Genomic DNA, 57,671 nt, shown 5'->3' on the forward strand with positions numbered 1-57,671 from the left:
CCGAACAACCCTTCCCAGAAAGCCCCCCGACCACCGGTCGGGGGGCTTTCTGCATTCACGGGTCATGCACCGGCATAAGGTCTTTCGCCGTGCCCCCCGCCGGCCGGCATGGTGCTATTGGGAGGCGCCCACTGCCTTCACGGCAGCTGCCACCACCTTCTCGACGCCGTCGACATCCGGCACTCCCGCGCCGTGCTCGTCCGCCTGGAGGTCCTCGAGGGTGTCGAACTGCGACTGCAGCAGAGACGGGGGCATGAAGTGCTTCCTGCGCGACATGCGGTCGAGAAGCGTGTCGTAGTCCGCTTGCAGATGGACGAAGAACAGATCGTGACAGCCCCCGCGCAGCCAGTCCCGGTACCGCCGCGTCAGGGCGGAACAGGCCGTCACCGACGTTCCACCCTCGCCTGCCACTCGTTCGATCTCACCTGCTACCGCGGCGAGCCACGGTCGACGGTCGTCGTCGTTCAGCGGGTGGCCTGCAGACATCTTGTCGATGTTCGCCTTGGGATGAAAAGTGTCGCCCTCGATGAAGGTGCTCCCCAGTGTCGTCGCCAGTGCGCTGCCGACGGTGGTCTTCCCGGTCCCCGACACACCCATCACGACGATGTGTCTCGGAATGCCGTCGGCGTGGTCCGTCACGTCAGAACACCACCCAGAGCAGTGAGGCGAGCGCGAAGACCGCGAGTCCCAATGTCGTTTCCATGACCGTCCAAGTCTTCAGAGTCGTCTTCTCGTCCATGCCGAAGAATCGGCTGACGAGCCAGAAACCCGAGTCGTTCACGTGCGAGAGTACGGTGGCTCCCGCAGCGATCGCGAACACGAGCAGTGCGATGTCGAAGTTACCCAACCCGAGCTCGACCACCTGAGCCGAGACCAGGCCGGCAGTGGTCGTCAGCGCGACCGTCGCGCTGCCCTGCGCGACGCGGAGAGCCGCCGCGATGAGGAACGCCTGCACGATCAACGAGAACCCGAGATCCGACAGCGACTCCGTCAGAGACGCACCGATGCCGCTGGCGCGAAGAACTCCGCCGAACATTCCGCCGGCGCCCGTGATGAGGATGATCGCGCACACCGGGCCCAGGGCGTCGTCCATGAGCGACGTGGCCTTGGAGACGGAGAACCGTCCGGGTGCCAGGACCACGAGTGACAGGAGCACCGTCAGCAGCAAAGCGACGGGTGTCTGCCCCAGGAGAATGAGTGCGTCCGCCCATCCGGCGTCCTCCGAGACGATTCCGGCGGTCTGCAGCGTCGAGACACCGGTGTTCAGGCAGATGAGTATCAGCGGGAACAGGAGCAGTCCGAGGACGGCCAGGAAGCGCGGTGGCGCGACGGCAGGAGCGTCGGGGTCGTCGGCGGCATCGGCGAACAGCGCGGCCGGGCTGGTGACGAACCGGCGACCCAGGCGTGTGCCGACCAGGTAGGAACCGAGGAACCACGCGATGATCGCGACCGGGAGCCCGACGACGAGAGTGACGCCGATGTCTCCGCCCATGAGGTCCGCAGCTGCCACGGGTCCCGGGTGCGGCGGCACAATCGCATGCATGGCCGCGAAGGCGCCGGCTGTCGGCAGCGCGTAGAGCAGGACGGATCCGCCGAAGCGCCGCGCCACCGAGAAGATGATCGGCAGGAAGATGACGAGACCGGCGTCGAAGAAGATCGGGAACCCGAAGATCAAGGCCGCGACGCCGAGCGCGAAGGGAGCGCGCTTCTCACCGAAGCGTGCGATGAGGGTGTCCGCGAGAACCTGGGCACCACCGGTCTTCTCGAGGAGCCGGCCGAGCATCACGCCCAGCGCGACGAGCAACGCGACGTTGCCGAGTGTCCCTCCGAAGCCCGAGAGGAGTGTGTCGGGTACGTCCGCGAGCGGGATGCCTGCGGCGACCGCCGTCACCATGCTCACCAGAACGAGCGACAGGAAGGCGTGGAGCTTCACCTTCATGATGAGGAAGAGCAGGACGGCCACGGCGACGGCCGCGACCGACAGCAGGTAGGCCGTTCCGTGTACCGGTTCCATGATGTCCACGCCGAGTCACCCTTTCGCGTGCCGAGATGTGTCCCGACATTAACGGCGCGACTCGCACGCACGGCGTTGCACGCGCCTCACCGTGTCCGAATCGTCACGTCCGCCGGGGTGTCATCGAGCGCGTGCCACGCGGCCCTCGTCCCACACCGGTTCACCCGACTCGTACACCCGACCGTCCGCCCCGAAGACGAGGAACCGGTCGAAACTCCGAGCGAACCATCGGTCGTGCGTCACCGTGACCACGGTTCCGTCGAACGCGACGATCGCGTCCTGCAGGGAGTCGGCCGACTCGAGGTCGAGGTTGTCGGTGGGTTCGTCGAGGAGAAGCATTGTGGCGCCGGACAGCTCCAACAGCAGGATCTGCAACCGTGCCTGCTGACCACCGGAGAGGTCGTCGTACCTCTGCTCCGCCTGGCGGGAGAGCCCGTAGCGGTCCAGTGCGCGGGACGCGGCCTCCCGTCCCATCCCGTCACGGTGCGAGGTCCCGCGGTGCAGGATGTCCAGCAATGTGTTGCCCTCGAGGTCGGGACGGGTGTGGGTCTGAGCGAACAGTCCCGGGCGGACCCGCGCACCGAGAGTGGCTGTGCCCGTGTGCGGTACGGGTGCCAGGTCGAGTTCACCGACAGGGAGGTGCTCGAGGTCGGGATCGGTTCCGCCGGCCGCGAGCAGCCGCAGGAAGTGCGATTTGCCGGACCCGTTGGAGCCCAGTACGGCCACGCGGTCGCCGTACCAGATCTCCGTGTCGAAGGGCTGCATGAGTCCGGTCAACTCGAGTGACGTGCACACGAGTGCACGCTTCGCGGTCCGTCCTCCCGTGAGCCGGACAGCGACGTTCTGGCGGAGCGGCACCGCCTCGGGTGGGCCCGCCTCCTCGAACTTCGCGAGCCTCGTCCGGGCCGCCTGATAGCGCGAGGCCACACCGTCGTTGAACTTCGCCTTCTCGCGCAACCGCAGTACGAGCGCCTGCAGTTTCACCCGCTCCTCGTCCCACCGCGCCTTCAACTCGTCGAGTCGCGCGTTCCGCTTCTCGCGTGCCTCGGTGTAGGTGGAGAAGCTGCCGCCGTGCACCCACGCGGAGGCGCCGTTGATCCCCGGCTCCAGTGTCACGATGCGAGTCGCGGCCGTGGACAACAACTCTCGGTCGTGGCTGATGAACAGCACCGACTTGTCCGACGCGGCGATGGTGCGCTCGAGCCACCGCTTGCCCGGCACGTCGAGGTAGTTGTCGGGCTCGTCGAGCAGCAGCAGCTGATCGTTGCCCGCGAACAGTGCCTCGAGCACGAGCCTCTTCTGCTCGCCGCCACTGAGCGTGGACGCGGCCCGCCATTTCGCGCGTTCGAACGAGGTGCCCATCGCGGCCATGGTGACCTCGTCCCAGAACGGCTCGAGGTCGTACCCACCGATGTCGCCCCAGTCGGACAGCGCCTGTGCGTAGGCCATCTGGGTCGCTTCGTCGTCGTGCTCGATCATCGCGTTCTCGGAGTCGTCCAGTCGCCGAGCGGCCGTACGGACGGGCTCCGCACACACGGACAGCAGGAGGTCACGCACCGTCGACTCGTCGCGCACCTGGCCGACGAACTGCCGCATCACCCCGAGCGTTCCGGAGCGCGTCACGCTCCCCTCGTCCGGCGGCACGTCACCGGCGACGATGCGGGTGATGGTGGTTTTGCCGGTGCCGTTGGGTCCGATCAGTGCGGTCTTGGCGCCGTCACCGACCCGGAAGGACACGCCGTCCAGCAGTTGGCGGCCGTCGGGCAGGAAGTAGTCGACGTCGGACAGTTCGAGATGGGACACAGGACGTCAGACTACGGCCGGTCGATCGCGTCCTCCACGCCATATTCGTGCGTCGCTGGAGACGTCGCGGAACCCCGTCGGGCAAACTTGACCGATGCAGCCCACACAGCGACCCGTCACTCCCGGCGAGACCGGACGGCCGCGGCTCGTCGCATCGGACGTCGACGGAACGCTCATCGACCACCACGAGCGCGTGACGGCTCGAACGAAGGGCGCGGTGCACGCCGTCGTGGCGGCCGGGGACACCTTCGTGCTGTCGACGGGTCGACCGCCGAGGTGGATCGGGCCCATCGTCGAGCAGCTGGGTCACGCGCCCATGGCCGTGTGCGCCAACGGCGCCGTGATCTACGACAGCGAGAACGACGTGGTCGTGTCGGCGCGGACGTTGAGCGTGACCGATCTGGCCGAGCTGGCCGCTCTTGCGGAGTCCCTCATCGCCGGGTGCGGCCTCGCGGTGGAGCGGGTCGGCCGCAGCGCGCACGACGCGGCGACGCCGCAGTTCGTGAGCTCTCCCGGCTACGAGCACGCGTGGCTCAACCCCGACAACACCGAGACGTCCTCGGAGGAGGTGCTGTCCGCCCCCGCCGTGAAATTGTTGATCCGGCAGTCGTCGATGACGAGCGGGGACATGGCGGCCGCGCTGACGTCCCATGTGGAGCACCTCGCCGACGTGACCTTCTCGACCGACAACGGGCTGATCGAACTGAGTCCGCCCGGAGTGTCGAAGGCGTCGGGACTGCTGGAGATCGCGCGCACTCTCGGCATCGACGCGTCCGAGATGATCGCCTTCGGAGACATGCCGAACGACGTGCCGATGCTGACGATGGTCGGCCACGGCGTCGCGATGGGCAATGCGCACCCTGCTGCGATCGCCGCGGCCGACGAGGTCACCACGAGCAACGCGGACGACGGCGTCGCCCGCGTGCTCGAACGGTGGTGGAGCTAGAGAACGATCAGCCGACGGGCGCTACCTCGGGAGCCGGGGCAGCCTCGGGGGCCGGTGCGGGAGCGTCCACCGGCGCGCCGGCGTTCATCTCCGCGGTGTACGTGTCGGTGAAGGTCTTGACGACCGTCGTCACGATGCCCGTGATCTCGTCGAACGAGAGCGACCCGTTCTCGAAGTCGGACTGCCATCCGTTCGGGATGCGGTACTCGTCGGACGTCGGGAGTCCGAGAGATCCGGACTCCGAGCCCATGGCGACGAACTGCTTGAAGATCTGGCCGAGCACCGAGACCACCTGGCCGGTGGGCGTCGTGTAGATCGATCCGTTGGCGAAGTCCGCGCGGGTCTGTCCCTCGGGTGCGGGGAGCAGTCCGGTCAGGGCGGCGCCGAGTCGACCCGACTCACCGCCCTCGGCGACCCACTTCTGCACGATCGGGTTCTGGACGCCCATCGCGAGGAGTTCGGACACGAGCCCGGTCAGCGTGTTGCCGGGTGCCGGTGACGACGCGTCGACACTCGGGGGAGCGGCGACGGGCGGCGCCACCAGGCCCTCGTCGGTCGAGGTCCCGGTACCGGGCTCCGCCGGTGTCGGGGTGCCGGTCCCGTTCAGGTTGGCTGCCGCGATGGACCGGATGTCGTCCATACGTGCGTAGGCGGCGTCGCCCGGGCACTCGGTGTTGCCGACGTCGCGGTGCGCGAAGATCACCGGGAGATCGATCGAGCGGCCCTGCTGAACGAACGTGTACTGCGTGCCCTCCGACGTCATCGTGGTGGTCCCCTTCGGGTCCAGGCCGGCCTTGCCGAGACGCCACCCGAGGAACTTGCCGGCAGCGTCGAGCGACTCCTGCGTCGGCTGCTCCGAGCTGTAGTCGCCCATCAGCGCGATGCCCATGGTGTTCTCGTTGAAGCCGCCTGCGTGCGCGCCCTCGACGTTGCGATCGAGGCCACCTGCGCGGCCCTCGAACACCTGGCCGTACTTGTCCACCAGCACGTTGTAACCGATGTCGCACCAGCCCAGTGTCTGCGCGTGGTACGCGTAGATCGCCCGGACGATGCCGGCGGACTCGTCCTTGCTGTAGTTGTTGCTGCCCGCGGTGTGGTGCACCGTGGCGCCGCCGAGAGAGTCGTCGTACGTGGGCGAACCGCAGCGCTTCGACTCGTCCGCTCCCCACTGGGCGCGGGTGATCACGGCGGGGCCGGAGCCGTCGACGGGGGTCGCGATGTCACTCAGCGTGCTGTCGGCCGCCGAGGTGCCGGGCGTGATGAGCACGGCGGTCGCGTCCGCGAGGGCGTTCGCGATCGGCTGGGCCCGTAGCGGGCGGGACGACGACGCCGGGACGTAGCCGAGCTCGGGTGCCGGCGCGACGGGATCGGCCGCGTCCGGAGCGGGAGCCGCCTCGGGTGCCGGTGCCGCCTCGGGAGCAGGTGCCGGCGGCTCGACCGGGAAGGCCGGGTCGGCGGGGTTCAGCACGGCGCCGGCCGGGACGGTGGGGCTCAGCAGGAACTGGACGCGCTTGGTCAGGCCCACGTAGATGGGCTCCGTGCCGTTGGCGACGGCGGGCACGTCCGAATCGGTGCGACCGGTGTCGATGGACTGCGTCTCGTTCCACGGACCCCAGGAACCGTCGTCGAGCTGGGCACGCACACGGGCCACCGCAGAGCCGAGCTGGTCGGCCGTCAGCGCGACCATGCTGAAGGGGGTGTCCTGGGACACCTCCTTGACCACGGCGCCGTCCTGCGAGCCGTCCACCTCGGACGGCGCGGGGGCTGCCGGATCGGTGGGCGACGCGGCGGGCACCTCGGGAACCGTGAGTCCGGGGATGGACGGGATCTCGAAGGAGTCGGGCAGCGACAGATCGCGCAGCGACCCCAGGTCGATGTCCGGCAGATCCAGCCCGGTGAGTTCCTTCACGGGGATGACGATGTCGGGTGCGTTCGCGAGCGCCAGCTTGGCGATCTGCGTGGGAACGACGGTGGTCGTGTCGTTGGCCGCGCGCACTCCGGTGGTGCTGTCCCCGACGGCGTAGACCACGACAGGACTCGTGACCGCGAGTGCGGCGACGACACCCAGAATCAGTGACGGCTTCGGTCGACGGTGCAAGACGATTTCTCCCCTGGTAGACGTTGCCCCGCGATCACCGTCACATGTGACGGATGTGACTCATGTGATAGATGATGCGCAACAAGCGCCACACTAACCACAGAAACACCAACCATCAACCTCAAGTAGAGGGTTCGGCCAGGTGTTCGAACGATTCGCCCGCCGGGAGGGTCGACGTGCGGGTTGCGGGACGACTACACAGCGTCGGATACCCTGGTCACCCGTGACTGATACTTCGCGAGGACGGTACGACCTGATCGTCGTGGGGTCCGGTTTCTACGGCCTCACGATCGCCGAGCGGAGTGCCGCGGAACTGGGAAAACGAGTGCTCGTGCTCGACCGGCGCTCCCACATCGGAGGCAATGCCTACTCCGAACCCGAGCCCGGTACCGGCATCGAGATCCACAAGTACGGCGCCCACCTCTTCCACACGTCGAACGAGAAGGTGTGGGAGTACGTCACTCGCTTCACCGAGTTCACGGGCTACCAGCATCGCGTGTTCGCCCTGCACAAGGGCCAGGCGTACCAGTTCCCGATGGGCCTGGGCCTGGTCTCCCAGTTCTTCGGCCGCTACTTCACTCCCGCCGAGGCGCGCGCGCTCATCGAGGAGCAGTCCAGCGAGATCTCGGTCGAGGACGCCGCGAATCTCGAGGAGAAGGCCATCGCGCTGATCGGCCGCCCGCTGTACGAGGCGTTCGTCCGCGACTACACCGCCAAGCAGTGGCAGACCGATCCCAAGGATCTTCCCGCGGGCAACATCGCGCGGCTCCCGGTCCGCTACACCTTCGACAACCGCTACTTCAACGACACCCACGAGGGTCTGCCCGTCGACGGCTACACCGCGTGGCTCGAGAACATGGCGAAGAGTGACCTCATCGAGGTCCGTCTGGACACGGACTGGTTCGACGTCCGTGACGAACTCCGGGCCGAGAGCCCGGACGCGCCGATCGTCTACACGGGACCGCTGGACCGATACTTCGACTACTCCGAGGGCGAACTGGGTTGGCGCACACTCGACTTCGAGACCGAGGTGCTCGACACCGGTGACTTCCAGGGCACCCCGGTGATGAACTACAACGATGCGGACGTGCCCTACACGCGCATCCACGAGTTCCGGCACTTCCATCCCGAGCGCGACTACCCCGCGGACAAGACGGTCATCATGCGCGAGTACTCCCGGTTCGCGGAGTCGGGAGACGAGCCGTACTACCCCATCAACACTCCCGACGACCGCGCGAAGCTGGCGGCCTACCGGGCTCGCGCCAAGCAGGAGACGGCCGAGAACTCCGTCCTGTTCGGCGGCCGACTGGGCACCTACCAGTACCTCGACATGCACATGGCCATCGCCAGTGCGCTCACCACGTTCGAGAACACGTTGCGCCCCCACCTCGAATCCGGTGCTCCACTGGGTGATTCGGCGTGAGCGAGGACCAGTTGCTGGGGCGGTCGCTGCTCCAACGCATCCTGCTCCCGCGCGCCGGTGAGCCGCTCGACGTCCGCACCCTGTACACGGACGAGGCCCGCACCAACCCGCGCCGCGCGCATTCGCTCTCTCGCACCTCGGTGTCCATCGGATCCGAGTCGGAGGTCTCCTTCGGCACGTACTTCAACGCGTTCCCGGCGAGCTACTGGCGACGGTGGAGCACGCTGGATTCCGTCGTCCTGCGGGTCGAGCTGATCGGCCACTGCCGCGTCGACGTCTACCGCTCGAAGGCGGACGGGTCCCGGATCCACGTCCAGGGCGGCGACACCGACGACGCGACGACGGTCGACGGCGACGTCACGACTCTCGAGTTCGTCGTCGAGCTCGGTCCCTTCGAGGACGGCGGATGGATCTGGTTCGACGTCACCACGGACACCGACGTCGAGGTGCGGTCCGCCGGGTGGTTCGCACCCGTCGACGCGCCCGGACGCGCGTCCGTGGCCATCGGCATCCCCACGTTCAACCGGCCGACGGACTGCGTGAAGGCGCTGACGGCGATCGCGTCCGATCCACTGGTCATGGCCGTCGTCGACGCCGTCATCGTGCCCGACCAGGGCACCCGCAAGGTGCGCGACGAGCCCGGATTCGACGATGCCGCGGCCGCGTTCGGTGATCTCCTCAGCATCCACGACCAGGCCAACCTCGGTGGATCCGGCGGATACAGCCGGATCATGTACGAGGCACTCGAGAACACCGACGCCGAGCACATCCTCTTCATGGACGACGACATCGAGATCGAGCCCGACTCGATCCTGCGGGCGCTCGCCATGGCCCGCTTCGCGAAGGTGCCGACACTCGTCGGTGGCCAGATGCTCAACCTGCAGGCACGAAGTCACCTGCACGTGATGGGCGAGAAGATCGACACCGGCATCTTCATGTGGGGTGGCGCCCAGAACGTCGAGTACGACCACGACTTCGCCGAGAAGCCGCTCCGCGAGTCGACACTGCTGCACCGCCGGATCGACGTCGACTACAACGGCTGGTGGATGTGCCTCATCCCGCGGGTGGTCGCCGAGACGATCGGTCAGCCGCTGCCGCTGTTCATCAAGTGGGACGACGCCGAGTACGGACTGCGAGCCCGCGAGGCCGGGTTCCCCACGGTGACTCTCCCGGGGGCCGCGATCTGGCACATGGCGTGGAGCGACAAGGACGACGCCATCGACTGGCAGGCGTACTTCCACCTGCGCAACCGCCTCGTGGTGGCGGCGTTGCACTCCCCGGGTTCCGCCCGCGGCCTCGTGGTGAACACCGTCAAGGCCACGATGAAGCATCTGCTGTGCCTCGAGTACTCCACGGTCGCGATCCAGAACATGGCGATCCGCGACTTCCTCGCCGGCCCCGAGCACATCATGGACATCCTGCCGACGGCGCTCGCCGAGGTGCACCGGGTACGCAGGCAGTACCCCGACGCCGTGGTCGTCCCGTCGTCGACGCTGCTCCCGCCGGCCAGCGGCGCGGACGTACCCGCCGTCGCCGAGCCGGTCGGCGCCGTGGCCAAGGTGTCCCGGCTGGCGAAGGGCCTGATCCACAACGCCCGAGGTGCGCAGCGGCAGCACCACGACCGTCCCCAGCTCAACGTGCCCACGCTCGATGCGCGCTGGTACCTGCTCTCGCAGGTCGACGGTGTCACCGTCACCACCGCCGACGGACGCGGCGTCGTGTACCGCAAGCGGGATCCGAAGATCGCCTCCGCGCTGCTCGGAGAGGCGCTCTCGCTGCGCCGCGAGTTGGCGTCGCGCTTCCCCGAGCTGTCCGACCGGTACCGTCGCGCCGTGCCCGAACTCACCAGCAAGGAGCGTTGGGAACGTGTCTTCTCCTATCCGAACTGACAACCTGGTTCGAACCGACCTGCGGGTCCTCACCGCGGTGCAGGGCAGCGTCGGGTCACTGCCGGGCGCCGTGCGTGTCGCTCGGGGGATGTCGCACTTCGGTGAGCACGCCCTCGGGTGGATCGCCATCGGCGGTATCGGTGCCGTGGTCGACTCGGCGCGGCGCGAGCAGTGGGCGTCGGTCGCGGTCGGTGCCGTCGGTGCGCACGCGGCGTCGATCGTCGTCAAGCGCATCTCGCGGCGTCGGCGCCCGACCCATCCGTCCGTGCGCGTCGGCGTCTCCACGCCCAGCCGGTTCAGCTTCCCGTCGTCGCACGCGACGTCCACCACGGCCGCGGCGCTGCTGATCGGCCGCGCGAGCGGTCTGCCCGTGGCACCGGTGCTGGTGCCCGCGATGCTGGTGTCGCGCCTGGTGCTCGGTGTTCACTACCCTTCCGACGTACTCGTGGGCTCCGCGCTCGGCGCGCTGTCCGCGGCGGCGACGGTGCGAGCCGAGAAGAACGCGGCGGTCCGATTCGGCCTGACCGGCGGAGACGCAGCGGCCACGACAGCAGGAGCAGCATGAGCGAGGAACCCGCCGTCGTCGGCGCGCCCCCGAAGAACCTGGCCACGGGCATCGTCAAGGCGGTGCGCCCGCGCCAGTGGGTCAAGAACGTGCTGGTCCTGGCGGCGCCCCTGGCTGCCGGCTCGGTCACCGAGAGCTCGGTGCTCCTGCCGGTCGCGCTCGCGTTCCTCGTCTTCTGCATGGCCGCGTCGGGCATCTATCTGGTCAACGACGCGATGGACGTCGAGGCGGACCGGGCGCACCCCACCAAGCGATTCCGTCCCATCGCGGCGGGTGTCCTCCCGGTCAACCTGGCCTTCGCGATGGCGGTGGTGCTGCTCGGCGGCGCGATCGGGCTCTCGTTCCTGGCCAACTGGAACCTCGCCGTGGTCATGGGCGTCTACATCGCGGTCCAGCTCGCGTACTGCTTCGGCCTGAAGCACCAGGCGGTGCTCGACATCTGCATCGTCTCGTCCGGCTTCCTGCTGCGCGCGATCGCGGGCGGCGTGGCGGCCGACATCCCGCTGTCGCAGTGGTTCCTGCTGATCATGGCCTTCGGATCGCTGTTCATGGCAGCCGGCAAGCGGTACGCCGAACTGCAGCTCGCCGAACGCACCGGCGCCAAGATCCGCAAGTCGCTGGAGAACTACACCACCACCTACCTGCGGTTCGTGTGGACGCTCAGCGCCACGGCCGTCGTCATCTGCTACGGACTGTGGGCCTTCGACCAGGACGCGAAGAACGGCAGTTCCCTCTTCGCCATCTCGATGGTTCCCTTCACTGTCGCTATCCTGCGGTACGCAGTGGACGTGGACGGTGGCGAAGCGGGCGAGCCCGAGGAGATCGCACTCGGGGACCGGGTGCTCCAGATGCTCGCCATCGTGTGGATCGGAGTGGTGGGTGTCGCTGTCTACCTCGCATGAGGAACTGACAGAACGTACCGGCGACGAGCAGTCGCGGGCCGAGGACCGGGTGGGAACGCCCGGGTGGGCCCGAGCGACCGGCGTCGCCGGTATCGCCGTGGTCGCGGTGCTGACCTTCTGGGGCGCCTGGGACCGCCGTTGGATCGCGGACGACGGACTGATCGTGCTGCGCACGGTCCGCAACCTCCTGGCCGGCAACGGGCCGGTATTCAACGCGGGCGAGCGCGTCGAGACCAACACGAGCGCCGCCTGGACCTACGTCGTGTACGCCTTCTCCTGGCTCAGCGGTGTCCGCCTCGAGTACGTGGTGCTGACCATCGCCCTCGTGCTGACGACGGCGGCCGTCACGGTCGCGATGATCGGCACGGCACGCCTGTACGCCGGGCGCGCGGTGCTCGTGCTCCCCGCAGGAGCGCTCGTCTACATCGCCGTACCGCCGGCACGCGACTTCGCGACGTCCGGCCTCGAGTCGTGCCTGGTCATCTTCTGGATCGCGGTCCTGTGGTGGCTGATGCTCCGGTGGGCGGACCGACGGGTGGAGAACCCGTCGACGGCACTCGTGCTCGTCATCGCGTTCTGGGGCGGACTGTCGCCCCTCGTCCGTCCGGAACTCGTCATCGTCGGCGGCCTCGCGCTCCTCATGCTCGTCGTCGCGACGTCGGGATGGATCCGCCGCGGCGCCGTCGTCGTGGTCGCCGGTCTGCTCCCGGTGGGCTACCAGATCTGGCGCATGGGCTACTACGCGCTGCCGTACCCGAACACCGCGGTGTCGAAGGACGCCGGCGGTGCCAAGTGGGCGCAGGGTTCGACGTATCTGTGGAACCTCGTGGGGCCCTACGCCCTGTGGGTGCCCGCGGTGCTGGTCGTCGTGGCCGCGGCACTGGCCGCCACCCGGATCGGGCCCGGTGCGGCTCGCCGTGGCGAGGCGCCGAGCGGTCTCGCCGGACTGGTCTCGCGGATCCGGACGCCGAGCGCCGTGGTGGTCTTCGCGCTCGTGTCGGGTCTGATCTCCACGGTGTACGCGGTGCGAGTTGGCGGCGACTTCATGCACGGCCGCACTCTGCTCCCCGCGCTGTTCCTGCTGCTGCTCCCGGTCGCCGTCGTGCCGATCCCGCTGCGGCGCGGGATCGTGGCGCTGGTGTCGTGCGTCGCGCTGTGGCTCGGCGTGGTCGTCTGGGCGGTCTTCGCGGCCACCACCACCGGCATGCCGCAGGGCACGACGGTCGGGCGTAGCGGCATCGTCGACGAGCGGGCCTTCTACTCCGAGAACACCGGCCACCGCCATCCGATCCTGGCCAGCGACTACCTGGACTACCCGCGCATGCGGGCAATGGTGCAGACCATCGAGAACACGCCGGACGGCGGTCTGTTGCTGCCGTCCGCGCAGTTCACCTACTGGGACGTGGTGCCGCCGCCCCTGCCGATTCCCGAGGGCGGCGACGAGCACGTCGTCTACTTCCTCAACTTGGGAATGACCAGCATGAACGTGGGGCTCGACGTCCGGGTGCTGGATCAGATGGGCCTGGCGTATCCGTTGGCGGCGCACACGGAACGGCTCGACAACGGCCGCATCGGACACGACAAGAACCTGTACACGGACTGGGTGGTCGCGGACACCGGAATGGTGGACGTGCATCCCTTCCTGCCGTTCTATCTGGACGAGGAATGGGTGGAGCAGGCGCAGGTCGCGTTGACCTGTCCGGAGACGCAGGAACTGCTGACGTCCTACCGTTCGGAGCTCACGCGGGCCCGATTCGTGCAGAACTTCAAGCACTCGTTGGATCTCGCGGGGTACCGATTCGACCGGGTGCCGAAGTACGAAATACAACGGTGTAATTTGGAGATGCCCCCGGAGCGGCCCGCATCGTGACGATGTGCGGCAAGTGAGATCCGCGTCACAGTGAGATCACCGGGTCATGGCGTTTCGGTGTCGTGAGTATTCCGATTTCGACGTCCCGGCTGGATTCCGGCATCTCGTTTGTGTAACGCTGTCTCCGTCGGCGGAGATATGTGTAGATGATGTGCGTCGACGTGCAGGATCGCCCGCGGGGCGATCGTGCGCGGAAGACGAGACCGATGGTTCAGGTTCCGAGGTCTTCCTCGGAGCGTGACCGGATATCGATCGACGAAGCGGTGCGGCCGTCCGGCTGCACGGAACTGTGAGAGGCCGAATGTATGCGTGACGGGTCCGTTACCGATGTCGCTGGTGACGACAGCGCTCTGCCGCGTAAGGCTTCACGCCTGCGCACCCCCCGAGTGGGCCGACGTATGCGTCAGGCCCTCGTCTCCGTCGTGATGGCCGCCGCCATCCCCCTCGGCCTCGCGGTCGTGGGCACCGGAGCCACTGCCAACGCCGAGATCCGTGCCGGATTCGACGTCTGGTCCGACTCGTCCATGGGTCCGATCAAGAGTCGCGTCTGGCGCGCCGCCGACGGCAACACGTCGAAGGTCGTGTACCTCCTCGACGGTCTCCGCGCGACGCCGGACATCAGCGGCTGGGAGCACGAGACCAATGCGGGCTCGTTCCTCTCGGACAACAACATCAACGTCGTCCAGCCGGTCGGCGGTGAGTCCAGCTTCTACACCGACTGGTACGCACCGTCGAACTTCAACGGCCAGCAGATCACGTACAAGTGGGAGACGTTCCTGACGCAGGACCTCCCCAACCGTCTCGCAGCGGGTGACCTCGGCTTCTCGCGTCAGAACAACGGCATCGTCGGTCTGTCGATGGGCGGCAGCGCTGCGCTGACGCTCGCCGCGTACCACCCGAACCAGTTCAGCTACGCCGGCTCGCTGTCCGGCTACCTGAACATCTCGGCGCCCGGCATGCGCGAGGCCATCCGCGTCGCGATGCTCGACGCCGGTCGCTACAACGTCGACAGCATGTGGGGACCGCCCTGGAACCCGGCGTGGCTCCGCAACGACCCGTTCGTCTTCGCGCCGCGTCTGCGTGACAACGGCACGCGTGTCTGGGTCTCGGCCGCCAGCGGCCTCCCGGGCAACTACGACCGCCCGGGCTCGCTGCTCGACTACTACAACACCGCCAACGGCATGGGCCTCGAGGCTCTGGCGCTTGCCAACAGCCGCGCGTTCCAGGTCCGCATGGCCTCGATCGGCGCCAACAACGTCACCTACAGCTTCCCCGCGCAGGGAACGCACCGGTGGGGTTACTGGTTCGATCAGATCGTGCAGATGATGCCCGACCTGCGTGCCAACATCGGCTGAGTCAGCTCGGTAGTCGACAGCCCCGGCCCTCGCTTCGGCGACGGTGTCCGGGGCTGTCGCATGTTCTGAGGCGACTCCAGTAACATTTGCACCACCAGTCACAGCGAGTCTCCCCGAGACCGTCGTCGTGACCGTGTAGAACAAGATCGGCGGCACTCTCGACGTACCGGACCTCTCCGGCACGCCGACGGCCCCGCACAGTCTGACGTTTCGAGGAAGCGAGTCCCACACATGCGAGTTCCGAACGGCCGGAGAGCGCGGATCCTGTCCGCCCTGGCGGTCACGCTGGTTCTTCCGCTCGCAGGGGGCCAGGCCGCCACGGCGGTCGCGTCTCCGGTCCACGCGGCACCTGTCCAGGCAGCGCCGCTGCGCGCGCAGGCGGATGCCGGCGCCACCGTGTCCGCGGTCGACTGGATCACCGACCGCCGTGTCGCGGTGTGGGTGAACTCGCCGTCCATGGGAGTCCCGATCCAGGTGCAGCTGCTGCTCGCGCGGGACTGGAACAAGAACCCGCAGGCCACGTTCCCGTCGGTGTGGATGCTCGACGGCATGCGCGCGACCGACACCGAGAACGGCTGGACCGCCGAGACCGACGCCGAGTCCTGGTTCGCCGACAAGAACGTCAACGTCGTGCTGCCCGTCGGCGGTCAGTCGAGCTTCTACTCCGACTGGGCCGAGCAGAACAACGGCCGGAACTACAAGTGGGAGACGTTCCTGACCAAGGAGCTCCCGCCCATTCTCGAGCGTGACTGGCGCTCCAACCAGACGCGCGCGGTCGCCGGTCTCTCCATGGGCGGCACCGCCGCGATGACGCTCTCGGCGCGGAACCCGGGCTTCTTCCGATTCGCCGGATCGTTCTCCGGCATCCTCAGCACCACGACGCTCGGCATGCCGCAGGCCATCGGGTACGCCATGCAGGACGCGGGCGGCTTCGACGCCGGTGCCATGTGGGGCGTGCCGTCGAGCGAGCTGTGGGCTCAGCACGACCCGTACGTTCTCGCGGAGAAGCTGAAGGGCATGAGCCTGTACGTCTCGAGCGGCAGCGGTACCGCCGGACCGTACGACCAGCAGTCCGACATCCCCGGCATCAGCACCAACTACGCCGGCATGGGTCTCGAGATCCTGTCGCGGCTCACGTCGCAGACTTTCGCGACCAAGCTCAACAAGCTCGGCATCCCGGCCTCGATCAACTACCGGCCGTCCGGAACCCACTCGTGGCAGTACTGGCAGTTCGAGCTCCGCCAGGCATGGCCGCAGATCGCCACCGCCCTCGGCGTCGAGGTGGACAAGCCCGCGTGCAGCGTCGGCGGGAACATCGGCGGCACCGCGAGCGCCAACGGATGGCTCGGCGACTGCCTCACCTCCGAGTACGACGTCGCGGGTGGGCGGGCACAGGACTTCCGGTTCGGTCGCATCTTCTCCTCCGACGGGGGCACGCACGTCGTCGCCGGTGCGATCGGTGGCGCGTACGCGGCCAACGGTGGTCCGGCCGGCGCACTGGGCATGCCGCTGTCGGGTGAGCTCGGAACCCCGGACGGCCGTGGACGCTACAACTCGTTCCGCAACGGAATGGTCTACTGGACCCCGCAGACCGGTGCGCACGCAGTGCGCGGCGCGATTCTCGACGAGTGGGCCCGCCAGGGCTACGAGGGTGGGCCGCTGGGCTACCCGCTGCGCGACGAGGTGCAGACCCCGAACAAGCCGGGTGCGGTCCAGGGCTTCGAGATCGGTGCGATGTACTTCTCGCCCGACACCGGTACGCACGCCGTGATGGGCAAGATCATGGAGAAGTACGGCCAGCTCGGGTGGGAGAACGGGGCCCTCGGCTTCGCGAAGACCAACGAGGTCCCGGTCCGTGACGGCGGTCGTTTCACCGAGTTCCAGGGCGGCAACATCTACTGGTCGCCCGCGACCGGCGCGTGGTCCATCCTCAACGGCCAGATATTCGACGCGTGGAAGAGCGTCGGGTACGAGAACGGTCGCCTGGGATACGTCACCAGCGATCAGTTCGACATCCCCGGCGGTGTCCAGCAGAACTTCCAGAACGGCTTCGTGACGGTGCGGGACGGCGTCGTCCAGATCGTTCCCTGACCCGACACCGGGCGGTGCCGACACGGTGGGACTTCGCCCCGCGGCCGGCCTCCGGCCTTGCCGCACACAGAGTCCTCTCAGACCGTGCCGGTACCGTCCGCTGTCAGTTGCCGTGCCCCGATGACAGTAAGGACGTTTTCGTGACCTCGAGGTTCGCCACCACCGTCGCTCCCGTGATGCTGGCCGTCGCGGCCGGTGCTCTGCTCACCGCGTGCGGCGGCGACGACTCCTCAGCCAGCAGCACGCCGTCCCTCACGTCGAGCGCCACCGCCGCTGCGACCACGACGGAGGCGCCGACCTCCACGTCCGCGTCCGCCACGTCGACCTCGCCTGGTGCGACCACGAGTCCGGGCGCGGCGGCGACCGCTCCCGACGAGGCGGAGCCGGTGCCCAGTGGCTTCCCCGGCCCGACCGAGGTGCCGATCGACGCCCGTGGAACCGCGTTCCTCGACGCTCTGAAGTCCCGCGGCGTCACGGTGGCCGGCAACGGCGACATCGCCATCGGCACGGCGAGCTACATCTGCGCCGCCCAGTCCGAGGGTGTGGCGGACGACCAGGTCCTCACCTTCGTCACCGCGAACGTCGGTGCCGAGGCGTCGGCGTCCGGTGCGACCATCAGCGCCGAGGACGCGTCGCGGACCGCACAGACGTACGTCGACGTCGCGCGCTCGACGTACTGCGGATAGGCGGCGCCTCGTGACACGATCCGGTCGGCCCGGGCCGCCGCGTCGGCGTTCGGTGGCGCGCACACTGCTCGTCCTGCTCGCGGTCGCGCTCGTCGTCGTCCTCGTCCTGCTGTTGCTCTGGTACCTGCTCGCGGGTCGACTGACGACACCCGGTCCCGGTGAGCCGCAGGTTCCCGGCGCCGAGCCGCCCACCTCGCAGCCGGCGTCGTGCCCAGACGTGTTCGTGCTCTCGGTGCCGGGCACGTGGGAGTCGAACGCGGCGGACGATCCCTACGCTCCCACCGCGAACCCGATCTCGTTGATGCTGAACGTGACTCAGCCGCTGCAGCAGCAGTTCGGCCCCGAGCGCGCCGAGGTCTACACGGTTCCGTACGTCGCGCAGTTCTCCAATCCCATCGCGTTCCCGCCCGACGGCCAGGCCTCGTACAACGTCAGCCGGTCGGAGGGCGCCGCGAAGGCGAACGAGATCCTGGCGCAGCGGTCCTCGGAGTGCCCGCTCACGTCCTACGTGCTCGCAGGGTTCTCGCAGGGAGCAGTCATCGTCGGCGATCTCGCCGCGTCGATCGGCGCAGGGGCGGGTCCGGTTCCGGCGGAGCGAGTCCTCGGCGTCACCGTCATCGCGGACGGCCGACGCGACGGCACCAGCGCGCAGCAGATCGGCCCGCCGGTGGACGGCGTGGGCGCGGAGGTGGCTCTCGGCGGTCTCGACGTACCCGGAATCACCATGACCGGTGCCCGCCAGGGTGGGTTCGGTGCGCTCGCCGATCGGACCTTCTCGATCTGCGCTCCCGGCGACCTCATCTGCGCGGCGCCGCCCGAGGCGATGTCGCTCCGCAACATCCCGTCGTCGCTGACCGCACTGGCCGGTGCGGCGGGTAATCCGGTGCACGGCAACTACGCTCGGTACGTCGTAGACGACGCCGGCACCACCGCCACACAGTGGACGGCGAACTGGGCGGCGGGGCTCGTCGCGTCGGCTCCGACGCCTGCTCACAGCTGACGGAAGGTGCTGCGCGGGGCAACTTTGGTCTCGAGCCGGTAACGGTTAGAGTGGCGAGTCGGCTTCGACTCCGGCCACCGCACCTTCCCTCGACGCTGCAGGAGAGAAAATTCATGAGTTCTGCCGACGCCGCGGCCACCACTGCGCCACTGCGCACGTTCCGCTTCGCGGCAGGCGGTGAGGGCAACCCGGACGAGGGCGGCGCACGGCGTTTCGTGAAGTTGGCGCAGAAGGCGGAGGAGCTGGGTTTCGACAGCTTCATGATTCCCGACCACCTGGGCAACCAGGTCGGCCCCATCGCCGCGCTCGGCGCGCTGGCCGTCGCCACCGACAAGATCCGCCTCGGGACCGCAGTCCTCGCGAACGGTTTCCGTCACCCGGCGGTGCTGGCGAAGGACGCGACGACCATCGACCAGATCTCCGGCGGACGGCTCGAGCTGGGCATCGGTGCGGGCTGGCTCAAGGAGGAGTACGACAAGGCGGGCATCGCCTACGAGAGCCCCGGTGTGCGCATCGAGAAGCTCGACGAGTCGCTCACCATTCTCGACACCCTGATGCGTGGGCAGGAGTGCCACTTCCAGGGCAAGCACTACCAGGTGAACGGGTTGCAGGGCAGCCCGCGGCCGCGCCAGGGCCCCCGGCCTCCCATCGCCGTGGGCGGCGGCGGCCCGAAGATGCTCGCGATGGCAGCCAAGCACGCCGACATCATCTCCCTGGTCCCCAGCACCACGCGCGAGGGCAAGCTCAAGCTGTCCGAGATCACCATGGAGAAGAGCATCGAGCGCGTCGAGCTCATCCGCGCCGCTGCGGGCGACCGGTTCGCCGACATCGAGCTGAACTGGACCATCACGACCATCCTGATCTCGGACGATCGGGAGCAGACGGCGGAGATGGTCATCGGTGCGCTCGACAACGGCTTCCCGCCCAACATGGAGGTCGACACCCGTCTGACCGTCGAGCAGATCCTGGAGTCGCCGTACATCGCGATCGGGAGCTTCGAGGAGATCGCGGACCAGATCCGGAACGTGCGGGCCCGGACGACGATGTCGTACGTCGGTGTCTTCCCGACGCAGATGGACGCCTTCGCTCCGGTCATTCCGCTGCTGGCGGGAGAATGACGGTCGTCGCTCGGCGGGTCTGTACCATGCTTGTGGTTCTCGCTGTCACGATCGGTGAGCGGGACCGGTGAGACTTACCGGTGAGTAAGATGACGACGCTCGAGAACGAGCGCGTGCATCCAGCAGACCGCGCCCACATCAGAACTGGGCGGTGTCGTGTAGCCGGCGGTGTCGCACTGCTTCGGAGGAGAGAATGATGAGTAACTCGTTCGACGATTTCGTCGACGACACCGGCAACATCGTGATCCGCGAGGATCTGACGCTGGTCCGCCACGTCGAGCAGAACGTCGCGGACAACGGCGACGACCTGGCCTACCGCTACGTGGACTACTCGCGGGAGCGCGACGGTGAGGTGCACGAGCTCACCTGGTCGCAGTTCGGTGCCCGTCTGCGCGCCGTGGCCGCGCGCCTGCAGCAGGTGACGTCGCCCGGTGACCGCGTGGCGATCCTCGCTCCGCAGGGCCTCGACTACGTCGTGGCGTTCTTCGGTGCCGTCTACGCGGGCACCATCGCGGTACCGCTCTTCGATCCGGACGAGCCCGGACACAGCGACCGCCTGCACGCCGTGCTCGACGACTGCTCGCCGTCGGCGATCCTCACCGCGACCAACTCGGCCGCCGGTGTACGCCAGTTCTTCCGCGCTCTTCCCGCGGCGCAGCGCCCCCGCATCATCGCGGTCGACGCCATCCCGGACAGCGTCGGCGCCACCTGGACCGAGCCGCCCACCGACATCGACGCGATCGCGTACCTGCAGTACACGTCCGGATCGACCCGCGTGCCGGCCGGTGTGGAGATCACGCACCGCGCCGTCGGCGTCAACGCCCTGCAGATGGTCGACGCGATCGAGCTGAACCACGACTCGCGCGGCGTCACGTGGCTGCCGCTGTTCCACGACATGGGCCTGCTCACCGTGATCCTGCCGGCGCTGGGCGGCAAGTACATCACCATCATGAGCCCGCGTGCCTTCGTGCAGCGGCCGTGGCGATGGATCAAGGAACTCGCCGCCGTGTCCGACGGTGCCGGCACGTTCGCGGCTGCACCGAACTTCGCGTTCGAGCACGCGGCACAGCGCGGCCTGCCGAAGAACGGCGAGTCGCTGGACCTGTCCAACGTCATCGGCCTGATCAACGGCAGCGAGCCGGTCACCACCACGTCGATGAAGAAGTTCAACGACGCGTTCATGCCGTACGGACTGCCGAAGACGGCCATCAAGCCGTCGTACGGCATGGCGGAGGCGACACTGTTCGTCTCCTCCACCAAGCACTCGGACGAGGCCAAGGTCATCCACGTCGACCGCACGGAGCTCAACTCCGGACGTGTCGTCCAGGTCGCCGAGGGAACGCCCAACTCCATTCCGCAGGTGTCGTGCGGCTACGTCGCACGCAGCCAGTGGGCTGCCATCGTCGACGCCGACTCCGCGTCCGAGGTTCCCGACGGGCACGTCGGTGAGATCTGGCTGCACGGCGAGAACATCGGCAAGGGTTACTGGGGTCGGGAGAAGGAGACCTCGGAGACCTTCCACAACAAGCTGGTCTCGCGCCAGACGGAGAACAGCCACGCCGACGGTGCGGCCGAGGGCGCGAACTGGATGCGCACCGGCGATTTCGGTGTCTACGTGGACGGCGAGCTCTACATCACCGGTCGCGTGAAGGACCTGGTCATCGTCGACGGCCGCAATCACTACCCGCAGGACCTCGAGGCATCCGCCCAGGACGCGAGCACGGCGCTGCGCCCCGGTTTCGTGGCGGCCTTCGCCGTGCCCGCGAACCAGCTTCCCGACTTCGTCTTCGAGCACGGCGGCGCCGGACTCACCCGAGACCCGGGTGACTCGTCCGAGCAGCTGGTCATCGTGGCCGAGCGGGCGCCGGGCGCCGGCAAGGCGGATCCGCAGCCCATCGCGGACACCGTGCGTGCGGCGATCTCGACTCGCCACGGCGTGACGGCACGCGACATCCTCCTGGTTCCCGCCGGTTCGATCCCGCGTACGTCCAGCGGCAAGATCGCGCGTCGGGCCTGCAAGGCGGCGTACATCGAGGGCACGCTGCGTGGTGGCTACCAGCAGACGGCGTTCCCCGACAATCCCGAAGACTGATCACCCGACGCGGGTAGTTTGGCGAGCTGATGGCTGAAGAAGAGACAACGACGTCCGCACCGGAGCCGACAGGTGACGCCGGGGCCCCGCAGGCGGGCGACATGACCGTCGCGCAGCTGAGGGACTGGCTCCGCGCCTGGGTCGCCGAGGCCACCGGCAAGGACGTCTCGGAGATCTCCGACGACCGTCCGATGGAGGAGTTCGGTCTCGCGTCCCGCGACGCCGTCGCGCTGAGCGGCGACATCGAGGATCTGGTCGGCGTCACGCTGACGGCCACGGTCGCGTACCAGCACCCCACGATCGCCTCGCTCGCGACACGCATCATCGACGGGGAGCCCGAGTCGGAGAGCGGCACCACCGACGACGCGTTCTACCTGTCCGGCACCACCGACGACAGTCACGACATCGCCGTCGTGGGCGTGTCCACCCGCTTCCCGGGTGCCGGCCACACGCCGGACGAGATGTGGGACATGCTGTCCGGCGGACGCGACGGCATCACCGATCTGCCCGAGGGCCGGTGGTCCGAGTTCCTCGGCGACCGTGCCATCGCCGAGGCGGTGGAGAAGACGGTGACCCGCGGCGGGTACCTCGACGACGTCAAGACGTTCGACGCGGAGTTCTTCGCCATGTCGCCGCGCGAGGCGGCCAACGTCGACCCGCAGCAGCGCCTCGCGCTGGAGCTCACGTGGGAAGCGCTGGAGGACGCGCGGATTCCGGCCAACGAACTCAAGGGCACGCAGGTCGGCGTCTTCATCGGCACGTCGACCAACGACTACCAGATGATCGCCGTCAGCGATCCCGACCCGCACCCCTATGCACTGACCGGCACGTCGACCGCCGTCGTCGCGGGGCGCGTGTCCTACTTCTACGACTTCCGCGGGCCGTCCGTCGCGCTGGACACCGCGTGCTCGTCGTCCCTCGTCGCCGTGCACCAGGCGGTGCGCAGCCTCCGCACCGGTGAGTCGAGCCTGGCCCTGGCCGGCGGCGTGAACATGCTGCTCTCGCCCGCCGCGACGCTCGGATTCGGGCAGACCGGCGTGCTCGCACCCGACGGCCGCATCAAGGCGTTCTCGTCGGACGCCGACGGCATGATCCGCTCGGAGGGCGGCGGCCTGGTGGTGCTCAAGCGTCTCGAGGACGCCGAGCGCGACGGGGACACCGTGCTCGCGGTCATCGCGGGCAGCGCGGTCAACCAGGACGGTCGCTCGAACGGGCTGGCCGCGCCCAACCCGGACGCCCAGGCCGACGTCCTGCGGACCGCCTACCGCGACGCCCGCATCGTGCCCACCACCGTCGACTACATCGAGGCGCACGGCACCGGTACCATCCTCGGCGACCCCATCGAGGCCGATGCACTGGGTCGCGTCGTCGGCCGCGGACGCGACGCGGACAAGCCCGCGCTGCTCGGTTCCGCGAAGACGAACTTCGGCCACCTCGAGAGTGCCGCGGGCGCCGCGGGGCTCATCAAGGTGATCCTCGCGATGCGCGAGAACCAGGTGCCGCCGTCCCTGAACTACGCCGGACCCAACCCCTACATTCCGTTCGACGCGGCCAGGCTCCGCGTCGTCGACACCGCGACGGACTGGCCCCGGTACTCCGGCACCGCCATCGCCGGTGTCTCCGGCTTCGGTTTCGGCGGCACCAACGCGCACGTCGTGGTCCGCGAGTACGTTCCCGCCGCGTCGGCACCGAGCGTTGCCGGCGCACCCGAGTTCGATTCGCCGGAGTTCGATTCGACAGCGGTCGATCCGGAAGCGCTGATCGGGGAGCCCGTGGGCGTTCCCGAGGAGACGCCGGCGGACATCGAGCGGGTACTCGCGGGTGTGTCGGCGTCTCCGGCCGAGTCCGAGGAGGCGCCGGAGCCGGGACCCGTTCTCCTCGCCGTGTCGGCGAGCATGCCGTCGCGCCGTCGTCGTGCGGCCTCGGATCTGGCCGACTGGATCGAGTCCGAGGTCGGCAGCACCACGGACCTCGAGGCTCTCGGTCGGTCCCTCGCCCGTCGTAATCACGGGCGCTCCCGCGCCGTCGTGCTCGCCACGACGCGTGCCGAGGCCGTCGCCGGACTGCGCGCCGTCGCCGACAACAAGCCGGGCCCCGGCGTGTTCTCCGCCGACGCGCCCGCGTCCAACGGCCCGGTGTGGGTGTTCTCCGGCTTCGGTGCGCAGCACCGCAAGATGGCGAAGGACTTCTACGCGTCCGAGCCGCTGTTCGCCGCGGCGCTCGATCGCGTCGACGCGCTCATCGAGGACGAGTCCGGGTACTCGATCCGGGCGATCGTCTCGGACGACTCGCTCACGTACGACTTCGAGAACTCGCAGGTCGGGATCTTCGCGATCCAGGTGGCGCTCGTCGAGACCCTGCGTGCGTACGGCGCTGCGCCGACCGCGGTGGTGGGCCACTCGATGGGTGAGGTCGCCGCCGCGTACGCCGCCGGTGGTCTGAACCTCGAGGACGCGGTGCGCATCATCGTGGCGCGTTCGCGACTGCTCGGCGAGGGCCAGGAAGGTCTCGGCGACGCCGAGGCCGGCGCGATGGCGCTGGTGGAGTTCTCCGCGCAGGAGGTCGCCGACCTCACCGATCGCTTCCCCGGGGTGGAGCCCAGCGTGTACGCAGCGCCGACGCACACGACCGTGGGCGGACCGGCCGAGCCGGTGCGACAGCTGGTCGAGTACGCCGAGTCGCTCGGCAAGATGGGCCGCATCCTCGACGTGAAGGGCGCCGGACACACCTCGGCCGTCGATCCGTTGCTGGGCGAGCTCGCGGCCGAACTGATAGGCATCGAGCCCACCCCACTCGCCGTGTCGGTGTTCTCGTCGGTGGACAGGGAAGCGTTCTACCGCGCGGGTCACGAGCCGATCCACGGTGTCGAGTACTGGACCAAGGGCATGCGCCATCCCGTCTGGTTCACCCAGGCGGTCAAGCTGGCCGTGGATGCCGGCTACACCACCTTCGTGGAGTTGTCGCCCAATCCGGTGGCGCTGATGTCCGTCGCCGCCACGGCCTGGGCGACGGGTGTCCCGGACGCGACGCTGATCGCGACGCTCAAGCGCAAGGAGAGCGAGCCCGCGACGTTCCTCGCCGCACTCGCCGACCTCTACGTGCACGGCCATGCCGTGACGCTGTCGAGTCTGTTCGGGCCCGGCGAGTACGCGGAACCGCCACGCACCGCCTTCGTGCGCAAACACCACTGGATCGACGCCGCGGTGCACCTGGGCAGCGGCAGCGCCGGGGGCGCGCGAGTCGCGTTGCCCGACGGCCGCGTCGTCTGGGAGACACCGGTGGCCGGTGTGTCCGCCATCGGAGATCTGGTGTCGACACTCGCCGGCGAGGTGCTGGGCGACGTGACGGTCGGCGCCGTGGTCACGCAGCGCCCCGTGCCCACCACCGGTTCGCTCACCACCACGCTCACCCCGCATCCGGGCGGTGCGTCCCTCCAGGTGCACTGGAACGACGGCACCCTCTTCGTGCCGGTCGCCGACGCCGTGGTCACCGCGGCGGGCGGTGTCGGATCACTGGCTCCCGCAGGCGATTCCGCCGCGGCGGCTCCGTTCGTGGAGGAGGAACCCGAGGTCGTCGACGACTTCGGCGATCGCTGGATCCCGAACGGGACCCAGACGATGGAGGATCGTCTCGCGATCATCGTCGCCGAGTCGATGGGGTACGCGCCGGAGGATCTGCCGGCCGAGATCCCGTTGATCGAACTGGGTCTCGACTCACTGATGGCCGTGCGCATCAAGAACCGCGTGGAGTTCGAGTTCGACATCCCCCAGGTGCAGTTGCAGGCCGTGCGCGACGCCAGCCTGCGTGAGGTGGAGAAGTACCTCCGCTACGCGCTGGACAATCGCGAGGAGGTCGCGGCGCTCGCCGAGCAGCAGGAACGCGAGCGCACGGCCGAGCAGGCCGCCGATCAGACGCCCGAGCAAGAACCCCCTGTCGCACAGCCGGATCCGGTGATCGCCGAGCCCGAGACGGCGGTCGACGAGACCGTACCGGGATCCGACAGCGGCCAGGCGGGCCCGACCACGGCGACGGCGTTCGAGGCGCCCGTGTCCGACGCGGTGACCGACGTGGGCGACGCACAGTCGTTCGCGGAGGCGACCGGGACGGACGTCGCACCGCGTGACGCCGCGGAGCGCCTCACCTTTGCGACGTGGGCCGTCGTGACGGGGCAGTCCGCCAAGGGCATCTTCAATCCCCTTCCCGTGCTGGACGATCCGACGGCCGAGAAGCTCGCGGAGCGTCTGAGTGAGCGGTCGAAGGGCGAGATCACGTTCGACGACATCCTCGACTCGGAGACGATCGAGCAGCTCGCCGACGTGGTGCGGCCGTTCCTCGAGTCGGGCGACGTCACCGGACTGGTGCGCACGCTGCGCGCTCGCCCGGAGGGCTCCACCGCGGTGCCGGTGTTCGTCTTCCATCCCGCGGGCAGTTCGTGCGTCGTGTACGAGCCGCTGCTCAAGCGACTCCCGGCGGACACGCCGATGTACGGCTTCGAGCGCACGGAGGGACCGATCGAGGATCGCGCCCGCGAGTATCTGCCCCTGCTCCGGGAGATCCAGGGCGACGGGCCGTACGTGCTGATGGGCTGGTCCCTCGGCGGTGTGCTCTCGTACGCCGTCGCGACGATGCTCCGCGAGGAGGGCGCCGACGTGCGCTACGTCGGGCTCATCGACACCGTCATGCCGTACGAGCCGATCCCGGACACCGCGGAGGAGATCGAGCTCCGCTGGAAGCGCTACGCGCAGGTGGGCAAGAAGCTCTACAACGTCGACTACCCGCTGCCGTACGAGAAGCTGGCACAGGCCGACGACGACGGCCAGATCAAGATCATCATGGACATGGTCAAGATGAGCAGCGCCAAGATCCCCAGCGGCATCATCGAGCACCAGCGCACGTCCTGGTTGGACAACCGCGCGATCCAGACCGCCCGGCCCCAGCACTACGACGGGGACGTCACGCTCTACATGGCGGACAAGTACCACGACGACGCCATCGCGCTCGAGCCTCGACTCGGCAAGCGGGAGCCGCACGGCGGCTGGGCGCCGTTCGCACCGAATCTGGACATCGTGCACATCGGCGGTGACCACCTCGCGGTGATCGACGAGCCGTACATCCGCGCGATCGCCGCGGATCTGACGGGCAAGATGCGAGACATTTCGGCGTCGATCACGCCGGAGGGAAGCGAGTCGCACACGTGAGCACCACTGCCGCCAAGCTGGCCGAACTGCGCGAGAAGTTGGAGGTGGCGCGGGAACCCGCAGGGGACGTCGCCATCGCCAAGCGCGCGAAGAAGGGCATTCCGAGTGCGCGCGAGCGCATCGACATGCTGCTCGATCCGGGTTCCTTCGTCGAGATCGGCGCCCTCGTCCGCGCGCCCGGCAACCAGGACTCGCTGTACGGCGACGGCGTGGTCACCGGCCACGGCACGGTCGACGGCCGACCGATCGCCGTGTTCTCGCACGACCAGACCGTGTTCGGCGGCACCGTCGGCGAGATGTTCGGCCGCAAGGTCGCGCTCATCATGGAGTTCGCGGCGGACGTCGGTTGCCCGTGCGTCGGTATCAACGACTCGGGCGGCGCGCGTGTGCAGGACGCCGTCACGTCGCTGGCCTGGTACGCGGAGCTCGGTCGTCGGCAGGAACCGTTGTCCGGCATGTGCCCGCAGATCTCGGTGATCCTGGGCAAGTGCGCCGGCGGCGCCGTGTACGCGCCGATCAACACCGACATCATCGTGGCCACCGAAGAGGCCTACATGTTCGTCACCGGCCCGGACGTCATCAAGTCCGTCACCGGCGAGGACGTCAGCCTCCACGATCTCGGGAGTGCCCGGAAGCAGGCCGAGTACGGCAACGTGCACCACGTGGCTCAGGACGAGAAGGCAGCGTTCGAGTGGGTGCGCAAGTACCTGTCGTACCTGCCGTCGAACTGCCACGAGCAGCCCCCGGTCATCAACCCCGGTCTCGAGCCGACCATCACGGACGACGATCGTTCGCTGGACACCTTCATGCCGGACTCGGACAACGCCGGGTACGACATGCACGAGATCCTGCTGCGCATCTTCGACGACGGTGACTTCCACGAACTCACCGCACAGACCGCGTCCAACATCATCGTCGGGTTCGCCCGCGTCGACGGTCGTCCGGTGGGAGTGGTGGCCAACCAGCCGATGCACCTCAGCGGCGCGTTGGACGCGGCGAGCAGCGACAAGGCGTCTCATTTCATCAACATCTGCAACGCCTTCGAGATCCCGCTCGTGTTGGTCACGGACACACCGGGATTCCTGCCTGGGCTCGAGCAGGAGAAGATCGGCGTCATCAAGCGCGGTGGCCGGTTCATCTTCTCGTACGTGTGCGCATCGATCCCCAAGGTCACCGTCGTGATCCGCAAGTCGTACGGCGGCGGATACGCGGTGATGGGGTCGAAGCAGCTCGGCGCCGACATCAACTTCGCCTGGCCCACAGCACGTATCGCGGTGATGGGCGCGGAGGGTGCGGTGTCGATCATGGCGCGCAAGCAGCTGGCCGAGGCGGGCGACAACGCCCCGGCTATCCGTCAGGGATTCATCGACTTCTACAACGAGCACGTGGCGACGCCGTGGGTGGCCGCCGAGCGCGGTTACATCGACGCCGTGATCGAGCCGTCCACCACGCGTCTCGAGATCCGCAAGGCCCTGCACATCCTGCGCGACAAGGCGAAGGAACCGCGACCGAGAAAGCAGCATCTGTTCCCGATCTAGTTCCGCCGGGGCTATCGTGCTGCCATGAGACGGACCGTGGTCGTCCTGGCCTGCGTCGGAGCGGTCGTGGTGCTGGTGGTGGCCGCGGTGGTGGCGGTGGTGATCACGCGGTCGTCCACGACGTCTCGCGACGATGCGCGGTTCCAGGAGTCGATCGCGTCGTTCTACGAGTCACCGGACACGCCTGCCGCGCCGGGCGAGCTGATCCGCATCGAGCCGATCGACGATCTGGACGTGCCCGGCGGCACGGCCTACCGGATGCTCTACGGCACCCAGCGTCCCGACGGGTCGCCCGCCGTCTCGTCCGGAATGCTCATCGTGCCGACGGCACCGGCGCCGCCGGGTGGGCGTCCGGTTCTGGCGTGGTCTCACGGCACGCTCGGCTTCGGAGACGAGTGCACCCCGTCGCGGCGGTACCACCCGACGATGGACACCCTGGACTTCACGAACTGGTTGCCGTCCGTGATGGCGCGCGGGTGGGTCGTCGCGGCGACGGACTACACGGGCCTCGGCACCGCCGGTGACACCTACTATCTGATCGCCCGCAGCGAGGCGCAGGACGTTCTGAACTCGGTGCGGGCGGCGCGCGATCACGCTCCGGCGCAGGCGAGTTCGGTGTACGCCACGTTCGGGCACTCGCAGGGCGGTCACGCGGCGATCGGCACGGCGATGTTCGCCGACTACGCGCCCGAGCTCCGGTCGGTGGGCGCGGCGGCGGCGGCGCCCGCGGCGCTGCTGGGTCCGCTGTTCTCCGAACAGTGGAACACGTTCGTGGCGTGGGGGATCGGGCCCAGCGTCGCGGTCTCGTGGCCGGTCGTGTATCCCGACCTGCCGCTCGAGGGGGTGCTCGGCGACGCGGCGATGTCGCGCTACCGGTCGCTGGCCGACGGGTGCATCACGGACGAACTGCCCGAACTGTTGCTCGAGCGCGCCGAGGGGGAGCAGTTCTTCGACTCCGACCCCATGCAGAACCCGGACTGGGCTGCCGCCGCAGCGGATCAGACCATCGACCTCTCGCGCGTCGACATACCCCTCTTCGTCGTCCAGAGCCTCGCCGACACGGTCGTCCTCCCGAACACGACGGCGCTGCTGGCCCGGACGGCCTGCGCCGCACCGTCTCCCGAGTCCGACGTCGCCTGGATCGGCCAGGTGGCACACCAGGACACGGCGAAGGTCGGCGGCCTGGTGGCGGTCGACTGGTTGCAGGACCGCTTCGACGGCGTCCCCGCGCCGAACTCGTGCTCACATCCGTCGCCGATCGCGCCGGCGGAGCCCACGGGGTGACGAACGCCGTCTAGTAGACCCGCAGCGTCCCCGGCGACCACAGCCCGCTCCGGGTCTGCTCGGTGACCTCGACGGTCGCTGCGGACGCGCTCGGATCGAACCTGTCGTAGCGCTCGAGCGAACCCCAGTCGCGTCCCCAGTCGTGGTTCAGGTACGTCGGCACGGTGGTGGGTGTCGCCAGCATCTCGGTGAAGCCCAGCGGGCCACCGTTCTCCGCGGCCTGCCACGTGTCGGTGGACGAGACCGCCAACCCGCGATCGGGCAGGATGCGGAAGTTCGGCACCTCGGCGACGCCGTCGAGATGGTCGAACGGACGCTGGCACGGGAACTGCAGCCCCACGGCCCAGTCCAGCAGGACGGGCTGCGTCGTGCCGATCTCCTCCTGCAGCGGGACGACCACGGGCACGCGGGGCGGCGTGAAGGCCAGCCACTGGTCACCGGTGAGGTTGGGATCGTTGGCGACCACACGCACGGCATCCGCATCGGGGGAGAGCTCGTCGAGCGGGATGCGCAGGTTGCGCCACGACGGTGCCGGGCCGATGTCCTTGGGGAGGTAGTCGCCCTGGACCTGCACCGAGCCGTCCGGCTGCCGGATGCCGTACTCGACGCGGAGCGACTGACCGTACGTGTTCTCGCCGGTCTCCTGGTTCTCGGACCAGATGCGGCCGGCCGCACTGACCACCACCAGGGGCGCGTCGTCACTGCGCGCGGGGAGGCCGTACCAGCTCGACGTCGCGTAGGCCGGTGTCTGCACCCCGGTCTGGTACGAGCCGAGGACGGGTGTCGTGGCGGGGTCGAGCCCGAAGGGCAGGCGCGCGGTGGAGCCGTTGACGCCGGCGGCGCCGACACCACCCGCGGTACCGGAGGACTGGCCCTCCTCGAAGGACGCGCCCACGGACTGCTGGTCGGTGTTGCCCTGTCCGGGCTTGACCTCCACGGCGTCGGCACTGAGGTCGGTGGGGATGCCGTTGGGTGTGAAGCCGACGGGCTCGGCGCCGCCCAGTGGGCCCGTGGCAGTGTCCACCGGTCCCGGAAGTGGCGACAGCACACCGGCGTTCGGGTCGGACTCCACGAGGACGTCCCCGGCCAGTCCGCAGCTGTTGCCGGCCAACGCCTGCACGTTGGAGCGACCGAGCGAGTAGGCGGGGTACTGCGAGACGGCACCCTTGAGGAGCGAGAGGATCTCGAACAGGACGAGCAACCCGGCCACCACGGTGAGCGGCGCGGCCGCGAACTTGCGGATGCGCCGCCCGCGTTCGGTTCCGGGCTTCGGTTGCGGCGCAGCGAATCCCTCGCGGAGATAGTGCCATGCCGCGAGTCCGACGGCGGCGAAGAACAGGATCAGCAGCACGGTGTTGGACTGGATCCCCTTGACCGAGACCACCTTGTCGAACCACGGCACGCCGTAACTCGAGACGTACCAGTACCCGTTGATGCCCGAGAACGACAGTGCGAGAACGAAGGCGAGACCGACGACGAAGACGGTGCGGTTGCGCCGCGACCGCAGTGCACTGGCCGAGACCGCGACGGCGGTGAGCGCCGCGAGCGAACCGGCGATGCCGGCGTACACCCCGAAGTGGTGGGTCCACTTCGTCGGGTTGAACATCATGAAGAAGATGGTGCCGAAGACGACACCGATGAGACGCCACGCCGGACCGGACGGGACGCCCGGGATCCGCTTGCGCCGCAGCAGGACGAACACCGTGGTGAAGAGGCACAGCAGCATGGTCAGAAAGGCGAAGCGGCGGGCGACCGATCCGTCGACCGTCTGGACGAAGAGGTAGTAGTACCGCAGGAAGTCGTTGTACCAGGGCAGGTTCGGACCGATGAGCGTGCGCACACGCGTCGACTCCTGGACCGCCGCGAAGGTCTGGTCCCCGTAGACGACGATGAGGACCAGCACGCCGGCACTGGCGATGGGTGCCAGCAGCGGCAGCGTCCCGACCATGCGGTGCCGTTTGACGACGATGCGCACCAGCGGCCGGATGCCCGTCAGGATCGCGGCGACACACATGAGGCCGGTGGGTGCGGCGGCGAGGGTGAAGGCGCCGATCAGCGCTGCCATGGCGGCGGGGAGCAGCCGTCCGGTCGCGATGGCGCGCTCGACGGAGCACCACGTGAGCAGGGCGCCGAGGGCCACGACGGGCTCGGGACGCAGCCCGTTGTTGTACGGCAGCCAGAAGGCGAGGAAGACCAGTCCGCCGGTCCAGACGGCGACCGAGTTGACGCGCACCGCGCGCCCGAGGCGCGGGACCACCTCGCGGCTGATGACCAGCCAGCACAGGATGCCGGCGATCAGCGCGGGCAGGCGCATCCAGGGGCTCGCCGTGGAGATCTTGGCGAACGCGGCCAGCACGTCGTAGTACCAGCCGAAGGGCGCCTCGGGGACACCGAACCAGCGGAAGTAGTTGGCCATGTAGCCGGCGTTCTCGGAGACGCGGGCCATGGTGAGCAGGTACCCGTCGTCCGCGGTGTTGGCGCCGAAGAAGTGCCAGCCGGCGAGCGCGCCGACCACCACCGCGTCGATACCGGTGACCCTCCACCAGTGCGCGGGGAAGAAGCGGCGGTGGGTGCGGCCGTCGACACCGTCGAGCCTGGCCAGCGCACTCAGTGCGAGCGCCGTGCAGGCGATGGCGGCGGCCATGGCAAGCAGCTTGAGCACGGTGGGCGACGACGAGAAACGGGAGTCGACGGCGATCGACACGTCGAGGCCCGGGTATTGCGCGGCGCTGCCGGCGAGGTCGGAGTAGACGCCGACCACCTGAGGCCGCAGGTCGCCGCCGAGCTGACCCGCGCGGGGATTGCCCTGTGCGTCCACGAGCCCGTCGAACGACGCGGACGTGGCATCGATGGTGGACGTGAAGGTGATCGCCCCGCACACGGCCGACTGCACCTCGGAGCGTGGGGCGGAGACGATCACGACGTTGCGGTCGAGGACGTCGACCGTGTTCTCGCCGACGCGGACGAACATCGCGTTCAGCGCGGCGCCCTCGCCCTGCGGCGGCGCGGTGGAGAGGAGGATGCCGCCCGCGGCCGGCACGTCCGCGACGGCGCTGCAGGGGATGGAGACCGACATCGAGACCGGCACCTGGGACATCAGGGGTGCATCGACACTGTCGACGGTGCCGTCCTGCGGCCACTGGACGACGGCGTCGTCCTGCGTGACCGGAAGGAACGGGGTCAGAATCGCGAAGAGAACACCGAGAACCCCCGCCACCATCGCCACGAGGCGGGTGGTGCGGTACTGCTGTCGGACGTCCACCGAGCGATCCGGGCCGGCAGGTGTCGGCGCGGTCGGCGAAGAGGTGAGGGCGTCGGGCACGGCTCCCGATGTTATGCGACCGTGATCCGGTTGCTGCACCCGCTGGTTACTTACTGGTACTTGATGTGTCCGGGCGACCAGATGCCCGAACGCGACGACGTGGTCACGTCGGGTTCGACGGCCACCGCGTCCGGGTCGAGGGGCAGATAGCGCTCGAGGGATCCCCAGTCGCGACGGAGGTCGTCCGCCAGGTAGGTCGGTACCGTCTCCGCGCGCAGGACCAGTCCGGTCCAGCCCAGGGGGCCGCCGCCGACGGAGTCCTGCCAGGCATTGGTCGACTCGGCCCCGTTGCGGTCGGGCAGGATGCGCCACTCCGGCAGTTCGGCGACTCCGTAGCGGTGGTCGAACGGCCGCTGGCACGGGAACGCGAGTCCGACGGACCAGTCCAGCAGCACCGGGTCGGTGGACCCGACGACGTCGTTGAGAACAGTGGTCCGCGGTGCGCGCGGCGGGGTGACGGCGAGCCACTGGTCGCCCGCCAGATCCTCGTCGGAGGCGACGAGTCGCACAGCGTTGGCGGTCGGCGGGACCTGGTCGAGGGGGACCCGCAGGTTGCGCCACGACGGTTGCGGGCCGATGTCGATGGGTGCGACGCGTCCGAGGATCTCCTCGGCACCGTCCACCCCGACCGTGGCGTACTCCACCTCGAGGCTCTGCCCCGGGGTGACGATGCCGTCGGTGTCGACCGAGCGGATACGACCCGCGGCAGTGACGGACAGGAAGTCTCGCTGCGCGGCGTCGGGCAGCGCGTACCAGCCGGACGTGAGGCTCGCCGGTGCGGCGTCACCGGAGCCGAAGCTGCCGAGCACCGGCGTGGTCGCGGGGTCCAGCCCGAACGGCAGCGCGATCCGCGAGCCGTTGACGCCGGTGCCGGCGGTGGTGCCGCCCCCGGTGCCCGCGCTGTTCGCGGTGGCCTGCTGATCGGTGTCCGAGGGGTCGACCGAGTTGGCTCCGCCCGTCGCACCCGAGCTCTCGCGATCAGCGCTCAGATCGCCGGCGACGCCGTTCGGGGTGAAGCCGACGCTGTCGGTCCCGGCGAGCGGGTCGGCGCCCGGCTCCGGGTTCAGCGGCTGGAGCATCGAGGCGTTCGGATCGGTCTCCACCAGGACGTCGCGTGCCAGGCCACACGATTGACCGAGGATCGAGTTCACGTTGGACCGGGCCACCGAGTACGCGGGGTACTGCGACACCGCGCCCTTCAGCAGGGACAACACCTCGAACAGCACCACGAGGCCGGCCACGACGGTGAGCGAGGCCCCGCTGAAACGCCGGGTCCGCGCCGGCTCGGCGCCGACGTAGGGAGCGCGGAAGTGTTGCCATGCGGCGTACGCCAGCGTCAGCACGGTGAGCCCGAGCAGCAGCGTCGCGAAGCCCTTGCCGGCGATGGACGGGGGCTTGTCGAACCACGGCACGCCGTAGCTCGAGACGTACCACCACCCGTTGGACCCGGTGAACGCCAGCGCGGTGAGGAACAGGACGGCGGCCGTGAACAGAGTCCGGTTGCGCGGTGAACGCTCTGTCGCCGACATCACGGCGATGGCGGCGAGCGCGGCGAGAGACCCTGCGAGCCCGGCGTAGACGCCGAAGTGGTGCGTCCACTTGGTCGGCGTGAACATCATGAGGGCAAGGGCTCCGGCGACGATGCCGAGGATGCGGCGGGACGGACCGGTCGACGTTCCCGGGATTCGGCCGCCGCGGCGCAGCATCACGACGAGGCACGTCACGAGGCACAGCAGCATCGCGAAGACGGCGAAGCGGCGGGCGAGCGACCCGTCCGGAGCGATGTTCAGCAGAGCGTCCCAGCGGTACCGCTCGTCGAACCACTTCACGTTGGGTCCGACCGCGGATCGGACACGGGTGGCCTCGAGGACGGAGGCGACGGTCTGGTCGGCGAACACGGCGAACAGCACCACGGTGCCCGCCGCGAGGATCGGGGCCAGCAGCGCGGGCAGTCCGACGGCGTGGCGCCGACGGACGACGATCTGGATGACCGGGCGCGCGCCGGCCAGCAGCGCGGCGATCGCGATGAGGCCGGTGGGTCCGGCAGCGAGGGAGAAGGCGGCGATCACCACGGCCACGGCCGCGGGCAGCAGGCGCCCGGTGGAGACCGCGCGCTCGATGGAGCACCAGGTGAGCAGAGCGCCGAGCGCGATGATCGGCTCGGGACGCAGGCCGTTGTCGTAGGGCAGCCAGAAGGCCAGGAAGACCAGACCGGCCGTCCACACGGCCACCGGTCGGGTGCGCACCGCGCGACCGAGGCGCGGGATGACCTCCCGAGAGATGACGAGCCAGCACAGGACGGCCGCGATCAGCGCGGGCAGGCGCATCCACGGGCTGGCGGTCGACACCTTGGCCAGTGCGGCCAGCATGTCGTAGTACGGCATGCCGAAGGGCGCCTCGGGCACGCCGAACCACCGGTAGTAGTTGGCCATGTATCCCGAGTGCTCGGAGACCCGCGCCATGTTGAGCAGATATCCGTCGTCCGAGGTGTTGGCGCCGATGACGTGCCACAGCAGCAGCGTCCCCACGACCACGGCATCCACGCCGGTGACCCGGAGCCAGTGCCGGGGGAAGAACCGCCGTGCGCGCCGGCCGTCGGCGTCGTCGAGCCGGTGCAGTGCGACCAGCGACGCGACGACCAGGAGCGATCCCAGCACGATCGCGAGCAGTTTCAGCGTCGACGGTGAGGAGGAGAACCGGGAGTCCACGTCGATGCGTACCGACATGTCGGCCGGTGCGGATCCGGTCAGGTCGCTGAACACCCCGACGGTCTGGGGGCGCACGTCGCCCGGGGCCGTGCCGGTGAGATCGCCGACCGCCGCGGTGGTGCTCTCCGGCGTCGAGGTGAGAGTGAGTGCATCGCAGCCGGCCACGGTGTCCGCGGGCACCGAGAGCAGCAGTTGGTCGCGCAGCACGACGGTGACGTCGCCGGCGTCGGTCCGTGTGACCACGAGGCCCACGCGCCGGGCGTCCGGTGACTGCGGCGCAACGGTGGACAGCACCAGGCTGCCCGGCGCGGCGTCGGCGAGAACGGAACACGGGACGGTGGCCGACAGCGAGAGCGGGTTGTACGAGACGAGGGGCGTCTCGACGCTGGTGAACGAGCCGTCCTGCGGCCAGGTGACGGACGCGGCGTCCTGCTCGACGGGCAGGAGCGGGGTGAGGATCGCCAGAAGTGTGCCGAGCAGACCCGTGACGATCGCGACGATGCGCGTGGTGGCGAACTGTCCCGACCGGCCTCCGGCCTTCCCGAAGGCGAATCGACTCGGTCTCGACGCCGGGGCCGGTGGTTCGGTCGTCGTCTCGGCGGTTGTCGGCACGCCACGATGCTAGGCGACGAGACCCGCCCCGCCAGAATCCGCGACCGTCAGCGGACGTCCCACACGTACGTGCCGTCGATCTCGGTGGCGGTGCGACCCAGCAGATCGTCGACGGTGTCGCGCAGTGCGTCCTGGTTCTCGGTCGGGGGCAGCATCACCACGTCGGCGTCCCAGAACGCGAGGTCCTCTCGCGCCGTGCGTCGCTGATCGTCGTTCAGTGTCGGGACGATGCCGGTGCGTCCCGCGGTGCCGAGCAGCTTCGCGGTGGGTCGATCGATCGCGCCGTACTTCGCCTCCCCGTCCGGTTGTCCGCTCGGTCCGACGAAGTAGCCACCGGCGATGCGGTACTCGAGCCCGGTGTCCACCTGCCAGCGCAGCGCCGCGGCGGTGCCGGGATTCGGGACCGGCACGGTGACGATCGATCCCGGGTCGTCGGTGTCGACGTACTCGCGCCACGTCCCGTCCGCCAGGAACGACGGGGTCTCTCCCCGGTCGGCCGTCGGCAGCGGTGTCGGTGCGAGGGGGACGAGTGCGACGGCGAGAGCGCCCGTCCACACCACGGCGACGCGGCGCGAGGCGGGTGCGGTCAGGACGCGATCGGTGACCATCGCGATCAGCAGCGCCATGGCCGGCACCGCGGCCAGTACGAACCGGGTCTCGAGGACGGACTGCAGGAGCGGGATCCGGTCGAGGTACTCGCCGGGCAGGGCGATGCCGGTCTCCGTCCCGTCGACCACGAGGGCGACGCCCAGTGAGGCGACGCCGAGGATCAGGATCGACACGACGGCGGCCACCGCGATCGGACGGCGGCGCAGCACCACGGCGGAGACCACGACGAGAAGCAGCAGCGGGATGCCGAAGTACGCGTTCTGCTCGGTGGGGTTCAGGGCGACGTCGTCCAACGGAAACGCTGCACCCCAGAGCGACTGGGGCGGGAACCGGACGAGTGACACCAGATCGTTCCCGGGCAGATTGTGGTCGAGGTAGCTGTAGTGCTGTCGCCCGCGGAACTGCCACCACAGGGGTACCGCGACGAGCACCGTTGTCAGCAGTGCGGCACCCAGCACGGGCAGGGCCGCGTGCCGGACCATGGGGACGATCCGGCGCGGCCGGAACACCCAGTACAGCACCGTGATCAGGGCGACGGCGACCGCGAAGACGAGGAGCGGCTCCTCGCCGAGCATCACCTGCCACGCCACCAGGAGACCCAGGACGACGGCGTGACGGCGACGGCGAGTGTTCTCCGCGTCGGCGATGCGGACGAGTAGATACAGGATGAACGGCAGGACTCCGAGCACGACGAAGTTGGGGTGGGCGTTGGCGTGCGAGATCATGCCCGGCGCGAACCCGCAGAGGAGCCCGCCGAGACCCGCGGCCGCACGTGACCGGATCACGGTGCGAGAGAACAGGAAGTACCACCCGTAAGCGGTGGTCGCCAGCCCGAGCGTCAGGGCGAGGGTGAACGTGGCCGCCGGTCCGAAGGCCAGAGTGATCGGTGTCAGAGGTACCGACAGGCCGAGCATCGCGGTGTTGGCCATCATGTTCACGCCGTCGGGCGCGTTCTGCAGGTCGGAGAAGAACGGGTTGTCGAGATGGGTGACCGAGCGGGCGGTCACGGCGAAGAACCACTCCCACATGGTCTGGTCCTGGCCGCTGAAACGGAGGTACTGCGACTGCAGGTGCTGCCACTGGTCGTGCAGCACCAGCACGGACAGCAGCGTGTAGACGGTGGCAGCGAGGAGGTCCGCCCGGCGGGCGGTCACGTGCGCACGACGAGGACGAACGGACCGATCTCGCGGATCTCGAACCGAGGGTCGTCGAACAGCGACTCGGGGTAGGAGACGGTGTAGCGGCGCACGTTCGGATCGTTGGGGTACACGTCCTCCGCGAGACGCAACGTGTAACCGTCGGCGCCGCGGCGGAAGAGGAACGCGTCGGGGGCGCGCCACGGCAGGGCATCGAGGGCGGCGATCAGTTCGTCGCTGCTGCGCAGATCGCTCCACGACTCGATGGCGTCGGCGCGGGCGGCGAACTCGGCGAGCGGGTTCGCGTAGTGCGACGTCAGCCCCTGGAACCCGAAATACGGGTGGTACGCGAGGAACGTCGTGTCCGAGGTGAGCAACACCGTGTCGGTCCGCGGACCGGGCCGCGCCTCCTGGAGTGCCGCGTCGACCTCGCCGTAGTACGACACGGCGCTCGGTGGTCTCTGATCGGCACGGACTCCGTCGCCGTCGGTGTCCGTGTACGCCACCGTGATCTCGTTCTGCAGGACGTGGGGGATGTCCTGGGCGAAGGCGACGGCGCCGACGATCCCGACCGCGACGGAGACGGTTCGGACCCGGGGCGACTCACTCGCCACCAGGTAGAGCGCCCGAGCGCCCTCCACGAAGCCGAACACGCCCGCGGCGCCGAGGATCAGCACCAGCACCGCCTCGAGTCGGAAGCCGAGCAGGGTGGTACCCGCGACAGTGGCGAGCATCGACAGCAGGCACCACCCGTAGACGGCGACGACGCCGAGACCCAGGGCCTGCGCACGGCGAGAATCACGGACTCGCACCACGATCCACAGAGTGCCGACGAGGCACAGGGCGCCCGTGAGGGTGAACTGCGCCATCGGGAAGGGCAGCTCGGACCCGGACTCCGGCAGGTAGTGCAGAGCGGTACCGCTCTCCGCCGTGCTGCCCGTCAGCGACGCGAGCAGGTACGGCGCCCAGACGGTGAGCGCGAGCAGCCCGGAGATGCCTGCGATGACGACGAGGCGAAGTGCGGGGTCGAGCAGCACTGCGAGGGAACGGTTCTCCCGATAGCGCAGCACCGCCGCGACCACCGCCATGAGCACGACGGTGAAGGCCGCGATACCGAGATAGAGGGTGTAGACCGTCGCGGCGACACCGAGGAACAGGCCGGTGCCGACGACGGCTCCCCATCCTGCGCCGCGCGTCGACCCCGGGCGATGGAGTGCACCCCACGCCAGGATCAGCACGGGCGGGATCATGACTGCGATCGTGGCGCCGTAGGCCTCGGGTGAACCGTAGGCCAGCATCAGGGCCGTCACGCCGAGCGCGGCCAGTACTGCCAGGTCCGCCCGAACGAGACTGCGCCACAGCACGAGCGAGACCACGGCGGCGACGGCGAGGGACGCGATGGCGTAGGGCTTGTAGGCCTCCCACCCGGCCATGCCGAGGGCGTTCGCTACCCGGCCGCCGACCCAGAACCAGCCCGCGGGATAGTACGGCGGGAGGTCGGCGTAGGTCATGTCGGCCAGTGCCGGCGAGTCGGTGAGGCGAGTGAGGTACTCGGTGCGGAACTCCTGATCCACCGAGATGCCGAACAGGTACAGCTTCGTGGCGGCCAGCGGCATGCCGAGTGTGACGGTGACGAATCCGGAGAGGCCGATCCACGACAGCAGGGTCGCGACACGGGGGGAGCGGCGCAGCCGGAGCATCACCACCGACGCGGCCAGCACGGCGAGAGCAGCCACCTGCCCGACCGTCGCGACGGCGCGAGTCACGTTGGAGGAGTTGAATGCCGGCCACTGCACCAGGGAGAAAGCGTACAGACCGACCGCCGCCACCGCGGCCGCGACGACTGCCGCGGCGACGGCCTCTGCGCTGGTACTCAGAGCCGTCCGCATGACTCTGTTCGGCATGGCCCTGCTCAGATGGGGAGTTTGCGGAAGATCGGACGCGGGACGTGCCGCAGCGCCATCATGACGAAGCGGAAGGGCCCCGGAGCCCACACCAGATCCTTGCCCTTGCGGGACGCGGACACGGCCAGCTTGGCGATGTCCTCCTTGTCCACCGTCAGCGGTGCTTCCTTGACGTGCGCGCTGAACTTGGTGCGCACCATGCCCGGACGGATGACGGTGACGCGAGGACCGAACTCGCGCAGGGCTTCCCCGAGACCGAGGTAGAACCCGTCGAGTCCGGCCTTGGTGGAGCCGTAGACGAAGTTGGAGCGCCGCACGCGCTCGCCCGCGACGGAGGACATGACGATGATGCGGCCGAAGGCCTGCGCCTTCATCTTCTCGCCGAGGAGCACACCCACCGACACCGACGCGGTGTAGTTGATGTTGGCCGTGAGCACGGCCTTGTTCTGGTCCTGCCACAGCAGTTCCGCATCGAAGTCCACCGCGAACGCCACGATCGCGACGTCGACGTCGCCCTTCGACCAGGCCTCGTCGATGACCTTCGGGTGCGACGCTGTGTCGAGCGCGTCGAAGTCGATGACCTCCACGGACTTGGCGCCCTTGGCCGTCAGCTGAGCGACGGCCGCGTCACGCAGGGGATCGTTGGGCAGCGCCGCGAGAATCACGCGAGCCGACGACGTCGAGAGGTACTCCTCGGTGATCGCGAGGCCGATCTCGCTCGTGCCACCCAGTACGAGAATGGTCTGCGGGTCGCCCACAGCATCGATCGTCACAGCAGTTCCAACCTTCTGGCCATATCCGAGGCGAAGACGCCTGTGGGGTCGACGGATCGCCGAACGGCGATCCACTCGTCGATGCGCGGGTACATCGCGTGGAACGTGTCCGCGGACGTCCGGGAGTCCTTGGCTGTGTAGAGCCGTCCGCCGAACTCGAGCACCCGCCGGTCGAGGTCCGCGACGAACGCGCCGAGACCCTCCTTGATCGGGAAGTCGACGCAGACGTTCCAGCCCTCGATCGGGAAGCTCAGTGGCGCTTGGTTTCCCGGCCCGAAGAGCTTGAAGACGTTGAGGAACGAGTAGTGCCCCGAGCGCTGGATGTCGTGGATGATCTTCTTGAACTCGCCGACGGCCTGCGGCGGCACCACGAACTGGTACTGCAGGAATCCGGCCGGGCCGTAGGCCCTGTTCCACTCCCCGAACATGTCGAGCGGGTGATAGAACTGCGTCAAGTTCTGCACCTTGCCGCGGTAGGTACCCGACTTGCGGTACCAGAGCTCGCCGATGGGTCCGAACGTGTACTTGTTCGCGAGGCCGTTGGGGAACACGTCGGGGAAGGTCAGCAGCGGCTTCGCGCTGAAGCGCAGCGGATCCTTCTGCAGCTTCGCCGGCAGCTGGTCCAGGGTCGCGAGCGATCCGCGCGACAGCGCCGCACGTCCCAGCTTCGGCGGACCCGAGATGGCGTCGAACCAGGCGCTCGAGTAGTCGTACCGGCTCTCGCTGCCGTCGCTGTGGATCGCGATGGTCTCGTCGAGGCTCGCCGTCACGTCGCCGTCGGCGATGAAGTACGCGGTCTCGGTCGGCGTCATCTCGATGGTCGCTCGCAGGATGATGCCGGTCAGGCCGTTTCCGCCCACCGTGGCCCAGAACAGCGGCGCGTCGTCGCCGTCGGGCGTGATGTGGCGGACGGTGCCGTCCGCGAGCAGCAGCTCCATCGAGCGCACGTGATTGCCGAAGCTGCCGGCGCTGTGATGGTTCTTGCCGTGGATGTCACACCCGATGGCGCCGCCGATGGTCACCTGACGAGTGCCGGGGAGCACGGGGACCCACAATCCGAACGGCAGTGCCGCACGCATCAGCTGGTCCAGGCTCACTCCACCGTCCACATCGACGATGTGCGTCTCCGCGTCCATCGAGTGGATGCGGTTCAGTGCGCTCATGTCGACGACGAGCCCGCCGCCGTTCTGCGCGTTGTCACCGTACGAGCGGCCGAGTCCGCGGGCGATGACGCCGCGCCGCAGATGGGACGGCTTGCTCTCGTTCTGCTCCGCGACCCGGAGGACGGCGGCGGCCACGATCTCGGGATCGGACGTGGTCAGCACCTGCGCCGTGGTGGGCGAGGTACGTGCCCACCCGGTGAGGGTGCGCGCACTGGTGGGTGGCAATTCGGTGATGGACATCGTTCGTCAGGTTACAGGCAGTGAGAGGGCCAGTACGCTGACGCTCTGTGTCATCAGACGATCACCAGCGCCTTCCTCTGCCCGTCGAGATCCCTGTCACGGAGAACACCGCCGACGACGCGCTGGATCTGCGGACCCAGATCGTCCGGTTCCTCGTCACCGGGGTGCTGTCGGCTGTCGTCGACTTCTCCATCACCATCGCGCTGCAGTACGGCCTGGACGTGCAGCTCTCGCTGGCCAAGGCCGCGGGATTCGTCGTGGGCACCACCGTCGCGTACCTGATCAACCGGCGCTGGACGTTCGCGGCACCGCCGTCGCGGGCGCGGTTCGTGGCCGTCGTCGTCCTGTACGCGGCGACGTTCGGTGTCCAGAACGTGCTGTACACGCTGTTCGGGCACCTGTGGCCCGAGACGATCCTCTACAGCGCCGCAGCGTTCGTCATCGCGCAGGGCACCGCGACGGTGATCAACTTCGTGGTCCAGCGAGCGGTGATCTTCAAGTTGCGCTGACGCGCCCGTGCGCCTTGTGCGCATCCAGGGATACGCGAAAGGCGCACGGGGGCTATGCCCAGTCCGCGAACGCGGGTGCCGCGGCGTCCTTGTCGGAGAGTTGGTAGGTCAGGGGTGTGCCGTCGCGGCCGTGGGTGGGCCAGTCGATGGCGAGGTCGGGGTCGAGCGGGTGGATGTCGCGGTCCGCTCCGGGGGTGTACTCGAGGCTGCACAGGTACATCACCGTGGAGTGGTCCTCGAGGGAGAGGATCGCGTGCCCGAGCCCGACGGGCAGGTACACCGCGCGGCGGTCGACGTCGTCGATGAGCACCGAGTCCCAGGTGCCGTACGTCGGTGAGTCCTTGCGGAGGTCGACCACGACGTCGAGGAACGCGCCGCGGGTGCAGGTGACGTACTTGGCCTGCCCGGGTGGGTCGACGGTGACGTGGATCCCGCGAAGCACGCCTGCGGCGGAGACGGAGCAGTTGGCCTGCAGCAGTTCCAGGGGGTGGCCGACGGCGGCGGTGAAGGCGGAATCCTTGTGCCATTCGAAGAACACGCCGCGGTCGTCGCCGAACTGGCGGGGAGTGAATTCGAACGCCCCGGGGACGCGCAGTTCGCGGAAGCTCACGGTCGGTGTCCTCTCTCGAGCAGGTCCAGCAGATATGCCCCGTATCCGGACTTGAGCAGTGTCTGCGCGCGGGCGCGCAGGTCGTCGTCGGTGATGAACCCGCGTCGCCACGCCACCTCCTCGGGGGCGCCGATCTTGAGGCCTTGGCGCTGTTCGATGGTGCGCACGTAGTTGGAGGCGTCGAGGAGCGATTCGAAGGTGCCGGTGTCGAGCCAGGCGGTGCCGCGGGGCAGCACCTGCACCTGCAGGGTTCCCGCCTCGAGGTAGTGGCGGTTGACGTCGGTGATCTCGTACTCCCCGCGGGCGGAGGGGGCGAGGTCGCGGGCGATGGCGATGACGTCGTTGTCGTAGAAGTACAGCCCCGGCACCGCGTAGTTCGACCGCGGGTGCGCCGGTTTCTCCTCCAAGGAGAGGGCGGTGCCGCGTTCGTCGAACTCGATGACTCCGTATGCGCTGGGATCGGAGACCTCGTAGGCGAACACCGCGCCGCCGTCGATGTCCCCGAACCGGCTCAGCTGCGTTCCCAGGCCGGGGCCGTAAAAGATGTTGTCCCCCAGCACCAGCGCGGCGCCCTCGGTGCCGATGTGCTCGGCACCCAGCACGAACGCCTGAGCGAGGCCGTTGGGTTCGTGTTGCACCTTGTAGGTCAGCGAGATGCCGAACTGGGAGCCGTCACCGAGCAGCCGCTGGAACTGCTCGGCGTCCTGCGCGGTGGTGATGATCAGGATGTCGCGGATCCCGGCGAGCATCAGCGTGGTCAGCGGGTAGTAGATCATCGGCTTGTCGTAGACGGGCACCAACTGCTTGCTCACGCCCTGAGTGATCGGATGCAGCCGCGACCCCGTGCCACCGGCCAGAATGATTCCTCGCATGATGGTCGAGTCTTTCAGACTGCGCTTCGCGCCGCTCTCCCACGTAAAGTGCCGCCCATGAGAATGCTCGTGACCGGCGGCGCCGGGTTCATCGGCGCGAACTTCGTGCACCTGACCGCCCGCACCCGCCCCGACATCGAGATCACCGTCCTCGACGCCCTCACCTACGCCGGCAACAAGGCCTCCCTCCAGCCTGTCGCCGACCGCATCACCTTCGTCCACGGCGACATCACCGACACCGCCCTCGTGAACCGCCTCGTCGCCGACACCGACCTCGTCGTCCACTTCGCCGCCGAATCCCACAACGACAACTCTCTCGGCGACCCCTGGCCGTTCGTGCACACCAACATCGTCGGCACCACCACCCTCCTCCAAGCGGTCCGCACCCACGACGTCCGCTACCACCACATCTCCACCGACGAGGTCTACGGCGACCTCGAACTGGACGACCCCGCCCGGTTCACCGAGAACACCCCCTACAACCCCTCCTCGCCGTACTCCTCCACCAAGGCCTCCAGCGACCTGCTGGTGCGAGCCTGGACCCGATCCTTCGGCGTCCGCGCCACCATCTCCAACTGCTCCAACAACTACGGGCCCTACCAGCACGTCGAGAAGTTCATCCCCCGCCAGATCACCGGCGTCCTCACCGGCATCCGCCCCAAGCTCTACGGCGCCGGACTCAACGTCCGCGACTGGATCCACGTCGAGGACCACAACACCGCCGTCTGGACCATCATCGACAAGGGCGCCCTCGGCCAGACCTACCTCATCGGCGCCGACGGCGAGGTCGACAACCGCACCGTCGTCGAGACCATCCTCGAACTGTGCGGCCACGACAAGGCCGACTTCGACTTCGTCACCGACCGCCCCGGCCACGACCTGCGCTACGCCATCGACAGCACCCGCCTGCGCACCGAACTCGGCTGGACACCCCGCTACTCCGACTTCCGCAGCGGACTCGCCGCCACCATCGACTGGTACCGCGACAACGAATCCTGGTGGGCGCCTCAGAAAGCCGCGACCGAAGCGGCCTACGCATCGGCCGGCGAACGGACGCTCTGATCAGACGGGTTCCGGCGGCTGGTGCGTGATGCGCCGCCGCAGCAGCACGTACACCGCGCGGCGCAGGAACGACGTCACGAGCGCGCGAGCATTACCGATACGAACGTCGTTCTCGGACAGTAGGTCCGGGTAGGCCGCGCGCAGTTTCCGATGGAATCCCGCGGCCTGCCCCGCCTGTTCCCGCGCCAGGCGCACGCTCCACTGCCCGGCATTGATGCGGAACGCCGCGAGCGACGAGCGGATGGCCACCACGTCACCTTTGAGTGCGACCTCCGTGAAGGTCGCCTGATCGATGAGGAACGGGTGGTCGTTGTCCCACCAGCCGATGTCGGCGAGGGCGTCTCGTCGCATCAGGACGCATCCCGGCTCACCGAAGATGTTGGAGCCGGCGAGCACCGCGGTGCGTGCGGCCGTGCGTCCGTCGACGAGGCCGGACAACTTTCCCAGTCCACGCGTGGCGATGATGGTCTTGCCGGCGGCGTCGACGAGCGTGCGTTGCGACGCCACCAGGACGGCCGACGGGTGCGCGTCGAACGCGGCGACCTGCTCGGCGATCGACGTCTCGGTGATCGTGTCGTCGCCGCACACGAGTTTGATCAGTTCGCCCGTGGCCAGTCGACTCACTCTGTCCCAGTTGCGTTTCGCTCCCCCGCCGGCCTCGGTGTGCTCGACGCGGATGCGATCGTCGTCGTAGCGGGCGATGACGTCGAGGGTGGAGTCGGTCGACGCGTGATCGGCGATCACCAGCTCGAAGTCTCGGTAGGTCTGACTCAGGATCGACTCGATGGTCTCGCCGATGAAGTCGGCGTTGTTGTACGCCGGGACCACGATCGACACGCGGGGTGCCATGTCAGGAACCTTTCACCGAGGACGAGCGCTTGAACGAGAAGTCGCGGTAGCCGAAGAAGCTGATGCAGGCGGTGAGCAAGGTGATGACCAGCTGGGACGGGATGGGCGCGAATCCGAGTACCGAGACGGCCACGGTCATCGCGGCGAGGTTCACCGCGAAGGCCCCGGTGTTGACCACCACGAAGCGCCAGAAGTCGCGGAGCACGTGTCCCCGCACCCGGAAGACGAGGTAGCGATTCGTGCAGAAGGCAGTCAGCACGTTGCACAGGTAGCCGAGCACGATCGCGGCGTGATAACCGAGCGTGTCACCGATCGCGAGCTGCCAGACGATGAACCAGACGGTGCCGAGCACCGTGTTGAAGCCGCCCACCAGGAGAAAGACGAGTCCTTGGTTGCCCATCAGGCGGAGGAGCGGGCCGACCGGCTGCGCGTCCACGACGACACGGTCGTCGTCGGCAGGTTGATCGGCGGTCACCACGGCAGTGTCTCAGCAGCGTTCACCGTGGCACAAACTCGCGGACCCGCTCCGGGTTCGTCACCCGCGGTGGCCGGCGAGGAGCGAGGACCGGATGGACTCCAGCGTCGAGGCGATGCCGGCGGGCAGCGTGCGGTGAGTCCTGCGATCGATCTCGGGCCAGACGGTGGATCGAAGACGCAGGTCACGGCCCTGGAGCGAGGACAACGGGGAGGCGGCCTGGACGACGAGCGGTCGCCGACGGAAGACGGACCTGCACGCGCCGAGAATGGCGCCGATGGTGACGGCATTCCCCGAGGCGAAGATCTTGGTGACGGGCTCCGTGCGCTCCCGCGCGGCGACGTCCAGGGCGTCCGCCACCATCTCTGCCGCATCGGAGATGTAGAGGTAGTCGCGCAGGGTGTCGATGGGCACGTAGATCGAGATGGGTGATGCCAGCAGGTACCCGCGGCACAGGTGGGAGATGAGGCCCTGCGGCTTCGACAGGTTCTGTCCCGGTCCGTACAGGTTGGCGAAGCGGCCGACCACCACCGACGCATCGGTGCGTCGACCGAAATCCACCGCTCTCTGCTCGGCGCGTAGCTTCGCGTGGCCGTACTCGCCCAGCGGCGCGACCGCGCTCGACTCGTCGTGCGGTGCGTCGGGCGTGCCCGCGTAGACCCCACCGGCGGACGACGCATGAAAGACGGTGACAGGCTCCGGCCTCGGGACCGCATACGACTCGAGCTGTGCCAACGCGTGCGCGAACAGGTCGTTCTCCCGGTCGAAGGCCGCGCGCGGCGTGCCGTTGACGCCTGCGCCCGCACACCACACGACATTGACGCGACGTGCGTCGGAGGTGGCCACCGCTCGCGCGCGAGAGGTGATCACGGTGCGCGCCGCGTCCTCGTCGAGCCACGGGATCGTCTCGGTCACCACCCGGTGCCCACGACGGGCGAGTTCGGCGGAGACGGCCGAGCCGAGAAGTCCACCACTCCCGACGACCCAGGACAACGTCGTCACGAGAGATCGGGGTTCTCGGCGTCCCGGTTCTCGGCGTCCGGGCTCGGGGACACCCGGTCGGCCCGACCCAGTGGCCCGGCGGCCGGATCGCCCACGATCAGATAGGGAGGCTTTCCCATCGCGGTCTTCACGTTGACGCCGACGTACTCGGCGACGACGCCGAGAGAGAACAGGGTGGCCCCGAATCCGAACAGCAGGACGACCATGGTGGACGCCCAGCCGCGGACCTCGGTGTCCGGGTCGAAGAACGTGTACACGACGAGGAGATAGGCGACCAGGACGAGGCCGAGAACGGCGAACACCACCCCCAGCACGCTGACCAGACGCAAACCCTTGGTGCCGCTGGAGAGAACCATGCGCCAGAAGTGGGACAGCAGGGTCCGAAGGTTGTAGCCGGAACGCCGTCCCTGTTCCTCGCGCAGCGTCACCGGGCTGGTGGTCACACTGCCGGCGATCCACCCGAGTGCCACGTCGAGGTACGCCTCGGATCCGGCGTAGGCGGCCACCGACCGTCCGACCTCGCCCACGACCATGCGGAAGCTGCTGTACTGCACGGTGTTCTCACCGGCCAACGCCTTGGCGATGAGCCACTTCGAACCCTTGCTCGTCGCGTTGCGCCACAGTCCGTGCGGGGCGGCGTTGGTACCGCGGGCGTAGACGACCGAGGCCTGCTCGTCGAGTGCGGTGTCGAGAAGTCCGCCGATGTCGGCGGGATCGTGCTGCCCGTCCTCGTCCATCGTGACGATCCACTCGCCGCCACTCGAGGCCATGCCCGCGAGCGTCGCGGGGTGCTGCCCGAAGTTGCGACTGAGCCAGATTCCGCGGACGAACGAGTGACGGTCCGCCAGGTCTCGGATGACGGCCGCGGATCCGTCCGGGCCGTGGTCGAACACCAACAGGACCTCCTCGACCACCGCGAGTCGGCGACCGGGGGTCAGAAAGGGCCGGGTGAGGGTCTCGAGCTCGTCGGTCAACGGGCCGAGGGTCCTCTCACCCTGGTAGACGGGAACGATGACCGAGATCCGGTGCGGAAGCTGATCGTCAGTCACGAGAGCCGACCCTATAACGCAGAGGGGCCGGTTGCCGACGAGCGAGCGGCCGACGACTGCGGTCGCGCGGAGAACCGTCGTCGGACGTCGAGCACGACGAGGCCCAGCAGAACGACGATTCCAGCGCCCATGGCAGCCAGTCCGAGCCGAAACCCGGGCGGGCGGAAAGTCAGCTCGAGATCGGCGTCGGTGGTACCCGGGGGCAGGTCGACGTAGAGGAAGGTGTCACCCAGCCCCTTGGTCTGCAACGGCTGTCCGTTCAGCGTGGCCGTGTATCCGGGCCAGGCGAGCCTGGCGAAGACCACGCTGCCGCCGGCGGCGGAGCTCACCCGCAGGCTCTCGTCGACGTCGCTCGAGCGCACCGGCTCGACGTCGGCGTTCACCGTCGCGGACACGGTGCCCTCCTGCGTCGACACCGGCCCGTCGACCCGTTCGAGGACGGCGACCTGGTCGGACTGCGGTCGTGGGACGTCGACCCAGCGCCACCCGGGAGGAACCGGCAGCTGCCGCCACATCGGGTACTGCGCCTTCTGGACGACGACGCGGTCGAGCAACATCAGATCCGCCGTGGTCCGCCCGGTGTAGACGTCGGGACGGAACACGTTGCGGTACGCATCGGGGCAGGTGGTGCCCTCGTAGGCGACGCACAACAGTTCCGAGAACGCCTGGTGGCCGACCGGCGTGTAGGCGCTGACGTAGTTCAGGTCGAGCACCTTGGCGTAGTTGCCGTACACCTGCGCACGCCAGCGATCCGTGGCGTCCTCGGGCGATCTGTCGGACAGGGCCCGATCGCCCAGTTGCAGCGTCGTCCCGGTCCAGTCCGGGAACTCCGCACGCGCCTCCTGCTGGGACGACGGGAAGTTCCACTCGCTGAGGACGGGCCGGTAGTTGTGGATCTGGTACAGCGCCACGGGAATGACAGACACCATGAGCAGCGCGGTGGCGGCGGTCGTCCTGCGCGCGCGGAAGACGGCGACGACGAGCCCGCCGAGAACGACGACGAAGAGGACGGACAGCAGGTGTCGGCCGGCCAGTTGCGGTCCGGACGACAGCGCGCGGATCAGCAGGACGCCCGTGATGACGCCGGCGGCGGTCAGTCGGCCGCGCAGACCGCGCAGGGTTCCGAAACGGCTCAGCAGAACTGCGGCGATGATGAGCAGGGCGGCGGCGACGAAGGGCAGCAGTCGTCCGGGCCAACGGATCGGCCCGATGTCGGACGGCCCCGCGGTGTACAGGAGCAGGGCGCCGAGAACGATGAGGGGACCGGACAGTTCGCGCACGACCGTCGGCACACGGCGCCAGTCGATGAATGCCACAGCCGGGACGAGGAACCAGGCGATGTAGGTGACCGGGGCCATGGTGGTCTCGCCACTCCACGACTCCATGCTGGTCACCGCCGACGGCAGGCTCGCGCTGAAGGTCTCCGACCAGGGGACCACGAGGAAGTTGTCGTTGAGGGTTCCCTCGGCGCCCGAGCGCCAGGTGACGCCCGAGGTGAGGACGCCGGGGAGGAACGTGACGGCGCCGCACAGGGCGGCGGCGATCGATACGGCCCCGAGTCGGATCACCGGCATCAGGACGCGCGCACGCAGGTACTCGCCGATCATCACCGCGCCCGCGGCGACTCCGGCCATGAGGGCCGCGTGGACGTACCCCACGCTGATGGCGAGGTAGAGAAACGCGAAGACCGGTAGCGGACCGGAGGTGCCGCGGGCATAGCGCACGGCACTCGCCCAGGCATTGATCACCCAGGCCATGCCGATCAGCGACGTCACCCAGGACGGCTGCTCGAAGAAGAGGGTGAATCCCGCGAACGGCGTGGCAGTCGCAGCGACCGCCGCCCAGGAGGGCCTGGATCCGTATTCGAGAGCCACGCGGTAGACGCCGATCGCCAGCACCACGGCGAAGAAGATCTTGACGACGGCAGCGAGCAGTGCCAGGTCGTCCACCGACGGTGAGATGAGGTTGACGATCATCTGCACGGGATTCCAGAGCCCACCCTGGCCCTCGACCGGGTAGTTGCCGGCCATCCACTGGGTGGTGACGAGGGGGAGGAACTGCCCTTCACGCAGCAGGCGGCCCAGAGCCAGCCAGTTGCCCACCGCGCCGGACTCGGTGTCGTCGAGGTAGAAGAAGCGATGGTCGCTCACGAGGATCGCGACGAATCCCAGCACCACCACCACACCGGAGCCGAGACCCCAGGACCAGCGCTCTCGACGGGACGTCTCGACCGAGGTCACGACAGGCGTGTGCGTCACACCGTCCTCGCTTCCTGACCGACACGTCGTTCCCCGCAAGTGTCATGGACGCGACGGAACCCTCCCGGTTGTTATCGTAGGTCACAGACCGGTCTCATTTGTTACGGGGTGCGACGAGCACGCCTGTCTCTACTGTCAGGAGTTGGACAACCGATGCAGTCGACCGCGCCCGCGACGATTCCGCACAGCGGCCACGACAGGTTGGTCCTCCAGCGAGGCGTCTTCCTCGGCCCCTCCACCAGAGTGAATCCCGATCTGTACGTGCAGATCGAGAAGGGCAGCGGGGATCGCAGGCGCCACGACATGACGCTCGCGAAGAACTCCTTCGCTCACACCAACACGTACTTCGGGCGCTTCGCGGCGTCCTACTGGCAGCGGTGGACCACGGTCGGCGCGGTCACGGCGTCTCTGCGCATCGCGACGAGCGGCCGTGTCCGAGTGCGACTGCTGGCCTCGGACATCGCCGGTCACCGCCGCATCGTGTCGGTGCAGGAGACGCGGAGCGACGCCGTGCTGACATTCGAGGCTCCGCTCGACAAGTTCGTCGACGGGGGTGCCCTCTGGCTGGAGTTCGAGACGTTCGGCGAGTCCGCCGTCGTCGACGGACTCGAGTGGACCCACGCCACCACGGTGTCGAGACGTCCGGTGGCCATTGCCATCTGCACGTTCAACCGCGCCATCGACTGTGCGCACACGGTGGCCGCACTGGCGTCCGACGACGTGGTGTTGTCGCTGATCGACACCGTGCACGTCGTGGATCAGGGCACCGACCTCGTGCAGGATCAGCCGGAGTTCGCCGATGCGCGGGCGCGGATGGGCGACACCCTGGTGTACCTCCGGCAGCCCAATCTCGGTGGTGCGGGCGGTTTCACGCGTGGACTGTACGAGGTGACCGCGTCTCGGAGTGGTGTCGACGTCATCCTCATGGACGACGACATCCTGTGTGAGCCGGAGACGGTGCTGCGTCTGAGCGCCTTCGCCAACGTCACGGCGCAGCCGACCCTGGTCGGTGCGCAGATGCTGTTCCTGCTCAATCCCGACTACCTCAACGTCGGCGCGGAGGAGGTGGACTTCCTGCACCTGCAGCACGGTCGCACCGTCGGAAAGGCGTTGTCCAACAAGAGCATGATCAAGAAGAACCAGGAGCGCCGGGTCGACGCCGGCTACAACGCCTGGTGGACGTGCCTGATCCCGTCCGAGGTCGTCGAGGAGATCGGTCTCCCGCTTCCCATGTTCTTCCAGTGGGACGACGTGGAGTACGGCGTGCGCGCCGGCCGTGCCGGCTTCCCGACCGTCACGCTGCCCAACGCGGCGGTGTGGCACGCCGACTTCTACTGGAAGGATTTCGACGACTGGGCGCGGTACTTCAGCACGCGCAACTCGCTGATCGTCGGGTCTCTGCACAGCGACCTGAACACGACGGTGTTGTCGCGAATGTTCCTGCGGCACATCGCCGAGTACGTCGTCGGAATGCAGTACGGCCTCGCCCACACCACCTTGAAGGGTATCGAGGACTGGCTGTCGGGGCCGGACCATCTGTCCGACGGCGGCATGGCGGCGATGGCTCGTATCCGAGCCGACCGCAAGGAGTACCCGGAGACGATCATGCACCCGGCGGCCACTGCGCCGGTGCCCTCCGCGGAGGTGCGGGTGTCGCGAGCGGGCGGGGAGCCGAGCGCGATGCGAGCGGTGTTGGCCAAGCGCGGTGTCGACCAGTTCCTCGGACGCACGATCGGCGGTCTCGTCGGCGTCACGCGCGAGGACGCCCACTGGTGGCACATCGCCAGGTTCGATCATGTCGTGGTCACCGACGCATCGCAGGGCGGTGTTCGAATCCGCAAGCGGGACAAAGCACGTGGGGTCGCGCTGATGGTGCGTGCCGTCAAGGTGATGCGGCGTCTGCGGCGGGAGGCTCCTGCTCTGCAGGAGCAGTACCGTGCGGCCGGTGCCGATCTCATCGCACGCGAGAACTGGGCCCGGCTCTACGGGATCGACGCCGACGCTCCGACCACCGAATCGGTCAGGTGAGCCGGACCGCCACCTGCTCGTTGTTGGACGTGTAGGCGAGGTACTCGAACGTCACCCCGGTGCGGTGGACGAACTCGGTCCACGCCTTGTACTCGTGCAGGGCCCAGCCGGGGAAGTTGAAGAACTCGTCGAACACGATGACGGTGCCCGGCACCAGTCGTGACTCGAGACGACGCAGGACGAAGTCGGTCGACGAGTACAGGTCGGCGTCGAGGTGCAGGAACGCGACCGGGCCGCGGTTCTTCGACAGGAACGGCCCGAGGGTCTGCTGGAACATGCCCTTCACCAGGTGCGCTCCCGGAACGTCCGGTAGAGCGTCCTGAGCGAAGGTCCCGGCCTCGAAGCCAGTGCGCCAGTCCTCCGGCAGGCCCTCGAAGGTGTCGAAGCCGGCGATGACTCCGACGTTGGCGGCGCGGCGCCACTCGTCGACGATGATCGCCAGCGTGGTCCCGGTGGCGACCCCGAACTCGAGTGCCATGCCGTCGATGGACACCGCACCCAGGGCGTGCCGCAACGTGAGGTCGGGACGGGTGAACGACGGCGTCCGCGGGAGGTGGTCCTCCACGAAGTCGGCACTCGAGGCGGTGGCCTCGAGGTCCGAGGCGAACGGGATGTCGCGGCGCATCCGGAACTCCAGCGTGGTGATGGATTCCTGGAGGTCGGCGATCGTCTTCGCCTGACCCGTGATCAGGTCTATCAACTCACTGTGACGACGGTCGGCCTCGGGTGCCACGGCGTCCTGGACTGCCTGCACGACCTTGCCCCGCGCCGAGGCTCTGACGCGTCGGCTCCACCGCATCACCCGCACCGTCCACTCGTCATGGGGACATACCGTAGTTCAGGGTTTGCGGAAGTACTCATCCCGGCCGAGCTTGCGCAGACGCAACCACTCGCGCAGGCCGCGGAGGTCCCGTCGTGTGACCACGAAGTACCACCCGAAGCGCACCCATTCCTGCGGGAGAAGCTTGCGCATGCCGGGTTGAGCCATCAGGTATCCGCGGTTGCGGTAGGTGAAGTAGCGCTTGGTGGCGTCGTCCGGATACTGCGTGTGCATCCGGCCGCCGAGGATCGGCTTGAACTCGTCGGCGCCGTTCGGATGCAGGTACGCGGTCTGCAGGCACGTGCCGAAAGCCAGCCCCGAGCGTGTGAGGCGACGGTGGATCTCGACCTCGTCGCCGCGGACGAAGAGCCGGAGGTCGGGGACACCGACGGCGTCGATCGCAGCGGCCGAGAACAGCGCACCGTTGAACAACGACGCGTAGGACGGCAACAACTCCTCGTCACCGAGTTCGGACCGCCACCGTCGCCACGCGGTGCCGCGTCGCAGCGGGAACGCGAGGTGATCGGGATCGTCGATGTCGCACACGACGGGGGAGACCTCGTCTAGGCCGTGGCGCACCGCGCAGTCGAGGAGCGTGGCGAGGACGTCCGGCCCCTCCGGCCTGCCGTCGTCGTCGGCTAGCCACACCCGCTCGGCACCGAGGGACAGCGCGTGCAGCATCCCCAGCGCGAAGCCGCCGGCCCCACCGAGGTTGTGCTTGCTCCCGAGGTAGGTGGTCGGCACGGCCGCGCTCTCGACGAGCTCGCGGACCGCGGTCTCGTTCGCGTTGTCCACCACGATCAGATGGTCGAGCGGACGGGTCTGCGACGTCAGGACGGCGAGGGACTGGGCCAGTAGCTCGCGGCGCCGGTGGGTGACCACCACGCCGACGATGAACTCAGGCATGCGGATCGTGATCGGCCTGGCCACGATCCGCGGCCTCCAGCTCACGAATGACGTGCGCGACGTGGTCTCCCGCGTCGTCGCCCTCGTACGACCGCACGACCTCCTCGATACCGCCCTGCTGCCGCACGTGGCCGTGATCGATCCACATCGCCGAATCGCAGAGCTGGGCGAGGAACTCGTTGGAGTGCGAGGCGAAGACGAGGATGCCCGAGCGCTGCACGAGCTTCTGCAGACGAGTGCGCGCCTTCTTCATGAATTCGGCGTCGACCGCGCCGATGCCCTCGTCGAGCAGCAGGATCTCGGGGTCGATGCTCGTGACGACGCCCATGGCGATGCGCACGCGCATGCCCGTCGAGTAGGTGCGCAGCGGCATGTCGAGGTACTCGCCGAGCTCGGTGAAGTCGGCGATCTCGTCGATCTTCGACATCATCTGCTTGCGTGTCTGGCCGAGGAACAGGCCGCGGATGATGATGTTCTCGTAGCCGGAGATCTCCGGGTCCATGCCGACGCCCAGGTCGAAGACCGGCGCGACGCGACCCCGCACGACGGCACTGCCTCGGGTGGGTTCGTAGATGCCCGCCAGCAGGCGTAGGAGCGTCGACTTGCCCGCACCGTTGTGGCCGACCAGTCCGACGCGGTCGCCCTCTTTCAGTGAGAGCGTGATGTCGCGCAGCGCCTCCACGACGACGACGTCACTGCTGTTGCGTCCGATGGTGCCGCCGGCCTTGCCGAGGAACGCCTTCTTCAGCGACCGGGTCTTGGCGTCGAAGATGGGGAAGTCGACGCACGCGCCGTGCGTCTCGATGCTGACTGTCATGTGTGTCTCGTCCGATCAGACCCAGTAGGGCACGCGGGCCCGGAACGTACGCATCGCCACCATGGTGACGGCCAGGCCGACCACGGTGAACGCCAGCACGATGTACCAGTGGTACGCCTGCTGGTCCTCGCCGATCAGGGGCGCGCGCAGGATGTCGAGGTAGTGGAACAGCGGATTGATCTCCACCAGCCGCGCGCGGTCCGCCGCGGCCCCGCCCATCTTCTGCAGATTCGCCGTGGTCCACACGATCGGCGTCATGAAGAACAGCAGCGTGACGACGCTGCCGAGGATCGGGGCCAGGTCGCGGTAGCGGGTGGCGATGATGCCGAAGAGCAGTGACACCCACACCATGTTGACGACGATCAGACCGAACGCCGGGATCGCCATGACGATGGTCCAGTGCAGCTCGGGACGGAACACCGCGAGCATGATCAGGTAGATCAGCATGTTGTGGCCGAGGAGCAGCACCTGGCGCCACACGAGCCGATAGATGTGCACGCTCAGTGCCGACGGCAGCTGTTTGATCAGGCCCTCGTTGGCCACGAAGACGTCGGCGCCCTCGAGGATCGACGCGCTGATGAGGTTCCAGATGATGAGCCCGACGGTGACGTGGGGCAGGAACGACTTCAGGTCGATGTCGAGGAGGACCGAGTACAGCAGACCCATCGCGACGGCCTGCACACCCGTGGCGATGGTGATCCAGAACGGGCCGATGACGGAACGCCGGTACCGCTGCTTGATGTCCTGCCACCCGAGACTCAGCCACAGCTCACGCTGGGCGTAGCCCTGCCGGAGATCGCGGACGGCCCGGCGGAACGTCTGCGAATCGGACGCGGGTGCATCCCCGGAGTTCGAGTCCCCGGTGTTCGAGTCGATCGCTGGTGCTGCCACGACCGACGACCCTACAGACGAGAACCGTCAGAGGTACTGGCCGGTGCCCTGCCCGTGCTGGCCCTGACCGCCGCCGCCGATGGACACACCGGGCGGAAGTGCACCCTGGCGCATCTGCTCGAGCTGGGCGCGCGCCGCCATCTGCTGAGCGAAGAGTGCCGTCTGGATGCCGTGGAACAGTCCCTCCAGCCAGCCCACCAGTTGTGCCTGGGCGATGCGGAGCTCGGCGTCGGACGGCACCGCGTCCTCGCCGAAGGGTAACGCCAGGCGCTGGAGCTCGTCGCGCAACTCCGGCGCGAGTCCCTGCTCGAGCTCACGGATGGAGGAGGTGTGGATCTCCTTGAGGCGGGTGCGGCTGGCGTCGTCCAGCGGTGCCGCGCGCACCTCCTCGAGGAGCTGCTTGATCATGGTGCCGATGCGCATGACCTTGGCGGGTTGCTCGACCATGTCCGCCAGCGATTCCTGGTCGTCGCCGTCCGACGAGTCGCCGGCCCCGGTGACGTTCGCGCGGGCCGCGGCGGCCGCCGCCTCGCGGGGACTGAGCGCGATCGGCTGCCCGTCCGGACCGATGACGACGACGTGGTCGGCGCTGTCGTCCGCGCGGCCGCCGTCCGAGTTCTGCTCGTGTGAAGACGTCATGTCTCCATCTTGACCCGGGTCGCTCACCAGGATGGGGTCCGGGGCGTGCCCGTGCGTGCCCGCCCTGTCGCCGTCGGCGCCTAGAGTGTGCGGCATGACCTACGACGTCGCCCGCGTACGAGGGCTGTTTCCCTCGCTCGGCGACGGCTGGATCCACCTCGATCCGCAGCTGGGCATGCAGATCCCCGACCGGGTGGCCACGGCCGTGTCCACCACCTTCCGTGGGACCGCATCGACGCACATCGGTCGGCACCCCTACGCGCAGCGCAGCGCGAAGGTCGCCGACGACGCTCGGCAGGCCGTCGCAGATCTGGTCGGTGGAACCCCCGAGGGCGTGGTCCTCGGTCCGGACCACGGCATCCTCCTGACCGCTCTCGCGGAAGCCCTCAGCACGCGTCTCGGCCTCGGTACGGGCATCGTCCTGTCCCGGCTGGACGACGAGGCGAACGTGGCACCGTGGCTGCGCATCGCCAATCGGTACGGCGCCCAGGTGCAGTGGGCCGAGGTGGACATCGAGACGTGCGAGCTCCCCAGTTGGCAGTTCG

At 68.6% G+C, this 57,671-nt stretch carries 41 protein-coding genes (1 of these 41 running past the window's edge); 19 read left to right on the plus strand and 22 right to left on the minus strand.

Features of this window, described 5'->3' with window-relative positions; all coding sequences use genetic code 11:
• Window positions 1–114: 114 nt before the first annotated feature.
• The 3 genes from ASG69_RS18310 to ASG69_RS18320 all read right to left on the minus strand — a co-directional run bounded on the left by ASG69_RS18310 (window position 115) and on the right by ASG69_RS18320 (window position 3,817).
• Complete coding sequence (locus ASG69_RS18310; RefSeq protein ID WP_414891357.1) at window positions 115–639, minus strand: gluconokinase; 525 nt, start codon at window positions 637–639, stop codon at window positions 115–117.
• A gap of 1 nt (window position 640) precedes the next feature.
• A complete protein-coding gene (locus ASG69_RS18315; RefSeq protein ID WP_027507266.1) occupies window positions 641–2,023 on the minus strand; it encodes a GntP family permease in 1,383 nt (460 codons plus the stop codon).
• Between the two features lie 111 nt (window positions 2,024–2,134).
• Window positions 2,135–3,817 (minus strand): ABC-F family ATP-binding cassette domain-containing protein, encoded by a 1,683-nt coding sequence (locus ASG69_RS18320; RefSeq protein WP_056443089.1) that lies wholly within the window; start codon window positions 3,815–3,817, stop codon window positions 2,135–2,137.
• Between the two features lie 94 nt (window positions 3,818–3,911).
• Between ASG69_RS18320 and ASG69_RS18325 the strand changes: the two genes are divergently transcribed.
• A complete protein-coding gene (locus ASG69_RS18325; RefSeq protein WP_056443093.1) occupies window positions 3,912–4,763 on the plus strand; it encodes a Cof-type HAD-IIB family hydrolase in 852 nt (283 codons plus the stop codon).
• A 7-nt stretch (window positions 4,764–4,770) separates the two neighbouring features.
• Here ASG69_RS18325 and ASG69_RS18330 read toward each other — a convergent pair whose 3' ends face one another.
• Window positions 4,771–6,861 (minus strand): N-acetylmuramoyl-L-alanine amidase, encoded by a 2,091-nt coding sequence (locus ASG69_RS18330; protein WP_056443096.1) that lies wholly within the window; start codon window positions 6,859–6,861, stop codon window positions 4,771–4,773.
• A gap of 223 nt (window positions 6,862–7,084) precedes the next feature.
• On the opposite strand from ASG69_RS18330, the gene glf reads away from it, so the two are divergent.
• The 14 genes from glf (at window position 7,085) to ASG69_RS18400 (ending at window position 29,872) form a co-directional block, all read left to right on the plus strand.
• Window positions 7,085–8,284 (plus strand): UDP-galactopyranose mutase, encoded by a 1,200-nt coding sequence (gene glf / locus ASG69_RS18335; protein ID WP_231476480.1) that lies wholly within the window; start codon window positions 7,085–7,087, stop codon window positions 8,282–8,284.
• Window positions 8,281–10,173, plus strand: coding sequence for a glycosyltransferase (locus ASG69_RS18340; protein WP_027507271.1), 1,893 nt, complete (start codon window positions 8,281–8,283; stop codon window positions 10,171–10,173). The genes glf and ASG69_RS18340 overlap by 4 nt, the downstream gene beginning before the upstream one ends.
• Before the next feature lie 19 nt (window positions 10,174–10,192).
• Window positions 10,193–10,738, plus strand: coding sequence for a phosphatase PAP2 family protein (locus ASG69_RS18345; protein WP_056444193.1), 546 nt, complete (start codon window positions 10,193–10,195; stop codon window positions 10,736–10,738).
• Window positions 10,735–11,640, plus strand: coding sequence for a decaprenyl-phosphate phosphoribosyltransferase (locus ASG69_RS18350; RefSeq protein ID WP_027507272.1), 906 nt, complete (start codon window positions 10,735–10,737; stop codon window positions 11,638–11,640). Before ASG69_RS18345 ends, ASG69_RS18350 begins: the two co-directional genes overlap by 4 nt.
• Before the next feature lie 49 nt (window positions 11,641–11,689).
• Window positions 11,690–13,510, plus strand: coding sequence for a flagellar motor control protein ZomB (zomB, locus tag ASG69_RS18355; RefSeq protein WP_321163703.1), 1,821 nt, complete (start codon window positions 11,690–11,692; stop codon window positions 13,508–13,510).
• Window positions 13,511–13,908: 398 nt separating this feature from the next.
• Window positions 13,909–14,865, plus strand: a complete 957-nt coding sequence (locus tag ASG69_RS18360; RefSeq protein WP_231476482.1) for an alpha/beta hydrolase — start codon at window positions 13,909–13,911, stop codon at window positions 14,863–14,865.
• Between the two features lie 231 nt (window positions 14,866–15,096).
• Window positions 15,097–16,956, plus strand: coding sequence for an alpha/beta hydrolase-fold protein (locus ASG69_RS18365; protein ID WP_056443104.1), 1,860 nt, complete (start codon window positions 15,097–15,099; stop codon window positions 16,954–16,956).
• Between the two features lie 140 nt (window positions 16,957–17,096).
• Window positions 17,097–17,642 carry a DUF732 domain-containing protein gene (locus ASG69_RS18370; protein WP_027507276.1) on the plus strand — a complete coding sequence of 182 codons (546 nt, stop codon included), beginning with the start codon at window positions 17,097–17,099 and terminating at the stop codon, window positions 17,640–17,642.
• 10 nt (window positions 17,643–17,652) lie between these two features.
• A complete protein-coding gene (locus ASG69_RS18375; RefSeq protein WP_081821493.1) occupies window positions 17,653–18,642 on the plus strand; it encodes a cutinase family protein in 990 nt (329 codons plus the stop codon).
• A 113-nt stretch (window positions 18,643–18,755) separates the two neighbouring features.
• A complete protein-coding gene (locus tag ASG69_RS18380) occupies window positions 18,756–19,760 on the plus strand; it encodes an LLM class F420-dependent oxidoreductase (RefSeq protein ID WP_027507278.1) in 1,005 nt (334 codons plus the stop codon).
• Window positions 19,761–19,956: 196 nt separating this feature from the next.
• The gene (fadD32, locus tag ASG69_RS18385) at window positions 19,957–21,852 is read left to right on the plus strand and encodes a long-chain-fatty-acid--AMP ligase FadD32 (RefSeq protein ID WP_027507279.1); all 1,896 of its coding nucleotides are present in this window, start codon (window positions 19,957–19,959) and stop codon (window positions 21,850–21,852) included.
• A gap of 29 nt (window positions 21,853–21,881) precedes the next feature.
• Entirely contained in the window at window positions 21,882–27,050 is a 5,169-nt protein-coding gene (gene pks13, locus ASG69_RS18390; RefSeq protein ID WP_056443107.1) for a polyketide synthase Pks13, read from the plus strand.
• Entirely contained in the window at window positions 27,047–28,588 is a 1,542-nt protein-coding gene (locus ASG69_RS18395) for an acyl-CoA carboxylase subunit beta (RefSeq protein WP_056443109.1), read from the plus strand. Before pks13 ends, ASG69_RS18395 begins: the two co-directional genes overlap by 4 nt.
• Before the next feature lie 24 nt (window positions 28,589–28,612).
• A complete protein-coding gene (locus tag ASG69_RS18400; RefSeq protein WP_056443112.1) occupies window positions 28,613–29,872 on the plus strand; it encodes a lipase family protein in 1,260 nt (419 codons plus the stop codon).
• A gap of 10 nt (window positions 29,873–29,882) precedes the next feature.
• Here ASG69_RS18400 and ASG69_RS18405 read toward each other — a convergent pair whose 3' ends face one another.
• From ASG69_RS18405 to ASG69_RS18430, 6 genes are read right to left on the minus strand one after another with little or no spacing between them, the layout of a single operon-like run.
• Entirely contained in the window at window positions 29,883–33,194 is a 3,312-nt protein-coding gene (locus ASG69_RS18405) for an arabinosyltransferase domain-containing protein (protein WP_056443116.1), read from the minus strand.
• 50 nt (window positions 33,195–33,244) lie between these two features.
• Window positions 33,245–36,514: an arabinosyltransferase domain-containing protein gene (locus ASG69_RS18410; protein WP_082544388.1), complete on the minus strand. Its 3,270-nt coding sequence runs from the start codon at window positions 36,512–36,514 to the stop codon at window positions 33,245–33,247.
• 47 nt (window positions 36,515–36,561) lie between these two features.
• Window positions 36,562–38,277, minus strand: a complete 1,716-nt coding sequence (locus ASG69_RS18415; RefSeq protein ID WP_156380581.1) for a DUF6541 family protein — start codon at window positions 38,275–38,277, stop codon at window positions 36,562–36,564.
• The gene (locus ASG69_RS18420; RefSeq protein ID WP_235579006.1) at window positions 38,274–40,163 is read right to left on the minus strand and encodes a galactan 5-O-arabinofuranosyltransferase; all 1,890 of its coding nucleotides are present in this window, start codon (window positions 40,161–40,163) and stop codon (window positions 38,274–38,276) included. Before ASG69_RS18420 ends, ASG69_RS18415 begins: the two co-directional genes overlap by 4 nt.
• Before the next feature lie 8 nt (window positions 40,164–40,171).
• Window positions 40,172–40,936 (minus strand): decaprenylphospho-beta-D-erythro-pentofuranosid-2-ulose 2-reductase, encoded by a 765-nt coding sequence (locus ASG69_RS18425; RefSeq protein WP_056443119.1) that lies wholly within the window; start codon window positions 40,934–40,936, stop codon window positions 40,172–40,174.
• Window positions 40,933–42,339 carry an FAD-binding oxidoreductase gene (locus tag ASG69_RS18430; RefSeq protein ID WP_056443121.1) on the minus strand — a complete coding sequence of 469 codons (1,407 nt, stop codon included), beginning with the start codon at window positions 42,337–42,339 and terminating at the stop codon, window positions 40,933–40,935. The genes ASG69_RS18425 and ASG69_RS18430 overlap by 4 nt, the downstream gene beginning before the upstream one ends.
• 47 nt (window positions 42,340–42,386) lie before the next feature.
• Between ASG69_RS18430 and ASG69_RS18435 the strand changes: the two genes are divergently transcribed.
• Window positions 42,387–42,848, plus strand: coding sequence for a GtrA family protein (locus tag ASG69_RS18435; protein ID WP_082544389.1), 462 nt, complete (start codon window positions 42,387–42,389; stop codon window positions 42,846–42,848).
• A gap of 52 nt (window positions 42,849–42,900) precedes the next feature.
• Here the strand turns inward: ASG69_RS18435 and ASG69_RS18440 are convergent, their stop codons facing one another.
• Both ASG69_RS18440 and rfbA read right to left on the minus strand, forming a co-directional pair.
• On the minus strand, window positions 42,901–43,458 hold the full coding sequence (locus tag ASG69_RS18440; RefSeq protein WP_056443125.1) for a dTDP-4-dehydrorhamnose 3,5-epimerase family protein: 558 nt from the start codon (window positions 43,456–43,458) through the stop codon (window positions 42,901–42,903).
• Entirely contained in the window at window positions 43,455–44,330 is an 876-nt protein-coding gene (rfbA, locus tag ASG69_RS18445) for a glucose-1-phosphate thymidylyltransferase RfbA (protein WP_056443128.1), read from the minus strand. Before rfbA ends, ASG69_RS18440 begins: the two co-directional genes overlap by 4 nt.
• A 57-nt stretch (window positions 44,331–44,387) precedes the next feature.
• Here rfbA and rfbB point away from each other — a divergent pair, with 57 nt between their 5' ends.
• The gene (gene rfbB, locus ASG69_RS18450; protein WP_056443132.1) at window positions 44,388–45,392 is read left to right on the plus strand and encodes a dTDP-glucose 4,6-dehydratase; all 1,005 of its coding nucleotides are present in this window, start codon (window positions 44,388–44,390) and stop codon (window positions 45,390–45,392) included.
• Here the strand turns inward: rfbB and ASG69_RS18455 are convergent, their stop codons facing one another.
• From ASG69_RS18455 to ASG69_RS18475, 5 genes are read right to left on the minus strand one after another with little or no spacing between them, the layout of a single operon-like run.
• Complete coding sequence (locus tag ASG69_RS18455; RefSeq protein WP_056443135.1) at window positions 45,393–46,241, minus strand: glycosyltransferase family 2 protein; 849 nt, start codon at window positions 46,239–46,241, stop codon at window positions 45,393–45,395.
• Between the two features lies 1 nt (window position 46,242).
• Window positions 46,243–46,716, minus strand: coding sequence for a GtrA family protein (locus ASG69_RS18460; RefSeq protein ID WP_235579007.1), 474 nt, complete (start codon window positions 46,714–46,716; stop codon window positions 46,243–46,245).
• A gap of 60 nt (window positions 46,717–46,776) precedes the next feature.
• Complete coding sequence (locus ASG69_RS18465; RefSeq protein ID WP_056443141.1) at window positions 46,777–47,718, minus strand: NAD-dependent epimerase/dehydratase family protein; 942 nt, start codon at window positions 47,716–47,718, stop codon at window positions 46,777–46,779.
• Window positions 47,715–48,740, minus strand: a complete 1,026-nt coding sequence (locus tag ASG69_RS18470) for a glycosyltransferase (protein ID WP_056444213.1) — start codon at window positions 48,738–48,740, stop codon at window positions 47,715–47,717. The genes ASG69_RS18465 and ASG69_RS18470 overlap by 4 nt, the downstream gene beginning before the upstream one ends.
• Before the next feature lie 38 nt (window positions 48,741–48,778).
• Complete coding sequence (locus ASG69_RS18475; protein WP_056443143.1) at window positions 48,779–51,025, minus strand: hypothetical protein; 2,247 nt, start codon at window positions 51,023–51,025, stop codon at window positions 48,779–48,781.
• A 153-nt stretch (window positions 51,026–51,178) separates the two neighbouring features.
• On the opposite strand from ASG69_RS18475, the gene ASG69_RS18480 reads away from it, so the two are divergent.
• Window positions 51,179–53,053 (plus strand): glycosyltransferase, encoded by a 1,875-nt coding sequence (locus tag ASG69_RS18480; RefSeq protein ID WP_056443146.1) that lies wholly within the window; start codon window positions 51,179–51,181, stop codon window positions 53,051–53,053.
• Here the strand turns inward: ASG69_RS18480 and ASG69_RS18485 are convergent.
• From ASG69_RS18485 to ASG69_RS18505, 5 genes are read right to left on the minus strand one after another with little or no spacing between them, the layout of a single operon-like run.
• On the minus strand, window positions 53,046–53,852 hold the full coding sequence (locus tag ASG69_RS18485; protein ID WP_027506557.1) for a class I SAM-dependent methyltransferase: 807 nt from the start codon (window positions 53,850–53,852) through the stop codon (window positions 53,046–53,048). The genes ASG69_RS18480 and ASG69_RS18485 overlap by 8 nt on opposite strands.
• 39 nt (window positions 53,853–53,891) lie before the next feature.
• Complete coding sequence (gene glfT1, locus ASG69_RS18490; RefSeq protein ID WP_056444218.1) at window positions 53,892–54,779, minus strand: galactofuranosyltransferase GlfT1; 888 nt, start codon at window positions 54,777–54,779, stop codon at window positions 53,892–53,894.
• A complete protein-coding gene (wzt, locus tag ASG69_RS18495) occupies window positions 54,772–55,596 on the minus strand; it encodes a galactan export ABC transporter ATP-binding subunit Wzt/RfbE (RefSeq protein WP_056443150.1) in 825 nt (274 codons plus the stop codon). The genes glfT1 and wzt overlap by 8 nt, the downstream gene beginning before the upstream one ends.
• Window positions 55,597–55,611: 15 nt before the next feature.
• On the minus strand, window positions 55,612–56,487 hold the full coding sequence (wzm, locus tag ASG69_RS18500; protein WP_027506560.1) for a galactan export ABC transporter permease subunit Wzm/RfbD: 876 nt from the start codon (window positions 56,485–56,487) through the stop codon (window positions 55,612–55,614).
• A 27-nt stretch (window positions 56,488–56,514) separates the two neighbouring features.
• The gene (locus ASG69_RS18505) at window positions 56,515–57,126 is read right to left on the minus strand and encodes a bacterial proteasome activator family protein (protein ID WP_051613544.1); all 612 of its coding nucleotides are present in this window, start codon (window positions 57,124–57,126) and stop codon (window positions 56,515–56,517) included.
• A 94-nt stretch (window positions 57,127–57,220) separates the two neighbouring features.
• On the opposite strand from ASG69_RS18505, the gene ASG69_RS18510 reads away from it, so the two are divergent.
• A protein-coding gene (locus ASG69_RS18510; protein ID WP_056443153.1) for a cysteine desulfurase-like protein crosses the window boundary here: on the plus strand, window positions 57,221–57,671 show its 5' portion. Its footprint extends 752 nt past the window's final position; only the first 451 of its 1,203 coding nucleotides appear in the window; the start codon lies at window positions 57,221–57,223; its stop codon lies beyond the right edge, outside the window.

Source organism: Rhodococcus sp. Leaf225 (assembly GCF_001426145.1).
Lineage (GTDB): Bacteria > Actinomycetota > Actinomycetes > Mycobacteriales > Mycobacteriaceae > Rhodococcoides.

Bases quoted from the DNA above. Each gene is read 5' to 3' on its own strand.
- wzt (WP_056443150.1), bottom strand. From the start codon at position 55,596: ATGACAGTCAGCATCGAGACGCACGGCGCGTGCGTCGACTTCCCCATC.
- ASG69_RS18400 (WP_056443112.1), top strand. From the start codon at position 28,613: ATGAGACGGACCGTGGTCGTCCTGGCCTGCGTCGGAGCGGTCGTGGTG.
- fadD32 (WP_027507279.1), top strand. From the start codon at position 19,957: ATGAGTAACTCGTTCGACGATTTCGTCGACGACACCGGCAACATCGTG.
- glfT1 (WP_056444218.1), bottom strand. From the start codon at position 54,779: ATGCCTGAGTTCATCGTCGGCGTGGTGGTCACCCACCGGCGCCGCGAG.
- rfbA (WP_056443128.1), bottom strand. From the start codon at position 44,330: ATGCGAGGAATCATTCTGGCCGGTGGCACGGGGTCGCGGCTGCATCCG.
- pks13 (WP_056443107.1), top strand. From the start codon at position 21,882: ATGGCTGAAGAAGAGACAACGACGTCCGCACCGGAGCCGACAGGTGAC.
- ASG69_RS18485 (WP_027506557.1), bottom strand. From the start codon at position 53,852: ATGCGGTGGAGCCGACGCGTCAGAGCCTCGGCGCGGGGCAAGGTCGTG.
- ASG69_RS18365 (WP_056443104.1), top strand. From the start codon at position 15,097: ATGCGAGTTCCGAACGGCCGGAGAGCGCGGATCCTGTCCGCCCTGGCG.
- rfbB (WP_056443132.1), top strand. From the start codon at position 44,388: ATGAGAATGCTCGTGACCGGCGGCGCCGGGTTCATCGGCGCGAACTTC.
- ASG69_RS18505 (WP_051613544.1), bottom strand. From the start codon at position 57,126: ATGACGTCTTCACACGAGCAGAACTCGGACGGCGGCCGCGCGGACGAC.
- ASG69_RS18420 (WP_235579006.1), bottom strand. From the start codon at position 40,163: ATGCCGAACAGAGTCATGCGGACGGCTCTGAGTACCAGCGCAGAGGCC.
- ASG69_RS18380 (WP_027507278.1), top strand. From the start codon at position 18,756: ATGAGTTCTGCCGACGCCGCGGCCACCACTGCGCCACTGCGCACGTTC.
- ASG69_RS18325 (WP_056443093.1), top strand. From the start codon at position 3,912: ATGCAGCCCACACAGCGACCCGTCACTCCCGGCGAGACCGGACGGCCG.
- ASG69_RS18480 (WP_056443146.1), top strand. From the start codon at position 51,179: ATGCAGTCGACCGCGCCCGCGACGATTCCGCACAGCGGCCACGACAGG.
- ASG69_RS18350 (WP_027507272.1), top strand. From the start codon at position 10,735: ATGAGCGAGGAACCCGCCGTCGTCGGCGCGCCCCCGAAGAACCTGGCC.
- ASG69_RS18430 (WP_056443121.1), bottom strand. From the start codon at position 42,339: ATGTCCATCACCGAATTGCCACCCACCAGTGCGCGCACCCTCACCGGG.
- ASG69_RS18360 (WP_231476482.1), top strand. From the start codon at position 13,909: ATGCGTCAGGCCCTCGTCTCCGTCGTGATGGCCGCCGCCATCCCCCTC.
- ASG69_RS18455 (WP_056443135.1), bottom strand. From the start codon at position 46,241: ATGGCACCCCGCGTGTCGATCGTGGTCCCGGCGTACAACAACGCCGAC.